Genomic DNA, 44,978 nt, shown 5'->3' on the forward strand with positions numbered 1-44,978 from the left:
AGCTGGGGGTTTTCTGTGCACAAAAAAAATGGCTCCCGTGAGTGGGAGCCATTTTTATATCAAGCTTATTTATGCTTACGCTTTCAGCAGTTGCTCAGCCGTCGCCTTCACGCTCGCCAGCAGGACTTTCACATCCTCCAGGCACACGGTCGGGTTCAACAGCGTCAGCTTCAGGCAGGTGACGCCATCAGCTTCGGTGACGCCGACGTTGGCGCTACCGGAAGCCAGCAGCACGTCGCCAATACGCTGGTTCAGCAGCGCAACGAACGCGATGTCATCGCTTTGCGGACGGAAGCGGAACAGCACGCTTGCCAGCTGCGGCTCCATAACCAGTTCCAGATGCGGCTGGGTTTTGACAAACTCAGCCGCATCGCGGGCCAGCGTCACGCCGTTATCGATGATTTCGGCATACTGCTTTTTACCCAGCGCTTCGAGGCCCATCCACAGCTTGAGCGCGTCGAAACGGCGCGTGGTCTGCAGCGACTTCGACACCAGGTTCGGCACGCCGTGTCTTTCATCGAAATCAGAGTTCAGGTATGCCGCCTGATAGCGCATCAGCTCATAGTGACGCGCGTCTTTTAACAGGAACGCGCCGCAGCTGATGGTCTGGAAGAACTGTTTGTGGAAGTCCAGGGTTACGGAATCCGCCAGTTCGAGACCGTTCAGGAAGTGACGATACTTCTCAGACAGCAGTAACGCCCCGCCCCATGCCGCATCCACGTGCATCCAGATCTGGTGCTCTGCCGCCAGCGCCGCAATATCCGCTAACGGATCGATAGCGCCTGCGTCGGTGGTGCCGGCCGTGGCGACAATCGCCATCACCTGCTCGCCGTTGGCTTGCGCCTGGGCCAGCTTAGCTTTCAGGTCAGTCAGATCCATCCGTGAGAACGCATCGGTCTTCACCTGAGTGACGGAACGGTAACCCAGTCCCATCAGCGCCATGTTTTTCTGCACGGAGAAGTGTGCGCTTTCAGAGCAGAACACTTTAATTTTGCTCAGGTCACCGGTCAGACCATTCTGCTGAATGGAGTGCCCCTGGCGAGCGAAGAAAGCGTCGCGCGCCAGCATCAGGCCCATCAGATTGCTCTGGGTGCCGCCGCTGGTGAACACGCCCGCGTCGCCCGCCGCATAACCTACCTGCTCACGCAGCCATTCGATCAGTTTGATCTCAATGATCGTGGCCGACGGGCTTTGGTCCCAGGAGTCCATGCTCTGGTTAGTGGCGTTGATCAGCACTTCCGCCGCCTGGCTAATCACCAGGCTTGGGCAGTGCAGGTGCGCCACGCACTGCGCATGGTGAACCAACAGGCTGTCTTTGAGAAAGTATTCAACCGCACGCTCAATAGCGGCCTGGTTGCCCAGGCCCTGAGACGTAAAGTTCAGGTTGATACGTTCGCGCAGCTGTTCAACGGTTTTGCCCTGATACATCTCAGGCTGTTGCAACCATTCAACGACCGCTTTCGTACTCTGCTCGATAGCGTCCTGATAGGCAGCAATACTCTGCGCCGAGCCGGACAAAATCGGGTTTACGTCTGACATTCGCTCCAACTCCGTTTAAACCGGCTTTACATCAGCGCCCAACAGGGCGTTTTCGAATTTATCGAGGAACACTTCCAGCTCAGCGTTAGTGATCAGCAGAGACGGCAGCAGGCGCAGTACGCAACCGTTACGGCCGCCACGCTCCAGAATCAGCCCATTTTCGAAGCATTTTTTCTGCAGCAGCGCGGACAGCTCGCCATCGGCCGGATAGCAGCCCATGTGATCCTGCGCTTCGTTCGGCTTAACAATTTCAATACCGATCATCAGACCCAGACCGCGTACCTGGCCAATCACCGGATAGCGTTTCTGCAGGTCGGTCAGTTTACCTTTCAGCCACTCGCCCTGAGCGGCAACTTTATCGGCAATCTCGTCGTCTTTGAGGATTTTCAGTGTTGTCAGACCGGTGGCCATCGCCAGCTGGTTGCCGCGGAAGGTACCGGTATGGTGGCCCGGAGCCCACGCATCGAACTGCTTTTTAATGCCCAGTACCGCCAGCGGCAGACCGCCGCCAACCGCTTTGGACATCACGATGATGTCTGGCTCAATACCGGCGTGTTCGAAGGCGAACAGCTTACCGGTACGCGCGAAGCCAGCCTGAACTTCATCGATAATCAGCAGAATGCCGTGTTCCTGCGTCACTTTACGAATACGCTGTAACCATTCGATCGGCGCCGGGTTCACGCCGCCCTCGCCCTGCACGGCTTCGAGGATCACCGCAGCCGGTTTACGCACGCCGCTTTCAACGTCGTTGATCAGGTTTTCGAAGTAGTAAGTTAATGCTTTCACGCCAGCTTCACCGCCAATACCCAGCGGGCAGCGGTACTGATGCGGATACGGCATAAACTGCACTTCCGCCATCATGTTGCTGACGGCTTCTTTCGGCGACAGGTTGCCAGTCACGGACAGCGCGCCGTGGGTCATCCCATGGTAGCCGCCGGAGAAGCTGATAATGCTGGAACGGCCGGTCACTTTCTTCGCCAGCTTCAGCGCCGCTTCAACGGCATCTGCGCCAGACGGCCCGGTGAACTGCAGGCAATACTCTTTGCCCTGGCCCGGCAATAAAGACAGTAAATAAGATGAAAATTCATCTTTTAACGGCGTGGTAAGGTCAAGCGTATGTAACGGTAAGCCGCTTGTGATGACACTTTGAATGCTCTGGAGCACTTCAGGATGATTGTGACCGAGCGCCAGGGTACCGGCACCTGCAAGACAATCAAGATATTGATTATTTTCTACGTCAGTAATCCAGACGCCCTGCGCTTTCGCAATCGCTAATGGCAGTTTACGCGGATAGCTGCGGACATTAGATTCAAACTCAGCCTGTCTTGCTAAAAAGGTATCATTGCTCTGCGGTAATGAATTAGCACTTAAAGTATCAATACGGACTTTATCCGTCATCATATCACTCCTACAACCAGGTGTAGATTAACGCCTGATTGAATAAATGGTTATAAGGATTACCTGTAAAAAAGCGCGGCTAATATATGTTGTTTTAGCACTGGACTCAATCATTTATTTTACGCCGCCTTAAATGAGCATTTTTACCTTATAATTCAAAGCATAAAGCACATCCCGCATTACGAAATCATAAACAAATATAGCTATTTATTTTACAATGCTGTAGCCAGTTGCAACCTGTACGATGTAATAGAAACCATGAGGTTTTCATGTTTTTATTATTTTTTTACATGTTTTTACTATTAATAATGTGCGCGTTTTTTCTTTACGACATGATTTTTCACTTATTTTTCGATAAATCGAATAAAAAAGTCGATCCCTAAATATAAATCACTTAGTATGGCGCGCTTATTTACAGGCTATGTAGATAAATTTAATGCGCAGCACCCGGTCACGCGTACAGGCGACACGCGTTATCGACAACAGGAATTCCCTGGGTTGTCAGCAGAAATGTTCGCGGGCGGACATTTCGTAAGGCGAACGTCGTTCCCTTATGCCGAGAATGAAAATTTTCTAGCCATACTTTTATGGCGCCCTGATATGAGATTGTTATGACTCGCATTTATCCACCATCCGTCGTTGCCAAATTTGGCGGCACCAGCGTCGCTGATTTTGATGCGATGAACCGCAGCGCCAGCATTGTTCTTGCTGATCAAGATGTCCGTTTAGTCGTTCTGTCTGCTTCAGCAGGCGTGACAAACTTACTGGTCGAGCTTTCTGAAGGTCTGGAAACGCACCAACAATTAGATAAGCTTGAGACGTTACGCGCCATCCAATACAACATTATTTCCCGCCTGAAGCAGCCGTCCGTTATCAGCACGGAAATCGATAATCTTCTCAACAATATACGCCGCCTTGCACAAACGGCGACGGTTTCACCGTCCGATGCACTAAGCGATGAGTTAGTCAGCCACGGCGAACTGATGTCCTCTTTGTTGTTTACTGAAGTATTACGTGAACGGCACGCCGAAGCAGGGTGGTTTGACGCCCGCAGCGTGATGCGTACCAATTCGAACTACGGCTGCGCTGAGCCGGATCTCAGCACCCTGCACCACCAGGTGGAGACTCATCTGCGCCCGCGTCTTGAGCAGGCTATTATGGTTACCCAGGGATTTATTGGCCGCGATGCAGGCGGACATACCACGACGCTGGGACGCGGCGGGAGTGATTACACCGCCACGCTACTTGGTGAAGCACTGCACGCCGCACGCGTGGACATCTGGACCGACGTTGCCGGGATCTACACCACAGATCCGCGCATTGCGCCACGGGCCAAACGGATCGACCATATCTCATTTTCCGAGGCCAGCGATATGGCCGCCTACGGTGCGAAGGTTCTTCACCCGGCTACACTGCTCCCGGCAATGCGGAAAAGCATTCCGGTCTTTGTTGGCTCAAGTAAAGATACGGCCGCCGGTGGTACGCTGGTGCACAACACCACCGATAATCCACCGCGTTATCGGGCGCTCGCCGTGCGCCGTAAACAGACGCTATTGCGATTACACAGTCTGCAGACACAACCGCCCTGTGCTTTTCTGGCGCAGGTATTTGCCATTTTATCCCACCACGCGGTGGCAGTAGATTTGGTCACGATATCAGAAAATTGTATTGCGCTGGCGCTGGACGCCACTCATGCGACATCGGGTGAGGACCATATACTGACCACGGCACTGTTTACCGCATTGTCCTCCCACTGTCGGCTGGAAGTGGAAACCGGACTGGCATTAGTCACTTTGGTGGGCAATCAACTGACCCAGGCTGCGGGGGTTTGCAAAGACGTTTTTGCCTGGCTCGAAGAGCATACGGTACGCATGATTTGCCACGGCGCATCAAACGATAACCTGTGCATTCTGTTACCGGCTGACGCGGCGGATAGCGTGGTTAAGACGTTACATTATCAATTATTCGAATAACGCCTCTGCAATTGCGCAGCGATGATGAGTGCATTTTATCCGGGATATGCGTGAACAAGCAGAGGACTGGTTTTCAACCAGGACTCTGCCTGCAAACAGTGGCACTCGCAGTGGAGAGACTATTTAGTTGTGACGATGATTGGTATCACCGCGACGGCAGCGTTTGTCATAATGACGTACCCACCAGTAACGGTCACTGATTTGTTCGTGCCCGCCGACTCTGGCCCCCGCTAACCAGAGAACACCGCCGACAAAAATACTGAGCACAGCACCATGCGCGAAAAACTGTGGCAGATTAAATTGCGGCAGTTGGTTTAAAATAGAGTAACCAACGCCACCCACCATCACCACCAACCCTAAAGCCATGAGCACGTTACCGAGTAACGAAGCGTTTTTGCGTTTCATGTGTCACCTCCGGAACTTTGGGTTGTTACAGGGAATACCCCTAATCCTTATGTGTAAAGTATAGACAACACTGCCGTTCGCAAGTGCGGGAGCGATCACAATTACAAACACCCGCGCAACAAAACTTTACAAATAAGCTACTGAACACACTCAATTTCTAATAGTCCAGTTTCGCAATTATTCAGTTTTCGAGGATAAGCACGCAGTTTTTTGTCAAGCGCAGCGCCAGACAGTAAACTACCCGTCGTTTATAGATACACTCAGGACAAAACACGTGACGATTAAATTGATTGTCGGTCTGGCGAACCCCGGCGCAGAGTATGCGGCAACGCGGCACAACGCCGGCGCATGGTATGTTGATCTACTGGCAGAGAGATTACGCGCTCCCCTGCGCGATGAGCCGAAATTCTTCGGCTACACCTCCAGGGTTACGCTAGAAGGCGAAGATGTCCGCCTGCTGGTGCCGACCACATTTATGAATCTGAGCGGCAAGGCCGTTGGCGCGATGGCTAGTTTTTATCGCATCAATCCCGATGAAATTTTAGTTGCACATGACGAACTAGACCTGCCGCCAGGTGTTGCCAAATTTAAGCTTGGCGGTGGTCATGGCGGACATAATGGCCTGAAGGACATCATCAGCAAGTTAGGCAATAACCCTAACTTTCATCGTTTACGCGTTGGAATTGGTCATCCGGGCGATAAAAACAAAGTTGTCGGGTTTGTTTTAGGCAAACCACCTGTTTCTGAACAGAAGTTAATTGATGAAGCGATTGACGAAGCGGCCCGTTGTACCGAGATTTTGTTCAAAGATGGCCTGACAAAAGCAACGAGCCGGTTACATACCTTTAAAGCGCAATAAGCAGCGATGTGCGGCATTTTGCTCGCGTGCTGTGTATAATAGGCAGAGTTATTTACTTTTCTACAATCTGTTTTCTATAACAGATTGAATATCAAAAGATTAAGGTGATTTAAACATGGGATTCAAATGCGGTATCGTCGGTTTGCCAAACGTAGGCAAATCCACCCTGTTCAACGCGCTCACAAAAGCGGGTATTGAAGCGGCAAACTTCCCGTTCTGTACTATCGAGCCGAACACGGGTGTTGTCCCGATGCCCGATCCGCGTCTGGATCAGCTGGCCGAAATCGTCAAACCGCAGCGTATCCTGCCGACCACGATGGAATTCGTTGATATCGCGGGCCTGGTAAAAGGCGCCTCCAAAGGTGAAGGCCTGGGTAACCAGTTCCTGACTAACATCCGCGAGACCGAAGCGATCGGCCACGTGGTGCGCTGCTTCGAAAACGACAACATCATCCACGTTAATAACAAAGTGGATCCGGCTGATGATATCGATGTTATCAATACTGAACTGGCACTGTCCGATCTGGATACCTGTGAACGCGCTATTCATCGCGTACAGAAGAAAGCCAAAGGCGGCGACAAAGACGCCAAAGCAGAACTGGCTGCCCTCGAAAAATGTCTGCCGCAGTTGGAAAACGCCGGCATGCTGCGCGCGCTGAAAAATCTGACTGACGAAGATAAAGCGGCCATCAAATACCTGAGCTTCCTGACGCTGAAGCCGACCATGTATATCGCCAACGTCAACGAAGACGGTTTTGAAAACAACCCGTACCTCGACAAGGTGCGTGAAATCGCCGCTGCTGAAGGTTCCGTGGTGGTAGCTGTTTGCGCCGCCGTTGAAGCCGACATCGCTGAGCTGGACGACGCCGACCGTGAAGAGTTCATGGCCGAGCTGGGTCTGGAAGAGCCGGGGCTGAACCGCGTTATCCGCGCAGGCTACGAGCTGCTGAATCTGCAGACCTACTTCACCGCGGGCGTGAAAGAAGTACGTGCATGGACTATCCCTGTCGGCGCTACCGCTCCGCAGGCGGCAGGTAAAATCCACACCGATTTCGAGAAAGGATTCATCCGTGCACAGACTATCGCATTTGAAGACTTCATCACCTACAAAGGTGAGCAAGGCGCGAAAGAAGCCGGTAAGATGCGTGCGGAAGGGAAAGATTACATCGTGAGAGATGGCGATGTGATGAATTTCCTGTTCAACGTCTAATTCACGTTTAACTCTGTAATTCCAAAATCCACGCCACGGCGTGGATTTTTCATTTTATGGATTTTTTAGAGTTCACATCCTGTGATTTACTCAGGCATGTTTCAGCCAGTTCCTGAATATTGGGGTTTGCAGTATTCCCTGAAAGTCAATCAACCCCGAACAGCCAAGTTTCTTGATCAGATTTTGCCTGCTCAGGTAAATCGTTTTTAAGTGCTGGTTAAGCAAGCCAGAAATTTCAGAAATAGTCCGCCCTTCCCCTAATTGCGTTAAGATAAATTTATCCCGTTCAGTCAGGACGATATTTATTTCAGATTGCTGGTCGTGTTCAGTATCAATGCTGATAATTTCAGCGATAAATTTTTTGATTGAGGCTACTCCACTGTCTACAGGAAGTCTGTAGAACGAAAGTTCATTGAGATACTGATACAGATGACCATCAATCAGAAGCACCAGCCGATGCGTCCTGAGATCATAGTTTTGCTTTTTGACAGTGTTGAAGTAGTTAATCGTAAAGAAAACAAGACGCACGTTCTTATCTTTATATTCTATATCAGCGAGAATAATCTCCAGGCCTTGTCTGATATAGACATCATCAATCCACAATTCTGCATGTCTGGCGTGTTCCTGAACTGTATTCATTATTTATGACCTCTAAAAAATCACAATTAATCTGACGGGGTTCAGAACGAATACCTGGTTGAAGGTGACGCATAATCTGCATATAGAGATCGGTTAATATAGCATTCTTCTCATTCTTCAGCTGTACACTAAGTGCCTGAACAAGAATGTCATCACTGACATAACCCATTTTCAACATCACATTGCGCTCTAAATTCTTGTATAAAGCGCACTGGAAAATATAATTTTCCGGAATTGAATTAATCATATCAAGCCCATAATAATGCAGTCTAAGAATGAGAAGATGCTATGTGTAGTCTTAATTCAAAGTATACAAATACTCAGCACATACTATGGATGCTGGAGCTTCATGATTATAAAATAACTTTATTAGACGTCGTCAGCGGTATAGCGCAACACTATTTCCAGTGTTTTTCTGATGATATCAGCCTGAACAACATCGGTTGTCGATTCCAGTGAAGCGATCAGGCTTAAAATGATATTTTTATTATTAACATTATCACCAGCTAAAATCACATTTGTTACTGCCTGTCCCAATACAACGGATTCATCTGCTAATAGCTCACCGGCATTACGGAAGTAACTCGACAAAGCCTTATCTGCTATTGCTCTGTGAACATTCATTTCCTGAAGCATAGTCACCTCGCTTGTATAGTATGAAAGATGGTCTCTAATGTAATTTAGGCTTTTTACTGCCACTGAATACACTCTCATCACCAGTTCTTTCCGGTTTGGGGTTCATCCTTGCCGGATTAGAATCTGTGAAATCATGAATTATGCTATCAATAAGATGTCTACGCCCGGCATCCGCTTCACTCACCTTCATAAGACGTAATTGCTTAATCAATGCGGGTAGTGATATTGCCGTGTTCATGCGCAAAATCTGTATAACAGCTAAACCTGTAATTTCGTGTTTCAAGCGTTCATGGTCAGTTTTCTTCATAACTACTTCACTACTTTCCCCATTTAGATGTTTTAGGGCATCCCTTTATTCGAAGAGCAGGCCGATTAAGGCATTGTAATGCTTCTGTTCATCCTCTCCGGATGCTTTTTCAAGACGGTTCAGAAGCTTGGCACAGAGTGACTTTCGGCTCAGGTTACGTCCATCTTTCAATATCTCAGTGACGATTTCTCCCAATGTTTCCTGCTGTGTAGGAAGATGCGCTTTTGCAAAGTAACGAGAGATTGCGTGTGCGGAATCAGTGAGAACTCTGTGCTGCTGCATATGTTGCTCCTGTAACAAAATGCTGGTGAGTATTAAGTTTTATAACAGTAGCAAAGTTGTACCAAAAATGTGTACATTGAGATCAGGCAAATTTTAACATAAAGTGCTATATTTTATTTATCAATATGTTACGAAGAAAAAGAGAAACACGATATCTCCACCCATTGTACAACCTCTATGAACCAGGGCAGTTACGATTTTTGTTGAACCTTATTATGTAAAATTACAGTTAAAATAATGTATTGAAAATCAGGACATAACCGCGTTTGTCTGATACTGTCCTCACCTCATCCCTTAATCCCGGACTTTCCATGCTCACGACCATTATTTACCGTAGCCATCTACGTGATGACGCCCCCCTCTATGCGATTGAGGATATGGTGGTGGCCGCAAATCTGAAAAACAGGCGATCTGATGTTACGGGGATCTTGCTCTTTAACGGTCGGCATTTTTTCCAACTACTTGAAGGCCCAGAGGAGCAGGTGAAGGAGATTTATCGTTGTATTTGTAACGACCCACGGCACTACAATATTGTCGAACTGATGTGCGATTATGCCCCAGCGCGCCGGTTCGGGAAGGTCGGGATGGAGTTATTTGATTTACAAAAACATGAACGGGCTGAGGTCTTACAAGCTGTACTGAATCAGGGAACGTCAAAATTCCAGCTCACGTATGATGACCGGGCATTGCAGTTTTTCCGGACATTCGTACTGGCGACAGAAAAATCGACTTATTTCGAAATCCCTGCTGCCAATTTCTGGGATTTTATTACCGATAATAGTGGTACCACCCTTAATAAAGCAGAGCTTGCGTCAAATACCGACTACACCTTTGCCTTTCAACCAATTATCGATCCTCTCTCACAACGCGTTATCGCTCTGGAAGCGCTGATTCGTGGTAAAGATGGGGAAACTCCGGCAGCGTACTTTGACAAATTAAGCACGGAAGAGATGTACACAGCGGATCTGGAAAGTAAAAAGACGGCATTTGCCATGGCCAGCGCGCTGAACCTTGGTGAAAAAATGTTGTCAGTCAACCTGTTACCTATGACGCTGGTGAACAGACCCGACGCTGTTAACTTTCTGATTCATGAAATAGCCGCAAATGGGCTGGTCCCTGAACAAATCATTGTGGAATTTACCGAGAGCGCAGTCATCTCACGCTTTGATGCTTTTGCACAGGCGGTAAAATCACTTAAAGCATCGGGGATTTGTGTGGCAGTTGATCATTTCGGCGCGGGTTATGCCGGGCTATTGCTCCTGTCTCGTTTCCAGCCGGACAGAATAAAGATAAGCCGTGAACTCATTGCTGATGTCCATAAAAGTGGCCCGAGGCAAGCTATCATTCAGGCGATCATTAAATGCTGTACTTCACTTGAGATTCAACTTTCCGCCGTTGGTATTGAAAAACCCGAAGAATGGATGTGGCTTGAATCCGCCGGGATCGAGCTTTTCCAGGGTAACTTATTTGCAGCAGCCTTGCTGAATGGTACCCCTTCAGTAGCATGGCCTGAGAAAAAATAAACTCGCTTAGAGTAAGCTGTAACTTAATGACATTATGAAAAAATTTTGTTACCCCGCTCCGCTATTTGATGTTGAATGCAGTAAGATTCTCACGCGTGATAGTAAAGTAAATCTTAATTTTGCTAGAATGCTCTGTATGTTTTGTACAATTTTATGCATGTTGTACAAAGTGACAGGAACCGCATATCGGTAACGGAGAATCAGGCGTGTTGGGGGGAACTATGGCTTATTACAGCATTGGCGACGTCGCAGAGCGTTGCGGGATAAATCCTGTGACCCTTCGGGCATGGCAACGACGCTACGGTTTACTCAAACCTCAACGAAGTGAAGGCGGCCATCGACTCTTTGATGAAGAGGATATTCAACGTATTGAAGAAATCAAACGTTGGATTAGCAATGGTACGCCTGTTGGGAAAGTTAAAGCATTACTGGAAACCAGTACCCGTGAAACTGACGATGACTGGAATCAGCTGCAGGAAGAGATGATGAGCATTCTGCGGATGGCGCATCCGCCGAAACTGCGGGCCAAAATGCTCTCTCTTGGCCGCGCGTATCCGGTAGATGCGTTGATTGACCGAGTCTATCTCCCTGTACGTCAGCGGCTCATACTTGATCATAATACCTCTCGCATAATGAACAGTATGCTTGACGGCGCGCTGATTGAATATGTTGCGGTACTCCTGTCAGAAACACGTCGCAAGTCAGGGAAAGATGCCATTCTGATGGCCTGGGATGTTGAAGACAGAACCCGCTTATGGCTGGAGGCCTGGCGCTTATCGCAATCCGGGTGGCATATCGCCATTCTTGCAGAACCTATTGAAACACCACGTCCTGAGCTATTCCCCGGACAAACACTTTTTGTCTGGACCGGTACGACGCCAACCAGAAGACAAAATGAACTGCTGCAACACTGGAATGAGCAAGGATACAAAGTCATTTTCCACGGGCCTTGACCCGACAGACGCCCAGCTCAACGCAATAAAGCAAACACATTTTATTATCATATTGTTTACTTTTAGAGGTGCGTCATAAATCTGACAAAATGTGTTTTTTGCAAAACACGCATATCAAATCACCCATATCGCAATAAAAACCGCAAAATAGTTAAAGAAAAGCATAATTATTCATTTTCCAGATAAAGCCCATACTATCCATACCGATAAGCCGTGTTGGCTGGACAGGCCACCTGTCGAAAAAAATGTTAAATTTAGGTTTATATGGTGAGATTCACTGTATACCACGGCCAAATTAAGAACATATTACTTTTATAACTAAGGTTTATCATGGATAAGTTATCTTACGCTTCAGATAGCAGCACATCTGCCTGGAATACCTACCTGCAACAAATCGAGCGTGTGGCCCCTTACCTGGGCGAACTTTCCCATTGGGTGGATACCCTGCGTCACCCAAAACGCGCATTGATTGTCGATATCCCGGTACAAATGGATGACGGGACTATCCGTCATTTTGAAGGGTATCGTGTGCAACATAACCTTTCGCGCGGTCCGGGCAAAGGTGGTGTGCGTTTTCATCCTGATGTTGATCTTAATGAAGTGATGGCCCTGTCCGCATGGATGACCATCAAATGCGCGGCATTGAATCTGCCATACGGCGGTGCCAAAGGGGGTGTGCGCGTCGATCCGTTCTCACTGTCTGAGGGCGAACTGGAGCGTTTGACCCGTCGCTATACCAGCGAAATCGGCATTATTATAGGACCGCAGAAAGACATCCCTGCGCCGGATGTGGGTACAAACGGTAAAGTGATGGCCTGGATGATGGATACCTATTCCATGAACCACGGCACCACCGTGACCAGTGTTGTCACCGGTAAACCTATTCACCTTGGCGGCTCGTTAGGCCGTGATAAAGCCACCGGTCGCGGCGTTTTTGTCAGCGGTCTGGAAGTGGCTCGTCGTGCTAATATCGAAGTTGAAGGCGCTCGTGTTGCAGTGCAAGGTTTTGGTAACGTCGGCAGTGAAGCCGCCCGTCTTTTCGCGGCAGCAGGCGCACGTGTCGTTGCTATTCAGGATCACACCGCGACGCTGTTTAACGCTACCGGTATCGACATGTCCGCGCTGTCAGCCTGGCAACTGGAACACAAGCAGATTGCAGGTTTCCCGGGAGCTGAAACCATCGCCAGCGAGGCGTTCTGGAGCCTGGAGATGGACATACTGATCCCTGCAGCGCTCGAAGGTCAGATCACGCGTCACCGCGCTGAAACGCTAACCTGTAAACTAGTACTCGAAGGCGCCAACGGTCCAACCTATCCTGATGCAGATGATGTTCTGGCTAGCCGTGGTATTGTGGTTGTACCTGACGTGGTTTGTAACGCTGGCGGCGTTACCGTCAGCTACTTCGAATGGGTTCAGGACATGGCAAGCTTCTTCTGGAGCGAAGAAGAGATCAACCAACGCATGGACAAAATCATGACCGATGCGATGGTACACGTATGGGAAAAAGCGGCCGAGAAATCCTGCTCTCTGCGTACTGCCGCCTATATTGTTGCCTGCGAGCGTATTTTGCTGGCACGTAAAGATCGCGGAATTTATCCGGGCTAAGATTGGATCTTTTCCTGTTCATAAACCACCTGCCGGGCAGGTGGTTTTTTTTCAGCAAAACCCAGCGCGTAATCGCTTTCCCGCCTGATACTGCCCAATCTCACATTTCCGCTGTTTTTTGCAGCTATACGTTTCAATATGGAACGTATTGAGGTGGCAATGTTTCGTATTGAAACGCTAACTCACACAATTTTTTTTTGCATACCTGTGTGCAAAATTACCTTATCGGCAGCGAGCGGTCGCCGTAGCGTTGTACAAACCGATACCCTACATCAGATGGCTGCAGAATTTTGGCAGCATCCAGGACTGTCTGCGGAGCATAAATAATGAAAAAATTGATTAACCGTGTTGAAGACGTACTGAATGAACAACTCGCCGGGCTGGCGAAAGCTTACCCTTCCCTGGCCTTGCATCAGGACCCGGTCTATGTCACTCGCGCAGATGCGCCGGTGATGGGCAAAGTGGCACTACTCTCCGGCGGCGGCAGCGGACATGAACCAATGCACTGCGGTTATATTGGGCAGGGCATGCTCGCCGGGGCCTGCCCGGGTGAAATTTTTACCTCACCTACGCCGGATAAAATGTTCGAATGCGCCATGCAAATTGACGGCGGTGAAGGCGTCCTGCTGATCATCAAGAATTACACCGGTGACATTCTTAACTTCGAAACCGCCACCGAGTTGCTGCACGACAGCGGTATAAAAGTCACGACCATGGTGGTGGATGACGACGTCGCGGTGAAAGACAGTCTGTATACCGCCGGTCGTCGTGGCGTGGCGAATACCGTATTGATAGAAAAACTGGTCGGCGCGGCCGCCGAACGCGGTGACTCGCTGGAAGCCTGCGCGGCACTCGGGCGTCAACTGAATAACCAGGGGCACTCCATTGGAATCGCCATTGGTGCCTGTACCGTTCCGGCCGCCGGGCAACCGTCGTTCACGCTGCAGGATAACGAAATGGAATTTGGCGTGGGTATCCACGGGGAACCGGGCATTGACCGCCGAGCCTTCACGTCTCTCGACCAAACCGTAGATGAAATGTTCAACACGCTGCTGGAAAACGGCAACTACAGCCGCACGCTGCGTCATTGGGACAACGTCCAGGGCGCATGGCAGGAAGGCAAAGAAAGCAAGCGGGCGTTGCAAAGCGGCGATCGCGTCATTGCGCTGGTCAATAATCTCGGTGCAACGCCGTTGTCAGAACTCTTCGGCGTGTATAATCGCCTCGAAAGCCGTTGCCAGGATGCGGGGATCGTCATTGAGCGAAACCTGATCGGTTCTTACTGCACCTCTCTGGATATGACCGGCTTTTCAATCACCCTATTACAGGTGGATGACGAAACGCTGAATTTATGGGATGCACCGGTTCACACCCCTGCTCTCAACTGGGGTAAATAAGGAGATTCATGATGTCCCTCACCAGAACGCAAATTGTTAACTGGCTCTATCACTGCGGCGAAATATTCACTACCGAAAGTGATTTTCTCACCGGACTGGACCGGGAAATCGGCGATGCCGACCACGGTCTGAATATGCACCGTGGCTTTAGTAAAGTGGTCGAAAAACTGCCGTCCATCGCCGATAAAGACATCGGTTTTATTTTAAAAAATACCGGCATGGTATTGCTCTCAAGCGTTGGCGGAGCCAGCGGCCCACTGTTCGGTACATTTTTCATCCGTGCCGCCCAGGTCACTCAAGCCCACCAGAGCCTGACGCTGGACGAGTTGTATCAAATGATCCGCGATGGCGCAGAAGGCGTCATTAGCCGTGGTAAAGCTGAGCCTGGCGACAAAACCATGTGCGACGTCTGGCTACCGGTGGTCGAATCTTTACGTCAGTCCTGCGAGCAAAAGTTAAGCGTACAGGCAGCGCTGGAAGCTGCAAGCCAACAAGCGGAAGCTGCGGCGCAAAGCACCATCACCATGCAGGCATGCAAAGGCCGCGCCAGCTACCTTGGTGAACGCAGCATTGGCCATCAGGATCCTGGCGCAACGTCCGTCATGTTTATGATGCAAATGCTGGCTCAGGCGTCCAGAGAGTAAGGATAAAGCGATGGTAAACCTGGTTATTGTGTCTCACAGCGCCCAACTGGGCGAAGGCGTCGGCGCGTTAGCCCGACAAATGTTAATGGGCGATGGCTGCAAACTCGCTATTGCCGCAGGCATTGACGATCCCGAGAATCCGATTGGCACCGATCCTGTTAAGGTGATGGAAGCCATCGAGTCCGTGGCTGATACGGATCACGTGTTAGTGATGATGGATATCGGCAGCGCGTTACTGAGTGCGGAAACCGCCCTTGAGCTGCTTGACCCTGGTATCGCCGCGAAAGTCCGTCTGTGCGCCGCCCCGCTGGTTGAAGGCACGCTGGCCGCGACTGTTAGCGCCGCTGCGGGTGCCGATATCGAGCGGGTCATCCGTGATGCCATGAACGCCCTCGACGCCAAATGTGAGCAACTGGGTTTACCTTCGCCCTCGGCAGCAAAGTCCACTTCTGCTGAACACTCCCCCGACACAGATGCCCGTTCGATTGCCATTGTGGTGAAAAACCCCAACGGCATCCACGTTCGTCCGGCCTCGCGACTGGTATCTACGCTGTCTGGCTTTAATGCCGAAATGTGGCTGGAGAAAAACGGCAAGTGCGTCGTCCCTGATAGCCTCAATCAGATAGCCTTACTGCAGGTGCGTTGTAACGACACGCTGCGCCTCATTGCCCAAGGAGAACAGGCAGAAGATGCGCTGGCCGCATTCAAACAGCTGGCGGCAGAGAATTTTGGCGAATCGCTTGAGCCAACGCAGGCGAAAAACGCGGCGACTCAGGTCCCGTCACGAGCGACGGGGACGGTATTTTGTTACGCGCCATTCTCACCCGAAATAAGCCAGCAGCCTGCTGCATCATTGCAGACTGAGCAGCAGCGATTACAGGCCGCCATCCAGAGCACGCTGAATGATTTAAGCGAGCTAACCGCGCTTACTGAAGAGAAGTATTCCGCCGATATCGCCGCGATCTTCTCCGGTCACCACACGCTGTTGGACGATCCCGAGCTGTTCGATATGGCCTGCGACGTAATGCGTGAAAAGCAGTGTAGCGCCGCCTGGGCCTGGCAGCAGGTGCTGAGCGAACTCAGCCAGCAGTATTTACAGCTCGACGATCCCTACTTACAGGCACGATACATCGACATTGAAGATTTACTGTCTCGTTCGCTGCAGCATTTGACTGGAGTGACGGCGCAAATCCCGACGTTCACCCGCCCGACAATCCTGGTCGCGGACGTCATTTATCCGTCTACGGTATTGCAACTCGATCCGCTGACCATCAAAGGGATCTGCCTGCGTGCCGGCAGCGAGGCTTCTCACCCGGCGATTATCGCCCATGAAATGGGACTTTGCTGGATGTGTCAGCAAGGGGAGACACTCGATAGCATAAAGATGGGAGATACCCTCACTGTTGACTGCGTGGCACATCGGATAACCCATACAGGTTAATGTCATCAGCACACCCTTCTCGACAGGGTGTGCATCTTCTGCGTTCGTCGGGAAATGTCTGTTTATTCGCAAAATGGGGAGCCGATCACGCGCAACGGTCGATCCTGAACTAAGGTTTTCTCATGGTAAATGCCGCTGCTTCGGCACGCCGCTAAGGAGATTAACCGATGATAACACCAGAAATTCGCCATCCCGGCCTGCTTTCTGTCGCGATAAAACTGACGCTTGCCAGTACCCTTTTTGCCTTTACCTCTTTTACCGTCAATGCGGAGGACGCGCCAGCAACGACACCGCAACCGCCTGATATTCTGCTTGGCCCTTTGTTTAATGATGTACAAACGGCCAAACTTTTCCCTGACCAGAAAACCTTTGCTGACGCGGTTCCCAATAGCGATCCGTTAATGATCCTCGCCGATTATCGAATGCAAAAGAATCAATCTGGATTCGATTTACGTCATTTTGTCGGGGTGAATTTTACCTTACCGAAAGAAGGTGAGAAATACGTCCCACCAGCCGGGCAATCGCTGCGCGAGCATATTGATGGGCTGTGGCCAGTGCTAACCCGCTCGACAACCGATGCTGAAAAATGGGACTCGCTGCTACCGCTTCCGGAGCCATATGTGGTACCAGGCGGACGTTTTCGCGAAATATATTATTGGGACAGCTATTTCACCATGCTGGGGCTTGCCGAAAGTAATCACTGGGACAAGGTTTCCGACATGGTGGCAAACTTCGCTTACGAGATTGATGCCTGGGGACACATTCCAAATGGCAACCGCACCTATTATCTGAGCCGTTCTCAACCGCCGTTCTTTGCCTTTATGGTTGAACTGCTGGCGCAGCACGACGGGGATGATGCGCTGAAAAAATACCTTCCACAAATGCTCAAAGAGTACACCTACTGGATGGAAGGCGTCGAAACGCTCCAGCCCGGTCAGCAAAATAAGCGCGTGGTTAAGCTGGATGACGGCACCATTTTGAACCGCTACTGGGATGACCGCGATACGCCGCGGCCAGAGTCATGGGTGGAGGATATCGCCACCGCCAAAAGTAACCCGAACCGCCCGGCTACCGAAATCTACCGTGACCTGCGTTCCGCCGCCGCATCTGGCTGGGATTTTAGCTCCCGCTGGATGGATAACCCCAACCAGCTAGGCACCTTGCGTACCACCAGCATCGTGCCGGTCGATCTCAATGCGCTGATGTACAAAATGGAAAAAATGATCGCCCTCGCCAGTAAAGCCGCCGGTGATGATGCCAAAGCCGCGCAGTACGAAGGCTTCGCCAATGCCCGGCAAAAAGGGATCGAAAAACACCTGTGGAATGACAAAGAGGGCTGGTATGCCGACTACGATCTGAAGAGTCATAAAGTACGTAATCAGCTTACTGCCGCCGCCCTGTTCCCGCTGTACGTTAATGCGGCGGCAAAAGATCGCGCCAGTAAGGTCGCCGCGGCAACCCAGGCGCATCTACTGCAGCCCGGCGGTCTTGCTACCACCTCGGTGAAAAGCGGCCAACAATGGGATGCGCCAAACGGCTGGGCCCCGCTCCAGTGGGTCGCGGCATCAGGGTTACAGAATTACGGTCAGGATAACGTCGCCATGGACGTCACCTGGCGATTTCTCACCAACGTGCAGCACACTTACGATCGCGAGAAAAAGCTGGTTGAGAAGTATGACGTGAGCACCACAGGCACAGGCGGTGGTGGCGGTGAATATCCGTTACAGGATGGTTTCGGTTGGACCAACGGCGTAACGCTGAAAATGCTCGACCTGATTTGTGCCAAAGAAAAACCCTGCGACAGCGTACCCGCATCACGACCAACCCCGGACAGTACAACCCCTGCCGAGCCTAAAAAGCAGACTCAACCGACGCCTTAAGGTCATTACCTGAGCCGTTTTACGCCCTTAATCCGCGCTATGCCGCGGATTTTTTCTGTCTTATTTTCCGCCATTTAAGCTGTCTCTATGCCCCCTAGCCCTTATGGGGTATCCGGGGTTTTCATCCGTGAGAATTTGATTCTGAACATGTTTTTATTCGCTATATATGTAAATATATAGCGAATTTGTAACCTTCAGGATACCGATAATGGCACTGACAAGACGGATGTTTGCCCAGCTTGTGGCATCTGCACTGCTGCTACGCCATCTTCCCGCATTGGCGCAAACGCCGCTAACCGTTGCCGTTGGAGGCACGCCAGGGCCGAATATAACCCAACGCGTGGTCAGCGCGGGGGCGCCCGCCGACATACTGCTGCTGGCCGTCGCGCCGGAAAAACTGGTAGGGCTTTCCTCCTTTGATTTATCTCGCCAGACCGCCATCCCGTTCCACGATGATATTCGGGCATTGCCGAAACTGGGCAGGCTGGCTGGGCGCGCCAGTACCCTCTCACTTGAAGCGTTACTGGCGCTTAAACCCGACCTGGTTGTTGACTGCGGCAATGCCGATGAAACCTGGCTTTCTCAGGCCAGACAGGTGAGCGCGCAAACGCAAATTCCCTGGCTGTTGATTAACGGTGAACTGCGACGTACCCCGGAACAGTTACTCGCCGCCGGTGAAGCACTGGGAGTCGACTCGTGGGCCAGAGCTCAGGCCAGACTGGCTCGTCGGTTTATTGATGAAGCACTCGCGTTTTCCCACTCTTACGGAGCAAAGCTGCGTTTTTATGCCGCGCGCGGCGCCAGAGGGCTTGAGACAGGGTTACAAGGTTCACTGCATACCGAAGCGGCAGAACTGCTGGGCTTACACAATGTGGCGCAAATCCCTGGGCGACAGGGACTCACGCAGGTTTCAATGGAAAATCTGCTGAGCTGGCAGCCCGATATTATTCTGGTGCAGGATGCGGTGACGGCGCAGTACCTGAGGGAAGATCCGGTCTGGCAAGGAGTTAAAGCGGTTGCCAACCAACGCATTCTGTTTCTCAGCGGTCTACCGTTTGGCTGGCTGGATGCGCCTCCTGGCATCAACCGTTTACTGGGATTACGCCGCCTGCACGCCTGGCTTGATCCTCAGGTTAACGCGAGCTTTAAAGCCGATATGAAGCGCTACAGCGAACTCTTCTGGCATACCACGCTAAGCGATGCACAGTATCAACGTCTGGTGGCTGTCTGATGAAAACATCTACCCTCGGTTTTCTGATGATCGCGGCGGTGGTGCTCTGCGCGAGCGTCGCTGCAGTATCGGGCGCGTATCGCCTGGATGCACAGCAGGTCGTGAATCTTATTGCCGGTACAGATAGCGTCCCGATGCAGGACAAAATCGTCTTCTGGCAAATCCGTCTGCCGCGCATTCTGGCTGCATTGCTGCTTGGCGCGGCGCTGGCAGGCGCAGGAACCACCTATCAGGGCATGTTCCGCAACCCGCTAGTCTCGCCGGATATCCTCGGCGTGGCGGCGGGTGCCGGTTTAGGTGCCTGTACGGCAATCCTGTTCGGATTACCGATCCTGTTTATTCAACTGTATGCGTTCACGGGCGGTTTATTCGTGGTCGCCGGTGTCTGGTTGATTACCCGGCGAGTCAAGCGCCACGACCCAGTTTTAACGCTGGTTCTGGTCGGGATTGCGCTGGGTACGGTATGTGGCGCGGGGATTTCACTCATCAAAACGCTGGCCGACCCGTATACCCAACTCCCGTCTATCACCTTCTGGCTGCTTGGCGGTTTATCGACGATCACTTCGCACGATCTGTGGTTCTCGGCACCGCTGATCTTCGCAGGACTGGTCCCGCTATTGCTGCTGCGCTGGCGCATGAACCTGCTCACCCTGTCGGATGATGAAGCACGATCGCTTGGGATCAACGTCTCCCGATTGCGACTGGGACTGATCGTCTGCGCAACGTTAATTACCGCCTGTACCGTCGCCATCGCGGGCATCATCGGCTGGATTGGACTGGTTGTGCCGCACATTGGCAGACTCATCAGTGGCAATAACCATCAGCAGTTGCTCCCCGTGTCCATGGGGATCGGCGCCATTTTGCTGCTGCTTACCGATACCCTCGCCCGTACGCTGAGCAGCACGGAAATTCCGCTGGGGATCCTGACTGCATTTATTGGGGCGCCGTTCTTTTTGCTGCTTTTGCTGCGGGGAAACCGGTCATGACGCTATTAATCGTGCGCCACGCGTCGCTGGGGTACCACAGTCAACAACCTGTGTTACGCGATGTCTCATTTCAGGTTTCGCCCGGCTCCGTCTGTTGTCTGATTGGCGCCAACGGCAGTGGAAAAACGACCCTGATGCGCACCATTCTCGGGGTTCTTCCGCCGCTTCACGGTGACATTCTTCTTGATGGCATCGCGGTGAATCATCTCAACGATCGGCAACGCGCCGCGGCCATCGCCTGGGTTCCTCAGGCGCATGACGGCGCATTTGCCTTCAGCGCGCTGGACATGGTGATGATGGGACTGGCCCCGCAACTGGCGGCATTTGCGGTTCCCGGGGCTAAAGAACATGAAATTGCCCATCAACAGCTGGCGATGCTGGGGATCTCTCACCTGGCGTCTCGACGCTGGAACACACTGAGCGGCGGAGAGCGGCAGTTGGTGTTAATTGCCCGCGCGTTGGCGCAACGTCCGCGCCTTTTATTGCTGGATGAACCTGCTTCCAGCCTGGATTTTGGGCATCAAATCCGCCTGCTCGACACGTTGGTGACGCTGAAAAATTCGGGTATGGCCCTGCTGATGTCGACCCATCACCCGCTGCATGCCCGGGCAATCGCCGACAGCGTGGTACGCGTCGAGCCAGACGGTGAAGTGTCGCAGGGACGTCCTGAACACCAGCTCGCCGCCGATCGTCTGGCTGAATTGTATCGCGTTACACCGTCACAAATTGCTCACCACCTCTTTGGCTCACATAATTAAGGGATAAGAATGCTCATTGACGACATTGATTTTGCCGATCTTTACCGTAAACAGTTACAACTGGCGAACAGAACCGAGAAAAAGCCGGAGCACTGGGATAAACGTGCGGAAAAAATGGCGGAGAATTGCGCCTCATTAACCGACAGCTATCTGCTGCAGCTGTTGGGGAAGATCGACCTGAAAGGCGCAGAGTCGCTGTTTGATATGGGCTGCGGGCCCGGTACGGTCTCGCTGGCGCTGGCTAAAAAGATGCCAATAATTTACGGCGTAGATTACAGCCAGGGAATGCTGAGCGTAGCTACCCGCCGCGCCGTACAAATGAATGCCCATCACGTACAGTGGGTGCAGAGGGCCTGGGAAGAGCACTGGGATGATTTACCCCAGTGCGATATCGCCGTCGCCTCGCGCTCCACGCTGGTTGCCGATATGCGCCAGGCGATGACCAAACTGAATAATCAGGCCCGGCTGCGGGTTTATACCACTCATCTCGTCAGTTCATCTTTCGTTTCTCCCACCATTCAACGTGTGCTGGGCCGCGAAGTGATTGAGCTTCCCAACTATATCTATGCGCTTAATGTCCTGTATCAGATGGGGATCCACGCGCACGTTGATTTTATCCGCGGACCCAACTGCCAGCAGGACAACAGCACCTGGACACGTTTTCTCGAAAACGTGCGCTGGAGTATGGGGGACCTGAGCGCCGACGAGATCGAACGTCTGGAAGCCTGGTATCAGCAGCAGGATCCTCGCGCGATTGCCCCCGCCAGTCGTGACTGGGCGCTTATCTGGTGGGACAGCGTTCCGCAGGAGGCGCTGAGATGATCTACTTTTCGCAGGCGCAAACCGACGCGCTGCTGCTGGAAGATATCCAGGGCGGGGATCTGACCACCCGCGCGCTGGGTATCGGCGCGCAACCTGGTGTTATGACGTTTTACCATCGCCAGGGCGGATGCGTTAGCGGCACCGCCGTTGCCAGACAAATGCTCACCTCATTAGGTTTAACCGTCAGCGACGGGGTGGCCGATGGTGAACAGGTCAGCGCCGGACAGCAATTGATTCGCGCGCACGGAAATGCGGCGGCGCTGCACCAGGGTTGGAAAGCGGTACAAAATGTCCTGGAGTGGAGCTGCGGGGTTTCGGGCTATCTTGAGAGCATGTTGAGCCAACTGCGTCAGCGCTATCCCGATGGACAGATAGCCTGCACCCGCAAAGCCATCCCCGGTACGCGTTTGCTGGCGACTCAGGCAATACTCGCCGCCGGAGGCATCATCCACCGGGGAGGATGCGCCGAAACGGTACTGCTGTTTGCTAATCACCGTCGTTTTCTGACCAACCCAGACGACTGGACAAGTGTTATTGCGAGCTTACGCAGTCATGCGCCAGAAAAAAAGATCGTCGTCGAAGCGGATACGCCAGCTGAAGCAATAGCCGCACTACGCGCCGCCCCCGATGTCCTGCAGCTCGACAAATTTACCCCTGAGCAGGCAACAGAAATTGTCCGTCTGGCCCCTTCTCTGGCCCCCCATTGCACGCTGGCGCTGACTGGCGGCATTACCCTCGCCTCGCTGGCGAGTTATCTCGACTGTGGCATCAGACTCTTTATCACCTCCGCGCCTTACTACGCTCCGCCTGCGGATATCAAAGTTAGCCTGAGCCCGGACGCACGTGGCATATAACATTTATAAATGGACTAAAAGAATGAATTTCAACAAAAGTTGTCTTTACACAGCCCTGTCGTTTGCTTTCGCGCATAGTGCTTTTGCTGGGCAGGAAAGCGAAACCATGACAGTCTGGTCAAGCCCGGCCTCCGCGGCAACCACTACGGTTCTCGGCCAGGAAACGATCCAACAGCTGGATAAACAAAACGTGGCGCAGGCGCTGAGCGTCGTCCCCGGCGTAGTGCTGCAAAAATCAGGCAACCGTAATGAGCAGCAGGTAAAGGTGCGCGGGTTTGACAGCCGTCAGGTTCCCGTCTTTTTTGACGGTGTGCCGGTGTACATCCCCTATGACGGCAACCTCGATTTAGGCCGTTTCCTGACATCCGATATCGCTTCGGTTGAAGTCTCCAAAGGCTACTCGTCTCTGCTACAAGGGCCTAACCAGATGGGCGGCGCCATTAATATCACCACCAAAAAGCCCACTAAACCAATTGAAGGCAGTATTGGTTATCGTCAGGGCTGGAGTCGTAGCAAAGACAACGCCCACGATATGCACGCTTCATTTGGCGCTAGTAACGATCTGGGTTACATCCAGCTCAGCGGCAGCCAGCTGAAGCAGGATTTCCTTGGCTTACCGCACGGCGTGGACAATCCGGTTGCAGGCAGTCACGGCAAGATTGCCAACTCCTCCGCCGATGATAAACGCGGCATCGTGAAGCTGGGCTTTACCCCTCGCGGCGATGATGAGTATGTGCTGACCTATATTAATCAGGACGGTGAAAAAGATAACCCACCGTACGCCGGAACCAGCAGTCAGAAATCACGCTACTGGCAATGGCCGCAGTACGATAAAGAGAGCTATTACTATCAGGGAACTACCCATCTGGGCGACCGTTTTACCCTGAAAAGCCGTCTGTATCGCGATACTTTTGAAAATACGCTGATGATGTATAACTCGCTTGCCGATCTGAAAAATAAGAAAGGCAGCTATAGCCATTATTCGGACTACAGCGATGGGGCTGGCCTGCAGCTCGCTGCGGATATGCGTGAAAACGATCTGCTCTCTTTCGCCGTAAACTGGAAGGATGATGTTCACCGCGAGAAAGGGGCGCCGAATGCGGCTTACGACCGTTACGAAGACCGTACCTGGTCTGTTGCCAGTGAATACCAGTGGGCAGCCGCGGACAATGTCGATGTGGTGGCGGGAATAAGCTATGACTGGCGCGACAGTCTGGAAGGCATGAAACACGAGAAAAACGGCAGCGTCACTCACTACGATGACAACAATCAGTCGGCCTTTAACTGGCAGGTGATGACCAAATACCACTTTGAAAATTCAGACACACTGGCGCTGTCCTACTCTGACAGAACGCGCTTCCCAACGTTGAAAGAGCGCTACACGACCTCAAAACCGGCTTATAACCAGGTGGCTCTGGTCAATCCGCAGCTGAAACCGGAACGCGCCCGTAGCGTAGACCTGACCTGGAATGGTTCACTTAGCCAGAACTGGGGCTTTGAAGCCAGCGTCTATTACAACCGCATCAGCGACGCGATTCTGTCGCACAACATTGATGCCGACACTATCCAGAATCAGAACAGTGGTCGGGTGGATTACACCGGCCTTGATGCCGGTGTTAAAGGTAAGGTCTTTGATATGCTGGACGTCGGGCTGAGCTATGGCCTTATCCATGCAGACGTCAAACGCAGCGACATCGGCAAAATAACCGATTTGCCGACGCAAACCCTGACCGCCTGGATGACGCTGAAACCGTGGGATCCGCTGAGCATTACGCTGTCTGAAGAAGCCCGTTCGTCGAGCTATAGCAATAGCGACGGCTCGCAGAAAGCCGCGGGTTTCGCCATTACCCATTTACGCGCTGACTACGCCATCGGTCACGGGTTCAGCGTTAACGCTTCGGTCAATAATCTGTTCGATACGCAGTACGTTTATAGTGAAGGATTTATTGAAGAAGGCCGTAATTACTGGGCGGGAATTGAGTATCAATTCTAACTTAGCGACATAGAGAAACGGCCCCCAGAGGGGGCCGCTCACTCAATCTCGTCGTACAAGCCGGAAGACACCCAGCACGACAATCGCGCCGACCACGGCCACCAGGAAGCTGTGGAGATTAAATCCGCTGACATCACCGCCGATACCAAACATCGTTGCCAGCCATCCGCCGACCACAGCACCGACGATACCGAGGATACAGGTCAGGATAAAACCGCCGCCATCGCGCCCCGGCATAATCAGTTTGGCGATAACACCCGCAATCAGACCAAAAACAATCCAGGCAATAATTCCCATTTTCAGGCCCTCTTTCCAGTGAATGTGCGCTCGTTGTTCCCGCGCCAGTGCATTAAGTATAGGCAAGCTGTTGGATGACGCTTTTACGCGCAGACTTAATTCATTGGCTTTAGTAAAAAATTTCATCCATTTGTCTTAAGTTCTGTCGTTTGATGCCGATAATCCAACGATAAACCCGGCATCCAGGAGTCATTAGGTGTGAGTATCTACAATGAGCAGTTCCTGAAGCAAAATCCGTTAGCGGTGTTAGGCGTACTCAGGGACTTAAATTCGCAGCAGGTTCCACTGCGTATCTCCTGGTCTGGTGGCCAGTTCATCAGCAAAATACTGGCAGTCAGCTCGGACGAACTGGTCATGGACTTTGGCAGTCAGGAATATGAAAACCAGGCCGTGCAGCGGGCCAGCCAGATCTCAGTTATCGCCGAAACGCAGGGTGCCAAAGTGGAATTCACCCTGCCGCAGCTTAAAAAAGGCGAGTATCAGCGGCTACCGGCATTTATCTCAACGCTGCCGCCTTCACTGTGGTTTATTCAGCGCCGGGAATATTTCCGTATCGGTGCGCCGCTGCACCCCCCCTATCGCTGCGCGGCAAAGATGCCGGACAACAGCATTCTGCATTTTCGCCTGTTCGATTTGTCTCTCGGCGGCATGGGTGGACTGTTAGAAACGGCAAAACCAGAGGGACTGGTAGAAGGCATGCGCTTCTCACACGTTGAACTGAACATGGCGCAATGGGGGGTGTACCACGTGGACGCCCAACTCATTTCTATTAGCGAGCGCAAAGTTATCGACAGCAAAAACGAAACCATTACCACTCCCCGCCTGAGCTTTCGTTTTCTCAACGTCGGCCCGGCGGTGGAGCGGAATTTACAGCGGATTATTTTTTCCCTTGAGCGCGAAGCCCGGGAAAAAGCAAACAAGGTGCGCGATTAACATCACCTGAATTACATCGCATCCAGCGCTTGTTGAAGCTTCCAGATATAGCGCGGGGCCTGCGGCGCCGGATGATTATCAGCCACATAATCGATAAATTCATCCGGACTGAGATCGTTGATCTTATTGATGGCTTTTTTCCTGTCGGAGGAGAACGTTCGCAGTAGCGCGCCCGCCCCGTTGGCGTACGACACCACCACCGCATATTGCATCACCTGCGGATCTTCAATTCCGGCCAGCGGTCCGGTTTCAAGAATACTCAGGTAGGCGGCGCCCATCGAAATATTACGCTCAGGATTTTTCAGCTCGCTGGTCGACGGCTCTCCGCTCCATCCCATGCGACGATAAACATCGCGCCCTGACGTAGACGCTTTTAGCTGCATCAGACCAATCGCATTCGATTTACTGACCGCATTCGGATTTCCGCCAGATTCAATGGCGATGATAGCGGTAATCAATTGTGGGCTGACACCCCAGGCCGCACCGGCTTTTTCACTGATCGGCATCCATTGCATTGCGCGTTTGACCGGAACTTCAGCATTCCATGGCGGATTTTTGTAATCCTGTTTTGAACTACAGCCCGCAAGTAATACAACCAAAAAAGCAAACCATCTCAATTTCACGTCATCTATCCTTATAGCCGGAACCTGTCGCTGAGGTGACAACGACATACCTACGCGGCATGATATACATTTGGTTTTAGTTGTAGCAAGGAAATGCCATGTCCCGGTTTCACTTAATTGCCCCTTCGGGCTACTGTATCAACCAGCAGGCTGCATTACGTGGGCTTGCGCGGCTTACTGAGGCCGGTCATCAGGTCGACAATTCGGCTGTCATTACGCGCCGCTGCCAGCGTTTTGCTGGCACCGAAGCAGAGCGTCTGGCTGATGTGAACTCGCTCGTAAATCTGCAAACGCCCGATACCATTGTCATGGCGGTACGCGGAGGCTATGGCGCCAGCCGTTTACTGGAAGGTATCGACTGGCAGGGGCTGGCTGCCCGTCAGCAGCAAAACCCGCTGTTGCTCTGCGGGCACAGCGATTTTACGGCGATTCAGTGCGGTTTGCTGGCGCAAGGGAATGTGATTACCTTCAGCGGCCCAATGCTGGCGGCTAACTTCGGGGCCGAGGAGATGAACACGTTTACCGAGTACCATTTCTGGCAGGCTTTGCGTCATCCCCAATTTACCCTTGAATGGCAGAGTAACGGCCCGGCGTGTGCGACCGAAGGTACGCTATGGGGCGGAAATCTGGCGATGATCATTTCGCTGATGGGCACACCGTGGATGCCCGCTATCGAAAACGGTGTGTTGGTGCTGGAAGACATTAATGAGCACCCATTCCGTATTGAACGCATGCTGCTGCAGCTATACCATGCGGGAATACTGGCCCGGCAGAACGCCATTATTCTTGGCAGTTTTAGCGGCAGTGCGCCCAATGACTATGACGCCGGTTACAGCCTTGATTCGGTTTGCGCTTTTCTACGCGACAGATTGTCAGTTCCGTTAATCAGCGGTCTCGATTTTGGTCATGAACAACGTACCGTCACCCTGCCTTTGGGGGCCAATGCGATGCTGAAAAACGATAAAAATGGCGCTCAGCTCACCATAAATGGTCATCCGGTACTTAAATCGTAAAAAAAGCTGCCAACAGGGCTAAGTAAAACGCTGTTTCTGTCGTTATTATGTTAGGGTTTGTTAATACGAAACAGCGTAATTCAGGAGTAAACGAACGTTGGATGCCGCAGCAGTTATTAGCCTTTTTATTTTGGGTTCCGTTCTCGTCACCTGCAGTATCTTACTCAGTTCATTCTCATCACGTCTTGGCATCCCTATTCTGGTGATATTTCTCGCTATCGGGATGTTAGCGGGGGTGGATGGTGTAGGCGGTATTCCTTTTGACAACTACCCTTTTGCCTACATGGTGAGCAACCTCGCGCTGGCGGTTATCCTGCTCGACGGCGGCATGCGCACCCAGGCCAGCTCTTTTCGCGTCGCGCTGGGTCCGGCGCTATCGCTGGCGACCGTCGGGGTACTGATTACCTCCGGACTTACCGGCATGATGGCCGCATGGTTGTTTAATCTGGATCTCATTGAGGGACTATTGATTGGCGCGATAGTCGGTTCCACCGACGCGGCGGCGGTCTTTTCCCTGCTTGGCGGTAAGGGGCTTAACGAACGTGTTGGCTCCACACTGGAAATTGAATCCGGGAGTAATGACCCGATGGCGGTGTTTTTGACTATCACGCTTATCGCCATGATCCAAAACCACGAGACCGGTTTAAGCTGGATGTTCGCGGTGCATATTCTCCAACAGTTTGGCTTAGGGATTGTGCTGGGACTCGGCGGCGGCTACCTGCTGCAGCAAATGATTAACCGCATTTCGTTGCCTGCCGGGCTGTATCCGTTACTGGCCTTAAGCGGCGGGATCCTCATTTTTGCTCTGACTACTGCGCTGGAAGGCAGCGGTATTCTGGCGGTTTATCTGTGCGGTTTCCTGCTGGGTAATCGCCCGATCCGCAACCGATTTGGTATTCTGCAAAACTTCGATGGCCTGGCCTGGCTGGCGCAAATAGCCATGTTCCTGGTGCTGGGGCTACTGGTCACACCGTCCGACCTGCTGCCTATCGCGATTCCGGCGCTGATTTTGTCCGCGTGGATGATTTTCGTGGCACGTCCGCTGTCGGTCTTCGCCGGACTGCTGCCGTTCCGTGGCTTCAATCTGCGCGAGCGTATTTTTATCAGTTGGGTGGGCTTGCGCGGGGCAGTGCCGATCATCCTTGCCGTCTTCCCGATGATGGCGGGCCTGGAGAATGCGCGTCTGTTCTTTAATGTGGCCTTCTTCGTGGTTCTGATCTCCCTGCTGTTTCAGGGAACGTCGCTTTCCTGGGCGGCTAAAAAGGCCAAAGTGGTGGTTCCGCCGGTCGGCTGGCCCGTTTCGCGTATTGGTCTGGATATTCACCCGGATAACCCTTGGGAGCAGTTTGTTTATCAGCTCAGCGCGGATAAGTGGTGTGTGGGAGCCGCATTGCGCGATCTGCATATGCCGGAAGAAACGAGAATTGCCGCCCTGTTTCGTGACAATGTATTGTTTCATCCGTCGGGCAGCACGCGCCTGCGTGAAGGCGACGTGTTGTGCGTCATTGGTCGCGAGCGCGATCTCCCCGCTCTCGGCAAGCTATTCAGCCAGTCGCCGCCGGTATCGTTAGACCAGCGCTTCTTTGGGGATTTTATTCTCGAAGCCAGCGCAAAATATGCCGACGTGGCGCTGATATATGGCCTCGACGATGGCACAGAGTATCGCGATAAACAGCAAACGCTGGGTGAAATTGTTCAGCACCTGTTAGGCGCCGCGCCGGTCGTCGGTGACCAGGTGGAATTTGCTGGCATGATCTGGACGGTGGCCGAGAAAGAAGATAATGCGGTGCTGAAGGTTGGTGTTCGCGTTGCTGAAGATGAGGATGAGTAACGTAGCTGTTTTTGCCGGGTGGCGGCGGCGCCTACCCGGCATACAAAATACACTGCTTCTCCAGGCCTGAAAGCTGCGCGCCATCAGGCAATTTTACAAAGTTACACCGTCACAACCGGTACGCGCAGCGCCAGCGAACACATCAGCTCGTAGCCCACCGTACCCGCAGCAGCGGCCACATCGTCAATTTTAATCTCTTTGCCCCACAGCTCTACCGGCGTGCCGATCCCCGCCTGAGGACATGGCGTCAGATCAACCGCCAGCATATCCATTGAGACCGTTCCGACCGTTTTGGTGCGCACACCGTCCACCAGCACTGGCGTGCCGCTCGGCGCATGGCGCGGATAACCATCTGCATACCCGGTCGCCACAATGCCGATGCGTTGCTCTCCACTGGCGGTGTAACGCCCACCGTAGCCGACCCGATCGCCGGCTTTCAGCGTTTGTATGCCGATAATTTCGCTGCTTAACGTCATCACAGGTTTGAGACCTGTATTCGCGATGTCTCGCCATTGCCCCGACGGCGAAGCACCGTACAAGATGATGCCAGGGCGAACCCAGTCATAATGCGCTTCAGGATGCCACAGCGTGGCAGCTGAATTGGACAGTGACCGTCTGCACTCCAGCCCTTCTGTCGCCTGCGCAATACGCGTCATCGCTTCCTGAATGCCATCCGGGTGTTCTGCATCCGCGAAGTGCGACATCAGCGTCATTTCACCGACGTTGGGCATTGCCCTCAGCTGTTGCCAGACCGTGGAAACTCTGTCCGGTAAGAAACCCAGACGGTTCATGCCACTGTTCACCTTCAGATAAACATCGAGCGGTGCATTCAGACGCGCATTCTGCAATGCTTTAAGCTGCCAGTTACTATGCACACACGTTGTCAGACGATATTTGTCATATACCGTCAGGTCGTCGGCGTGGAAAAAACCCTCCAGCATTAATATCGGGCCTTTCCATCCCCGCTCGCGCAGGGTTATCGCCTCTTCAAGATTGAGCATGGCAAAGCCGTCGGTTGTGCCCAGCGCATTCCATACTCGTTCAATGCCGTGTCCGTAGGCATTGGCTTTCACTACCGACCAGACGCGGGCGTCCGGTGCGGCCTGGCGCGTAATGGCCAGATTTTGTTTCAACGCCTGCAGGTCAATGCTGGCCAGTATCGGGCGGGTCATCTCTCGTCCTTATCAGTTATGTGCGCCGTGTAAATGCCGTGGACGAGAGGGGGTAAACCCCGGACTGTAACGCGCCACGCTCAAATCGTCGTAAGGAATGGCTGGGGTACGGCCAGACAAAATATCGCTCAGCAACTGGCCGGATCCACAGGCCATGGTCCAGCCCAGCGTGCCATGACCGGTATTGAGTAGCAGATTCTTAAAGCGGGTTCGTCCCACGACCGGCGTACCGTCCGGGGTCATCGGGCGCAGTCCGGTCCAGAATGTGGCCTGTTCCACATGACCGCCGCGCGGGAAAAGATCGCGTACGACCATCTCCAGCGTTTCGCGGCGTGGCTGCAGCAATTCGGTATTGAAGCCAACAATCTCCGCCATGCCGCCAACGCGAATGCGGTTATCAAAGCGAGTAATGGCGATCTTGTAAGTTTCATCAAGGATAGTAGAAACCGGTGCCCCGTCATCCTGCGCCACTGGAATGGTCAAGGAATAACCTTTCAGCGGATAGACCGGAATATCCACGATCCCTTTGAGCATCGCCGTGGAGTAAGAGCCAAACGCCATCACATAAGCATCGGCTTTAATGATTTCCTCGCCACACTGAACGCCATATATTTGCTCACCTTCGCTGAGCAGCTTATCAACTGGGGTGTTAAAGCGGAACGTAACGCCCGCTTGCTCGGCCATCTGCGCCAGGCGCTGGGTAAACAGTTGGCAGTCACCGGTTTCGTCGTTCGGTAAACGCAGACCGCCGGTCAGCTTGTGCGCGACTTCTGCCAGTGCCGGTTCGACTTCAGCCAGGCGGTTTGCTTCCAGCAACTGATATGGCACGCCCGCGTCTTCGAGCACGGCGATATCGCGGGTGGCGTTCTCATACTGTTGAGCCGTACGGAACAGCTGTAACGTTCCGCCCTGACGTCCTTCATACTCAATACCGGTAGAGGCGCGCAGCGCTTTCAGACAATCACGGCTGTATTCCGCCAGCCGCACCATGCGACCTTTGTTTTCCATGTAGTGGCTGGTGTCGCAGTTGCGCAGCATTTGCCACATCCATTTCAACTGGAACTGGGTCCCGTCGAGACGGACGGCCAGCGGGGCATGGCGCTGAAACATCCATTTAATTGCTTTAAGCGGTACGCCTGGCGCCGCCCATGGTGCTGCATAACCTGGCGAGATTTGTCCGGCATTTGCCGCACTGGTTTCCAGTGCCGGACCGGGCTCACGATCAATGACGGTGACATCGTGTCCAGCCTGACTTAAGTACCAGGCGCTGGTCACGCCAACGACACCACTTCCCAGTATGACAACTCGCATAGCCACTCCGTTAACAGTAAAAGAACAATCATCTAATTACATCTTGATAACTCAGTTGAAAATATTATTCAACATATGGCTTTTTTATGGTGACTTATCTCACATATAGCGGTGATTGCAGGGAGCTCCCTGCTTTGGAATCTCATGCTGTGCGTTATTTTTATCCAGCATAAAATTTTGCGGACACGCCTTTTTTCCACGCCTCGCTATCGTGAAATCGCAAAGAAAAAATTTCTGCCGCAGCACGTTTTTTAACACCATGATCTATGCTTGAAATGAGGTACTCCAGACAGAGAGTGCCGCCAACAATGAGGGTGCGCGAATGGCTACGATTGATTCCATGAACAAGGACAGCACACGGTTAAGCGATGGACCCGACTGGACGTTTGATCTGCTGGATGTCTATCTGGCGGAAATAGACCGCGTGGCGAAACTCTACAGACTGGATACCTACCCGCACCAAATCGAGGTGATCACCTCCGAACAGATGATGGATGCCTACTCCAGCGTCGGGATGCCAATCAACTATCCGCACTGGTCGTTTGGTAAGAAGTTTATTGAAACCGAGCGCTTGTATAAGCATGGTCAGCAGGGACTGGCCTATGAAATCGTCATTAACTCCAATCCATGTATCGCGTATCTGATGGAAGAGAACACTATCACCATGCAGGCGCTGGTGATGGCGCATGCCTGCTACGGACATAACTCTTTCTTCAAAAATAACTACCTGTTCCGTAGCTGGACGGATGCCAGTTCCATTGTCGACTATCTGATCTTCGCGCGAAACTACATTACCCAGTGTGAAGAGCGTTACGGTGTGGATGAAGTCGAAAAGCTCCTCGACTCCTGCCATGCGCTGATGAACTACGGCGTGGACCGTTATAAACGACCGCAAAAAATCTCGCTACAGGAAGAGAAAGCCCGGCAGAAAAGCCGTGAAGAGTATCTGCAAAGCCAGGTGAATATGCTGTGGCGCACGCTGCCGAAAAAAGAGGAAGAGAAAACCATTTCCGAAGCGCGGCGATATCCTTCCGAGCCACAAGAAAACCTGCTGTATTTTATGGAGAAAAACGCGCCGCTGCTGGAATCCTGGCAGCGTGAGGTGTTACGCATCGTGCGCAAGGTCAGCCAGTATTTTTATCCGCAGAAACAAACGCAGGTGATGAACGAAGGCTGGGCCACCTTCTGGCATTACACCATTCTGAACCACCTTTATGATGAAGGTAAAGTTACCGAACGTTTTATGCTGGAGTTTCTGCATAGCCACACCAACGTGGTATTCCAGCCGCCGTACAATAGCCCGTGGTATAGCGGGATAAACCCTTACGCGCTGGGCTTTGCGATGTTCCAGGATATCAAGCGTATCTGTCAGTCCCCCACCGAAGAAGACAGATACTGGTTCCCGGATATTGCCGGTTCCGACTGGCTGGAAACCCTGCATTTCGCAATGCGCGATTTTAAAGATGAGAGCTTTATCAGTCAGTTCCTGTCACCAAAAGTGATGCGCGATTTCCGCCTGTTCACCGTGCTGGATGACGATCGCCACAATTACCTGGAGATTTCCGCTATCCATAATGAGGAAGGATATCGTGAAATTCGTAGCCGACTGTCGTCGCAATATAACCTCAGCAATCTGGAGCCGAATATTCAAATCTGGAATGTTGATCTGCGTGGCGACCGGTCACTCACCTTGCGTTATATTCCGCATAACCGCGCCCCGCTGGATAAAGGCCGCAAAGAGGTGTTGAAACATGTGCACCGGTTATGGGGTTTTGACGTGATGCTGGAGCAGCAGAATGAAGATGGCAGCGTGGAGCTGCTGGAGCGTTGCCCGCCGAGGATGAACGGTCTGTAAAAACAAAACCCCTCGAATGAGGGGTTTTTAATTAGCGTCCCTGAATAGCTAAATCGCCCGGCAGGTTCTTCTGCATGCGATGCCAAATCTCGCCGCTATCGTGACCGTAGCGGCGCACCGTTTCATAAACCTGCTCATGAGCACCCTGCTCGCACAGTTCTGACAGCTTACGATAGAAGCTCAGCGCCAGACCACGCGCTTCTGGATTGGCAAAATAATGACGACCAATGCGGGTATATAACCCTTTCATTCCGTTGAGGATCAGACCGTAAATCGGATTACCGGACGCAAATGCCAGACCGCGGAAAATGTTATAGTCCAGATCAGCGAACGCATCAGCATGGTCAGCTACCTGATTAGCTGTCGCCAACACCTCTTGCGCTTTAACAGGATGCTGGCGAAACGCGGTGCGGATAAAGATGGTTGAAATGTTGGTGCGCACAGACAGCAGATTATCGATCAACTGCGGTACGCTCTCGTGATCGAGGCGCGCCAGCGTTTCAAGAATATTCAACCCGGAGGTTTCCCAGAAGTTATTCACCTTCGTCGGTTTGCCGTGTTGAATGGTCAACCAGCCGTCCCGCGCCAGACGCTGTAATACTTCGCGCAACGTAGTACGTGTCACTCCGATCAGTTCAGAGAGTTCACGTTCAGCGGGCAAAATAGTGCCAGGTGGGAAGCGGTTATTCCAGATACTCTCAATGATGTACTCTTCCGCGAACCCCGCCGGGCTTTGCGCCTTAATGACCATAGTAATAATTCCATTACACAGCAAAACATAGTTACAGTTATCATACCAGACGGGTTTCATAGCTGATAGCTGACGAAATGAAGAAAAAGTGGATCAAGGCTTCATTTTACAGATAACGCTGATGCACACTCACCCTTGCCATTCACGTGAAGAGCTTGCCTGTGCTCCCTCCTCCCGCTAAGCTTTGCGGTCAAACATAACAACATGATTTCATTTTTAAAGGTAGGGAAATCACCATGGAGCTATCATGGAGCCGCGCGATGTGGCGCAATTTTTTAGGCCAGTCGCCAGACTGGTACAAACTTGCACTGCTCGTCTTCTTAGTCGTTAACCCGATTATCTTTTTCATCAATCCCTTTATTGCTGGCTGGCTGTTGGTGGCCGAGTTCATTTTTACGCTGGCGATGGCACTCAAGTGTTATCCGTTGCTGCCGGGTGGGCTGTTAGCCATCGAAGCCGTCATCATTGGCATGACCAGCGCCGCGCATGTGCGCGAAGAAGTTGCCGCCAACCTTGAGGTGTTATTGCTGCTGATGTTTATGGTGGCAGGCATCTACTTTATGAAGCAGCTGCTGTTGTTTATTTTCACCCGTCTTCTGCTCAGCATTCGTTCCAAGTCACTGCTGTCGCTCTCCTTTTGTATTGCTGCCGCTTTCCTCTCCGCGTTCCTTGACGCGTTGACCGTCGTTGCCGTGGTGATAAGCGTAGCGGTCGGTTTTTATGGCATCTACCATCGCGTGGCCTCTTCCCGAGGGGAAGATAACAATATGCTCGATGACAGCCATATCGATCAGCACAATAAGGTCGTTCTGGAGCAGTTCCGTGGTTTTCTGCGTAGTCTGATGATGCACGCAGGCGTCGGTACAGCGTTAGGCGGCGTAATGACCATGGTTGGCGAACCGCAAAACCTGATTATCGCCAAAGCAGCTGGCTGGCACTTTGGCGACTTCTTCCTGCGCATGTCGCCAGTCACCGTTCCGGTACTGATTTGCGGTCTGCTAACCTGCGTGCTGGTCGAGAAGTTACGTTGGTTTGGCTATGGCGAAACGCTGCCGGAGACCGTCCGCGATGTCCTGCAAAAATTTGACGATCAGAGCCGTCAGCAGAGAACCCGCCAGGACAAGATCAAACTGATTATCCAGGCGATTATCGGCGTCTGGCTGGTGGTCGCCCTGGCACTGCATCTGGCGGAAGTGGGATTAATTGGTCTGTCAGTGATTATTCTGGCAACATCGTTAACCGGCGTTACCGACGAACATGCTATTGGCAAAGCCTTTACCGAGTCGCTGCCCTTCACCGCCCTGCTGACCGTGTTCTTCTCTGTTGTTGCGGTGATCATCGATCAGCAGCTCTTTTCTCCGATTATTCAGTTCGTTTTACAAGCCTCTGAGCACGCGCAATTAACGCTGTTCTATCTGTTTAACGGTCTGCTGTCGTCTATTTCTGATAACGTTTTTGTCGGCACTATCTACATCAACGAAGCCAAAGCAGCCCTGGAGCATGGGACCATCAGCCTTAATCAGTATGAACTGTTAGCGGTGGCGATTAACACCGGGACCAACCTGCCTTCCGTGGCCACGCCAAACGGTCAGGCGGCGTTCCTGTTTCTGCTGACTTCCGCCCTGGCACCGTTGATTCGCCTCTCTTATGGTCGCATGGTATGGATGGCTCTACCTTATACCCTTGTCCTGACGCTCGTCGGGTTGCTTTGCGTGGAGTTCACGCTTGTACCAATGACAGAATGGATGACCCAGTCGGGCTGGTTAGCTACACTTTCATAACAATTAGCCGGGCAAATCACTGCCCGGTTTGACTTTTTGCATGATAATTATCCGATTACGCAAATTTTCAATTCCCGCTAGTGGCGCATAAAGTGAATTGGTTTAAACTGCGGTCTCTACGCATGTTGCAGGGAAATTATTATGTTGCGATTTTTAAACCAGTGTTCCCGTGGTCGTGGAGCATGGTTATTGTTGGCGTTTACCGCCTTTGCGCTGGAACTCGTCGCGCTGTGGTTCCAGCACGTCATGCTGCTAAAACCTTGCGTGTTGTGTATTTACGAACGTAGCGCATTATTTGGCGTAATGGGTGCGGGACTGGTGGGGGCTGTCGCGCCAAAAACACCGCTGCGCTATGTGGCGATGGTTATCTGGATTTACAGTGCCTGGCGCGGTCTTCAGTTAGCATATGAGCACACCATGATTCAGCTTCACCCGTCACCATTTATGACCTGTGATTTTGCCGCGCGCTTCCCGAGCTGGTTACCGCTGGATAAATGGCTGCCGCAGGTGTTTGTGGCGTCCGGCGACTGCGCTGAGCGTCAGTGGTCGTTTTTAACCCTCGAAATGCCGCAGTGGCTGCTAGGGATCTTCGCCGCATATCTTGTTGTGGCAATACTGGTCGTCATAGCACAACCGTTCAAACCGAAAAAACGTGACCTTTTCGGTCGCTAACAGAGACGCTCCTTCGGGAGCGTTTTTTTTGCCTTAAATCCATTGCCTGCTGGCATCTATAAGATGTATATTAAATACATCTTATAGATGCCACATGAAGGAGATGTCTTATGTCCCATTTACGCATCCCGGCAAACTGGAAAGTGAAACGTTCTACTCCCTTCTTTACCAAAGACAACGTCCCGGCAGCACTTCTTTCTCACCATAACACCGCAGCAGGCGTGTTTGGTCAGCTCTGTGTAATGGAAGGTACGGTAACGTATTATGGCTTTGCCAATGAAGACGCGAAAGAGCCCGAAGTGAAGGTAGTGATTAATGCCGGTCAGTTCGCGACCAGCCCACCACAGTACTGGCATCGCGTTGAATTAAGCGACGATGCGCAGTTCAACATCAATTTTTGGGTTGAAGACGACAACCATGGAGATGAGATGTATCAGGCGAAAAAGGCTTAACCCTTAACACCTGCTAATCGATGGGCGGCTCAGTCCGCCCATGAAGGTTTGTTCAAAATATGCTCCTGCCAGTCACGCACTTCTGATTCTTTCACCGCAATATGACGTACCGAAATACGTTCGCCATGCATTGCCGCTTTCGACCCGGTCAGCAACGGATGCCATTCTGGCAACCCTTTTCCTTCCGCCAGCAGACGATAGGCGCAGGTCATCGGCAACCATTCAAAGGTAGGCAGATTATCACGCGTGAGCTTGATGCAGTCCGGCTCGTATTCGAACCGACGTTCGTAGTTACGGCACTGACAGGTTTTAATATTGAGCTGCTTACAGGCGACGTTGGTAAAATAGATTTCGTCGGTGTCTTCATCCATCAGCTTATGCAGGCAGCATTGACCACACCCATCACATAATGACTCCCACTCGGCATCGGTCATTTCATCAAGGGTTTTACTTTGCCAGAAAGGTATGTCGCTCATCAGGGTATCCGCTATCGTAATAAAGCTGCACCTTATAACCAGTCTGGCACGCTGATGCAAGTTTTGCCGCCCAAAAAGGCGGCAAGCAGAGATTACAGCACGCGGGTGGTCAGAGTTTGTCCGTGGAAACTGATAGCCAGTTCATCACCACTGCTTAACGGCCCAACACCTGCTGGCGTCCCCGTCAGCACAACATCGCCCGCTTTGAGCGTAAAGAAACGGCTCATATAGGCAATCAAAGGAACAATGGGATGGATCATATCTGCCGTCGAGCCGTGCTGGCGCGTTTCGCCGTTTACCGTCAGGCCGAGCATCGTATCCTGCGGATCACCATCAAATTCTGCCACAGGGATAAATCCTGACAGCGGACAAGAGTTATCAAAGCCCTTGGCTTTTTCCCACGGCTGCCCGGCTTTCTTCATTTTCCCCTGAATATCGCGCAGAGTCAGATCCAGCGCTACACCATAGCCAGCAATGGCTTTACGCACATGTTCTTCGGTCGCCTGACGCAAGGTCGCGCCAATCAGTACGGCCAGCTCAACCTCATGGTGAACCGCCCCCATATCGGATGGGATCACCAGCGGTTGACGCAAATCACACAGCGCAGTTTCCGGTTTGATAAACAGTACCGGCTCTTCTGGGGTGGTTCCCCCCATCTCTTTTATATGGTTGGCATAGTTACTGCCTACACAAACTACCTTACTCACCGGATAATCCAGCAGAGCACCATGCCAGTTGTGATGTTGATACATTACTTTCCCCTAACGTAGTCATAGATTTCAGGTACTGCATCGATGGAACGTGCTGCTGCCGGATGCAGTTTAACGTTTAGCGTCTGATGTATTTTGTTTGGCCGCTGCCAGATGTTGTTTGAGTAAATCTTCTGGCGGTGGCGGTATTTGTAAATAATAGCCCTGCTCGGTTAGCGCCTGTTTTACTTTTTCAAGATCGGCATTAACCAGTTTTTTTCGACCATCAAGCGGCAGCATCATCGCCAGCGTTGGCTGCCCAAATCCTTTCATCAGTTCTTCAGGAACTCGCGAGAAATCGTCTTTTTTTTCGACATATAAATAAGTCTGGTCACGTTTGCTGCTTCGGTAGATCACACAAAACATATCTTTTACTCTGAATTCACGGAATGGTGGCTTGCCTCAATATAATACTGACTATAACATGCCTTATAGTCTTCGGAATATCACCCCGCACTGGGGATGATAAATAGCAAATTGAGTAAGGCCAGGATGTCAAACACGCCAATCGAGCTTAAAGGCAGTAGCTTCACCTTATCAGTGGTTCATTTACATGAAGCAGAACCCGAGGTTATTCGTCAGGCGTTGGAAGACAAAATCGCGCAGGCACCTGCATTTTTAAAACATGCTCCCGTGGTGATTAACGTGAGTGGTCTCGAAAGCCCGGTAAACTGGTCGGCGCTGCAGGAAGTTGTCGCGTCTACCGGCTTGCGCATTATCGGCGTTAGCGGATGCAAAGACGCCCGATTAAAGGCTGAAATTGACGAAATGGGACTTCCTTTACTGACTGAAGGTAAAGAAAAAGCTCTTCGTCCCGCGCCTGTTGAGGCTCCCGTTCCCGTCCCGCCGCCGCAAAACGTTACTCCCGTCACAAAAACACGATTAATAAATGTACCGGTTCGTTCCGGTCAGCGCATTTATGCTCCACAATGTGATCTGATTGTTACAAGCCACGTCAGTGCGGGCGCAGAGCTTATCGCTGATGGCAATATTCATGTTTATGGGATGATGAGAGGCCGTGCGCTGGCAGGGGCAAGCGGTGACCGGGAAGCGCAAATTTTTTGTACCCATCTGACGGCAGAACTGGTGTCTATCGCAGGTGTTTATTGGCTGAGTGATAAAATCCCAGCAGAATTTTATGGCAAAGCGGCTCGTCTGCAATTAGCAGAGAACGCTTTGACAGTTCAACCGTTGAATTGATCCCTTTTTAACAAGGAATTTCTATGGCACGCATTATTGTTGTTACTTCGGGTAAAGGGGGCGTTGGCAAAACCACCTCCAGCGCGGCCATCGCTACAGGTTTGGCCCAGAAGGGAAAGAAAACTGTCGTTATTGATTTTGATATCGGCCTGCGTAACCTTGATCTGATTATGGGTTGTGAACGCCGCGTCGTTTACGACTTCGTCAATGTTATTCAGGGCGATGCGTCGTTAAATCAGGCGTTAATCAAAGATAAGCGTACCGAGAATCTCTTTATTCTTCCGGCCTCACAGACCCGCGATAAAGACGCGCTGACCCGTGAAGGCGTCGCAAAAGTTCTCGACGATCTGAAAGCGATGGACTTTGACTTCATCGTCTGCGATTCCCCGGCGGGTATTGAAACCGGCGCGCTGATGGCCCTGTATTTTGCCGATGAAGCCATTATCACCACTAATCCGGAAGTCTCTTCTGTACGTGACTCTGACCGTATTCTGGGCATTCTGGCGTCGAAATCCCGTCGCGCAGAAAACAGTGAAGAGCCGATTAAAGAACATCTGTTGCTTACGCGCTACAACCCTGGCCGCGTAAATAAAGGTGACATGCTGAGCATGGAAGACGTACTGGAAATTCTGCGAATCAAGCTGGTTGGCGTGATTCCTGAAGATCAGTCAGTCCTGCGCGCGTCTAACCAGGGTGAGCCGGTTATTCTCGACATCAATGCTGATGCCGGTAAAGCCTATGCTGATACCGTAGACCGTCTGTTGGGAGAAGAACGTCCTTTCCGCTTCATTGAAGAAGAGAAGAAAGGTTTCCTCAAACGCCTGTTCGGAGGATAAGTTATGGCATTACTGGATTTTTTTCTCTCGCGGAAAAAGAGCACAGCAAACATCGCTAAAGAGCGACTGCAGATTATTGTTGCGGAACGCCGTCGTAGTGACGCCGAGCCACATTATTTACCGCAGCTGAGGAAGGATATTCTCGACGTTATCTGCAAGTATGTACAAATCGATCCAGAAATGGTCACCGTACAGCTTGAACAAAAAGACGGCGATATTTCGATCCTTGAACTCAACGTGACATTACCGGAAGCAGAAGAGTCTAAATAACCTTTTGTGTAACTACGTCATGATTGCAAAAAAGGCAGAGTATTCTGCCTTTTTTAATTTCAGTCCTTTGCCAACCAGCAACACATTTATTCCAAAGTAAACTTCGGGTAGTTTTCGGCAAAATAGCGGCGTAAATACTCAACGGTAATACGGATTTTTGCCGACGTTGCCAGACGTGAAACATAAACCGCCCAAATATTTGCTGGTTGATAATACTCAGGCAATATGTGTATCAGATGTCCGCTGGCAATGTTGTTACAGACATCCCACCATGAACGCAGAGCAATTCCCTGACCGTCAAGACACCATTGATGCACCACTTCGCCATGATTAGATGACAGAGGTCCCGTGACTTTAATTGAGTGAGTCCCCTCTTTATTGCGCATTTGCCAGATACCAAACGGATGGTCACGCTCTTTAATGACCAGACAGGGAAAAGTAGAGAGATCGTTCAGTTGCTTCGGCATTCCATGCTGCGCCACAAACTCCGGCGAGGCGCAAAGAATGCGATAGTTTGTCGCCAGTTTACGGGCAATCAGATTAGGTGCGATATCATCCCCGATACGAATATCAAGATCGACTCCCTCATTCACCAGATCCACCAGACGGTCTTCAACATCGAACCTCAGCTCCAGCTGTGGGTACTCTTTCGCCAGCGCAGACAACGCAGGAGCCACCACCCGGCGGCCAAAACCAAAGCTACTGATAATACGTAACATCCCTTGCGGGATTTGCCTGACATCGGACAGCTCGTCCATCATCTGATCGACATCATGCAGGATCCGCTGCGCCCATTCGTATATCCGCTCTCCCTCTTCTGTGATGGTCACCCGCCGTGTTGTGCGGTGTAACAGCACCACGTTCAGCGTCAGCTCCAGCATCGCTACACGCTTACTGATATAAGCCGGTGATACACCCAACTCTTCGGCGACGGCAGCAAAACCCGCGCGACGCGCAACTAGCATAAAGACGCGCAAATCATTTAACAGCGGCAGATTATTCATGATCTGTGTTTTATGTTTCACCAGTTAGGGGGATTAACTATCGTTCAGTCAATTATAGGATGAGGGGAAAGTCAATTTTGATGGCGTACAAGTGAGAGCTGCTATGAAGAAAACCTGTCGTATTGCCGCTATCCCCGGAGATGGCATTGGTAAAGAAGTCCTGCCTGAAGGCATTCATGTGTTACAGGCAGCCGCCGAACGCTGGGGTTTGTCGCTCAGCTTTGAACAAATGGAATTGGCCAGTTGCGAATACTATGCACATTACGGCAAGATGATGCCGGATGACTGGCGTGAACAGTTGCAATCCTTCGATGCTATCTATTTTGGTGCCGTGGGCTGGCCGGACACCGTCCCGGACCACATCTCACTCTGGGGTTCGCTGCTTAAGTTTCGCCGTGAATTCGATCAGTACGTTAACCTGCGCCCGGTGCGGCTGTTCCCCGGCGTCCCTTGTCCGCTGGCAGGCAAAAAGCCGGGCGACATTGATTTCTATGTCGTGCGTGAGAACACCGAGGGGGAGTACTCTTCCCTCGGCGGACGCGTGAGCGAAGGTACCGAACACGAGATGGTGATCCAGGAGTCGGTCTTCACTCGTCGTGGTGTCGATCGTATACTGCGTTACGCCTTTGAACTGGCGCAAAGCCGCCCGCGCAAAACGCTAACTTCAGCGACTAAATCAAACGGTCTTGCCATCAGCATGCCCTACTGGGACGAGCGTGTCGAAGCGATGGCGGCTAACTATCCCGAGATCCGCTGGGATAAACAGCATATTGATATTCTCTGTGCTCGCTTTGTGATGCAGCCGGAACGTTTTGACGTCGTAGTTGCTTCCAATCTGTTTGGCGATATTCTCTCCGATCTCGGTCCGGCCTGTACTGGTACAATTGGCATTGCGCCATCTGCCAACTTAAACCCGGAACGCACCTTTCCGTCACTGTTCGAGCCGGTACATGGTTCAGCCCCTGATATCTACGGTAAAAATATCGCCAACCCAATCGCGACAATCTGGGCTGGCGCGATGATGCTCGACTTTCTTGGCAACGGTGATGCCAACTATAAGGCCGCCCACGACGGCATTCTGGCGGCAATTGAGCAAGTTATTGCCAGCGGTCCGAAAACGCCAGATATGAAAGGTAACGCCACCACACAGCAGGTTGGCGAGGCCATTAGTCGGGCACTGCGCGGTTAACCTCCGTGCCATTAAATACGGGAGCACCTGGCTCCCGTTTTAGCTTGCTTACTGCGGATACTCCAACAGCAGCGCGTTGAGACGCTCAGCCATCAGTTCGCCACGCCAGCCGGAAATCAGCTCAGGCAGGGATTGCTGCGGCTTTAATTTCCAGTGCCAGTTGAGCAACTGGTTGATCTGGCGGCGTGAAGCCAGCAGTTCGACGCTGAGATTTTGCTCCGCACTGACTTCGGCAACCAGCGCCTTAATGGCTTTGAACGCCTTGCGGTAGCCTGGCATATCCATCAAATTCAGTAGCGGTTGCGGCAGCGACGCTTCCGGTAAAGCCTGTGCTTTCTCGACAAGAGAAATCAGCGTCTTGCCGTGGAAGCGAATTTCGCTGCCCGAAAGACCCAGGCTGTCCAGTTCGCCCAGACTGCCCGGCATATAACGCGCCACCGCCCATAAGTGTTCTTCACGCACCACAAAGTTTACCGCCAGATCGCGCTCGCGCGCTTTACGCAGCCGCCAGTCGGCAAGCAGTTGCAGACAGGCCAACTGACGGGTACGCAGTTGCCAGGCGTTGGTGATCTCGCGCCAGGCATCCTCGGGTGCCAGAATCTCCTGGCGACGCTGCTGCATTAAGCGACATTCGTCCAGCGCGGCGGGCAGCCAACCGCTGGCTTCGGTTTCAGCCATCAGCGTTGTGGTGATCGGTAACAGATACCAGACGTCAGCCGCCGCATATTCACACTGGCGCTCGGTCAGCGGCCTGGCCAGCCAGTCGGTACGGGATTCGCTTTTGTCCAGGGCTATGCCGGTAAACTCTTCCACCATCGCGGCAAACCCCCACGACAGCGGACGACCGCAAAAAGCGGCGAGGATTTGTGTGTCAATCAATGGCTGAGGGAGTTCCCCAAAGGCATTGAGAAACACCTCCAGATCTTCACTACCGGCATGCAGAAACTTGGTTATCGCCGTATCACGTAAAATATCGCGTAGTGGTGACCAGTCAGTGATCCCCTGTGGGTCAATCAGAGCAACGTGTTTGCCATCAAACAGCTGGATCAACCCCAACTGCGGATAATAGGTACGCGTGCGAACAAATTCGGTATCCAGGGCTATCGCCGGAAATTCACGGACGGCTTCGCACAGCGTGGCCAACGCGTCGTCCGTAGTGATCATTTGATAATTCAAATCGTGCTCTCTTAGGTTTACGCCAATAAATATCCTCCGGCATAGCCGGAGG

General features: G+C 52.0%; 45 protein-coding genes. 27 read left to right on the top strand and 18 right to left on the bottom strand.

Features of this window, described 5'->3' with window-relative positions:
* Positions 1-75: 75 nt before the first annotated feature.
* Both FDX04_RS04760 and FDX04_RS04765 read right to left on the bottom strand, forming a co-directional pair.
* Complete coding sequence (locus FDX04_RS04760) at positions 76-1,539, bottom strand: aspartate aminotransferase family protein (protein ID WP_137370519.1); 1,464 nt, start codon at positions 1,537-1,539, stop codon at positions 76-78.
* Positions 1,540-1,554: 15 nt separating this feature from the next.
* The gene (locus FDX04_RS04765; protein ID WP_137370520.1) at positions 1,555-2,940 is read right to left on the bottom strand and encodes a diaminobutyrate--2-oxoglutarate transaminase; all 1,386 of its coding nucleotides are present in this window, start codon (positions 2,938-2,940) and stop codon (positions 1,555-1,557) included.
* 608 nt (positions 2,941-3,548) lie between these two features.
* Between FDX04_RS04765 and lysC the strand changes: the two genes are divergently transcribed.
* Entirely contained in the window at positions 3,549-4,910 is a 1,362-nt protein-coding gene (gene lysC, locus FDX04_RS04770; RefSeq protein WP_137370521.1) for a lysine-sensitive aspartokinase 3, read from the top strand.
* Positions 4,911-5,033: 123 nt separating this feature from the next.
* On the opposite strand, the gene ychH is transcribed toward lysC, so the two are convergent.
* The gene (gene ychH / locus FDX04_RS04775) at positions 5,034-5,315 is read right to left on the bottom strand and encodes a stress-induced protein YchH (protein WP_003833480.1); all 282 of its coding nucleotides are present in this window, start codon (positions 5,313-5,315) and stop codon (positions 5,034-5,036) included.
* A 274-nt stretch (positions 5,316-5,589) separates the two neighbouring features.
* On the opposite strand from ychH, the gene pth reads away from it, so the two are divergent.
* Complete coding sequence (gene pth / locus FDX04_RS04780) at positions 5,590-6,174, top strand: aminoacyl-tRNA hydrolase (protein WP_016153302.1); 585 nt, start codon at positions 5,590-5,592, stop codon at positions 6,172-6,174.
* A 115-nt stretch (positions 6,175-6,289) separates the two neighbouring features.
* Positions 6,290-7,384, top strand: a complete 1,095-nt coding sequence (ychF, locus tag FDX04_RS04785; protein ID WP_061381215.1) for a redox-regulated ATPase YchF — start codon at positions 6,290-6,292, stop codon at positions 7,382-7,384.
* A gap of 90 nt (positions 7,385-7,474) precedes the next feature.
* On the opposite strand, the gene FDX04_RS04790 is transcribed toward ychF, so the two are convergent.
* From FDX04_RS04790 to ycgZ, 5 genes are all read right to left on the bottom strand, one after another.
* Entirely contained in the window at positions 7,475-8,023 is a 549-nt protein-coding gene (locus FDX04_RS04790; RefSeq protein WP_249935510.1) for a LuxR family transcriptional regulator, read from the bottom strand.
* Complete coding sequence (locus FDX04_RS04795) at positions 7,977-8,270, bottom strand: hypothetical protein (RefSeq protein WP_042307929.1); 294 nt, start codon at positions 8,268-8,270, stop codon at positions 7,977-7,979. The genes FDX04_RS04790 and FDX04_RS04795 overlap by 47 nt, the downstream gene beginning before the upstream one ends.
* A 122-nt stretch (positions 8,271-8,392) precedes the next feature.
* On the bottom strand, positions 8,393-8,659 hold the full coding sequence (locus FDX04_RS04800) for a biofilm/acid-resistance regulator YmgB/AriR (RefSeq protein ID WP_038641176.1): 267 nt from the start codon (positions 8,657-8,659) through the stop codon (positions 8,393-8,395).
* A 34-nt stretch (positions 8,660-8,693) separates the two neighbouring features.
* Positions 8,694-8,966 carry a hypothetical protein gene (locus FDX04_RS04805; protein WP_042307926.1) on the bottom strand — a complete coding sequence of 91 codons (273 nt, stop codon included), beginning with the start codon at positions 8,964-8,966 and terminating at the stop codon, positions 8,694-8,696.
* 45 nt (positions 8,967-9,011) lie between these two features.
* Positions 9,012-9,248: a regulatory protein YcgZ gene (gene ycgZ / locus FDX04_RS04810; protein WP_042307924.1), complete on the bottom strand. Its 237-nt coding sequence runs from the start codon at positions 9,246-9,248 to the stop codon at positions 9,012-9,014.
* A 311-nt stretch (positions 9,249-9,559) separates the two neighbouring features.
* Between ycgZ and FDX04_RS04815 the strand changes: the two genes are divergently transcribed.
* The 13 genes from FDX04_RS04815 to FDX04_RS04875 all read left to right on the top strand — a co-directional run bounded on the left by FDX04_RS04815 (position 9,560) and on the right by FDX04_RS04875 (position 25,335).
* Positions 9,560-10,771, top strand: a complete 1,212-nt coding sequence (locus tag FDX04_RS04815) for a diguanylate phosphodiesterase (protein ID WP_137370523.1) — start codon at positions 9,560-9,562, stop codon at positions 10,769-10,771.
* 221 nt (positions 10,772-10,992) lie between these two features.
* A complete protein-coding gene (locus FDX04_RS04820; RefSeq protein ID WP_042307920.1) occupies positions 10,993-11,724 on the top strand; it encodes a MerR family transcriptional regulator in 732 nt (243 codons plus the stop codon).
* A gap of 330 nt (positions 11,725-12,054) precedes the next feature.
* On the top strand, positions 12,055-13,329 hold the full coding sequence (locus FDX04_RS04825) for a Glu/Leu/Phe/Val dehydrogenase (protein WP_042307917.1): 1,275 nt from the start codon (positions 12,055-12,057) through the stop codon (positions 13,327-13,329).
* Positions 13,330-13,655: 326 nt separating this feature from the next.
* Positions 13,656-14,726 carry a dihydroxyacetone kinase subunit DhaK gene (gene dhaK / locus FDX04_RS04830; RefSeq protein ID WP_061381208.1) on the top strand — a complete coding sequence of 357 codons (1,071 nt, stop codon included), beginning with the start codon at positions 13,656-13,658 and terminating at the stop codon, positions 14,724-14,726.
* 11 nt (positions 14,727-14,737) lie between these two features.
* Entirely contained in the window at positions 14,738-15,370 is a 633-nt protein-coding gene (gene dhaL / locus FDX04_RS04835) for a dihydroxyacetone kinase subunit DhaL (protein WP_137370534.1), read from the top strand.
* 10 nt (positions 15,371-15,380) lie between these two features.
* The gene (dhaM, locus tag FDX04_RS04840) at positions 15,381-16,811 is read left to right on the top strand and encodes a dihydroxyacetone kinase phosphoryl donor subunit DhaM (protein ID WP_137370524.1); all 1,431 of its coding nucleotides are present in this window, start codon (positions 15,381-15,383) and stop codon (positions 16,809-16,811) included.
* 167 nt (positions 16,812-16,978) lie between these two features.
* Positions 16,979-18,691, top strand: coding sequence for an alpha,alpha-trehalase (locus FDX04_RS04845; RefSeq protein ID WP_137370525.1), 1,713 nt, complete (start codon positions 16,979-16,981; stop codon positions 18,689-18,691).
* 208 nt (positions 18,692-18,899) lie between these two features.
* A complete protein-coding gene (locus FDX04_RS04850; RefSeq protein ID WP_137370526.1) occupies positions 18,900-19,922 on the top strand; it encodes an ABC transporter substrate-binding protein in 1,023 nt (340 codons plus the stop codon).
* A gap of 26 nt (positions 19,923-19,948) precedes the next feature.
* The gene (locus tag FDX04_RS04855) at positions 19,949-20,908 is read left to right on the top strand and encodes a FecCD family ABC transporter permease (RefSeq protein ID WP_370867277.1); all 960 of its coding nucleotides are present in this window, start codon (positions 19,949-19,951) and stop codon (positions 20,906-20,908) included.
* On the top strand, positions 20,905-21,666 hold the full coding sequence (locus tag FDX04_RS04860; RefSeq protein ID WP_043016073.1) for an ABC transporter ATP-binding protein: 762 nt from the start codon (positions 20,905-20,907) through the stop codon (positions 21,664-21,666). The genes FDX04_RS04855 and FDX04_RS04860 overlap by 4 nt, the downstream gene beginning before the upstream one ends.
* Positions 21,667-21,675: 9 nt before the next feature.
* Positions 21,676-22,488, top strand: a complete 813-nt coding sequence (locus tag FDX04_RS04865; protein WP_137370527.1) for a class I SAM-dependent methyltransferase — start codon at positions 21,676-21,678, stop codon at positions 22,486-22,488.
* Entirely contained in the window at positions 22,485-23,342 is an 858-nt protein-coding gene (modD, locus tag FDX04_RS04870; RefSeq protein ID WP_137370528.1) for a ModD protein, read from the top strand. The genes FDX04_RS04865 and modD overlap by 4 nt, the downstream gene beginning before the upstream one ends.
* Positions 23,343-23,364: 22 nt before the next feature.
* The gene (locus tag FDX04_RS04875; protein ID WP_047410626.1) at positions 23,365-25,335 is read left to right on the top strand and encodes a TonB-dependent siderophore receptor; all 1,971 of its coding nucleotides are present in this window, start codon (positions 23,365-23,367) and stop codon (positions 25,333-25,335) included.
* Positions 25,336-25,377: 42 nt separating this feature from the next.
* Here the strand turns inward: FDX04_RS04875 and FDX04_RS04880 are convergent, their stop codons facing one another.
* A complete protein-coding gene (locus FDX04_RS04880; RefSeq protein WP_006684222.1) occupies positions 25,378-25,632 on the bottom strand; it encodes a GlsB/YeaQ/YmgE family stress response membrane protein in 255 nt (84 codons plus the stop codon).
* 198 nt (positions 25,633-25,830) lie between these two features.
* On the opposite strand from FDX04_RS04880, the gene FDX04_RS04885 reads away from it, so the two are divergent.
* Positions 25,831-26,565 (top strand): flagellar brake protein, encoded by a 735-nt coding sequence (locus tag FDX04_RS04885; RefSeq protein ID WP_137370529.1) that lies wholly within the window; start codon positions 25,831-25,833, stop codon positions 26,563-26,565.
* 11 nt (positions 26,566-26,576) lie between these two features.
* On the opposite strand, the gene emtA is transcribed toward FDX04_RS04885, so the two are convergent.
* Positions 26,577-27,188 (bottom strand): membrane-bound lytic murein transglycosylase EmtA, encoded by a 612-nt coding sequence (emtA, locus tag FDX04_RS04890; protein WP_042307896.1) that lies wholly within the window; start codon positions 27,186-27,188, stop codon positions 26,577-26,579.
* A 98-nt stretch (positions 27,189-27,286) separates the two neighbouring features.
* Between emtA and ldcA the strand changes: the two genes are divergently transcribed.
* Positions 27,287-28,201, top strand: coding sequence for a muramoyltetrapeptide carboxypeptidase (gene ldcA, locus FDX04_RS04895; protein WP_137370530.1), 915 nt, complete (start codon positions 27,287-27,289; stop codon positions 28,199-28,201).
* A gap of 97 nt (positions 28,202-28,298) precedes the next feature.
* Complete coding sequence (locus tag FDX04_RS04900; protein WP_038641221.1) at positions 28,299-30,032, top strand: potassium/proton antiporter; 1,734 nt, start codon at positions 28,299-28,301, stop codon at positions 30,030-30,032.
* A gap of 101 nt (positions 30,033-30,133) precedes the next feature.
* Here the strand turns inward: FDX04_RS04900 and dadX are convergent, their stop codons facing one another.
* Positions 30,134-31,204, bottom strand: a complete 1,071-nt coding sequence (gene dadX, locus FDX04_RS04905) for a catabolic alanine racemase DadX (protein WP_042307892.1) — start codon at positions 31,202-31,204, stop codon at positions 30,134-30,136.
* Positions 31,205-31,216: 12 nt separating this feature from the next.
* Entirely contained in the window at positions 31,217-32,515 is a 1,299-nt protein-coding gene (locus FDX04_RS04910; protein WP_042307891.1) for a D-amino acid dehydrogenase, read from the bottom strand.
* A 322-nt stretch (positions 32,516-32,837) separates the two neighbouring features.
* On the opposite strand from FDX04_RS04910, the gene FDX04_RS04915 reads away from it, so the two are divergent.
* Complete coding sequence (locus FDX04_RS04915; protein ID WP_006684212.1) at positions 32,838-34,370, top strand: SpoVR family protein; 1,533 nt, start codon at positions 32,838-32,840, stop codon at positions 34,368-34,370.
* A 31-nt stretch (positions 34,371-34,401) separates the two neighbouring features.
* On the opposite strand, the gene fadR is transcribed toward FDX04_RS04915, so the two are convergent.
* Positions 34,402-35,121, bottom strand: coding sequence for a fatty acid metabolism transcriptional regulator FadR (fadR, locus tag FDX04_RS04920; RefSeq protein WP_137370531.1), 720 nt, complete (start codon positions 35,119-35,121; stop codon positions 34,402-34,404).
* 236 nt (positions 35,122-35,357) lie between these two features.
* Here fadR and nhaB point away from each other — a divergent pair, with 236 nt between their 5' ends.
* From nhaB to FDX04_RS04935, 3 genes are all read left to right on the top strand, one after another.
* On the top strand, positions 35,358-36,902 hold the full coding sequence (nhaB, locus tag FDX04_RS04925) for a Na(+)/H(+) antiporter NhaB (protein ID WP_137370532.1): 1,545 nt from the start codon (positions 35,358-35,360) through the stop codon (positions 36,900-36,902).
* A gap of 141 nt (positions 36,903-37,043) precedes the next feature.
* Positions 37,044-37,574 carry a disulfide bond formation protein DsbB gene (gene dsbB, locus FDX04_RS04930; protein ID WP_137348913.1) on the top strand — a complete coding sequence of 177 codons (531 nt, stop codon included), beginning with the start codon at positions 37,044-37,046 and terminating at the stop codon, positions 37,572-37,574.
* 110 nt (positions 37,575-37,684) lie between these two features.
* Positions 37,685-38,026 carry a DUF1971 domain-containing protein gene (locus FDX04_RS04935; RefSeq protein ID WP_042307882.1) on the top strand — a complete coding sequence of 114 codons (342 nt, stop codon included), beginning with the start codon at positions 37,685-37,687 and terminating at the stop codon, positions 38,024-38,026.
* Positions 38,027-38,055: 29 nt separating this feature from the next.
* Here the strand turns inward: FDX04_RS04935 and FDX04_RS04940 are convergent, their stop codons facing one another.
* The 3 genes from FDX04_RS04940 to FDX04_RS04950 form a co-directional block, all read right to left on the bottom strand.
* Positions 38,056-38,502 carry a YcgN family cysteine cluster protein gene (locus FDX04_RS04940; protein WP_006684205.1) on the bottom strand — a complete coding sequence of 149 codons (447 nt, stop codon included), beginning with the start codon at positions 38,500-38,502 and terminating at the stop codon, positions 38,056-38,058.
* A 92-nt stretch (positions 38,503-38,594) separates the two neighbouring features.
* On the bottom strand, positions 38,595-39,254 hold the full coding sequence (locus tag FDX04_RS04945) for a fumarylacetoacetate hydrolase family protein (protein WP_042307880.1): 660 nt from the start codon (positions 39,252-39,254) through the stop codon (positions 38,595-38,597).
* A 69-nt stretch (positions 39,255-39,323) separates the two neighbouring features.
* Entirely contained in the window at positions 39,324-39,617 is a 294-nt protein-coding gene (locus FDX04_RS04950) for a YcgL domain-containing protein (RefSeq protein ID WP_006684203.1), read from the bottom strand.
* 126 nt (positions 39,618-39,743) lie between these two features.
* On the opposite strand from FDX04_RS04950, the gene minC reads away from it, so the two are divergent.
* The 3 genes from minC to minE are packed head-to-tail and all read left to right on the top strand — an operon-like array spanning position 39,744 to position 41,557.
* Positions 39,744-40,451, top strand: a complete 708-nt coding sequence (gene minC / locus FDX04_RS04955) for a septum site-determining protein MinC (protein ID WP_042307878.1) — start codon at positions 39,744-39,746, stop codon at positions 40,449-40,451.
* A gap of 23 nt (positions 40,452-40,474) precedes the next feature.
* Positions 40,475-41,287: a septum site-determining protein MinD gene (minD, locus tag FDX04_RS04960; protein ID WP_042307876.1), complete on the top strand. Its 813-nt coding sequence runs from the start codon at positions 40,475-40,477 to the stop codon at positions 41,285-41,287.
* A gap of 3 nt (positions 41,288-41,290) precedes the next feature.
* On the top strand, positions 41,291-41,557 hold the full coding sequence (minE, locus tag FDX04_RS04965; protein ID WP_003833739.1) for a cell division topological specificity factor MinE: 267 nt from the start codon (positions 41,291-41,293) through the stop codon (positions 41,555-41,557).
* 86 nt (positions 41,558-41,643) lie between these two features.
* Here minE and FDX04_RS04970 read toward each other — a convergent pair whose 3' ends face one another.
* Positions 41,644-42,561 carry a LysR family transcriptional regulator gene (locus FDX04_RS04970; protein ID WP_137348912.1) on the bottom strand — a complete coding sequence of 306 codons (918 nt, stop codon included), beginning with the start codon at positions 42,559-42,561 and terminating at the stop codon, positions 41,644-41,646.
* Between the two features lie 103 nt (positions 42,562-42,664).
* Here FDX04_RS04970 and FDX04_RS04975 point away from each other — a divergent pair, with 103 nt between their 5' ends.
* The gene (locus FDX04_RS04975; protein WP_137370533.1) at positions 42,665-43,750 is read left to right on the top strand and encodes a tartrate dehydrogenase; all 1,086 of its coding nucleotides are present in this window, start codon (positions 42,665-42,667) and stop codon (positions 43,748-43,750) included.
* Positions 43,751-43,798: 48 nt separating this feature from the next.
* Here FDX04_RS04975 and rnd read toward each other — a convergent pair whose 3' ends face one another.
* Positions 43,799-44,914 (bottom strand): ribonuclease D, encoded by a 1,116-nt coding sequence (gene rnd, locus FDX04_RS04980; RefSeq protein WP_038641255.1) that lies wholly within the window; start codon positions 44,912-44,914, stop codon positions 43,799-43,801.
* Positions 44,915-44,978: the final 64 nt, after the last annotated feature.

The organism is Citrobacter sp. wls615 (assembly GCF_005281355.1).
GTDB classification, from domain to species: Bacteria; Pseudomonadota; Gammaproteobacteria; order Enterobacterales; family Enterobacteriaceae; genus Citrobacter; species Citrobacter werkmanii.

What these genes read in the sequence shown, in the direction of transcription:
- FDX04_RS04760 (WP_137370519.1), bottom strand. Translation starts at nt 1,539, where the DNA reads ATGTCAGACGTAAACCCGATTTTGTCCGGCTCGGCGCAGAGTATTGCT.
- FDX04_RS04765 (WP_137370520.1), bottom strand. Translation starts at nt 2,940, where the DNA reads ATGATGACGGATAAAGTCCGTATTGATACTTTAAGTGCTAATTCATTA.
- lysC (WP_137370521.1), top strand. Translation starts at nt 3,549, where the DNA reads ATGACTCGCATTTATCCACCATCCGTCGTTGCCAAATTTGGCGGCACC.
- ychH (WP_003833480.1), bottom strand. Translation starts at nt 5,315, where the DNA reads ATGAAACGCAAAAACGCTTCGTTACTCGGTAACGTGCTCATGGCTTTA.
- ychF (WP_061381215.1), top strand. Translation starts at nt 6,290, where the DNA reads ATGGGATTCAAATGCGGTATCGTCGGTTTGCCAAACGTAGGCAAATCC.
- FDX04_RS04790 (WP_249935510.1), bottom strand. Translation starts at nt 8,023, where the DNA reads ATGAATACAGTTCAGGAACACGCCAGACATGCAGAATTGTGGATTGAT.
- FDX04_RS04795 (WP_042307929.1), bottom strand. Translation starts at nt 8,270, where the DNA reads ATGATTAATTCAATTCCGGAAAATTATATTTTCCAGTGCGCTTTATAC.
- FDX04_RS04800 (WP_038641176.1), bottom strand. Translation starts at nt 8,659, where the DNA reads ATGCTTCAGGAAATGAATGTTCACAGAGCAATAGCAGATAAGGCTTTG.
- FDX04_RS04805 (WP_042307926.1), bottom strand. Translation starts at nt 8,966, where the DNA reads ATGAAGAAAACTGACCATGAACGCTTGAAACACGAAATTACAGGTTTA.
- ycgZ (WP_042307924.1), bottom strand. Translation starts at nt 9,248, where the DNA reads ATGCAGCAGCACAGAGTTCTCACTGATTCCGCACACGCAATCTCTCGT.
- FDX04_RS04815 (WP_137370523.1), top strand. Translation starts at nt 9,560, where the DNA reads ATGCTCACGACCATTATTTACCGTAGCCATCTACGTGATGACGCCCCC.
- FDX04_RS04820 (WP_042307920.1), top strand. Translation starts at nt 10,993, where the DNA reads ATGGCTTATTACAGCATTGGCGACGTCGCAGAGCGTTGCGGGATAAAT.
- FDX04_RS04825 (WP_042307917.1), top strand. Translation starts at nt 12,055, where the DNA reads ATGGATAAGTTATCTTACGCTTCAGATAGCAGCACATCTGCCTGGAAT.
- dhaK (WP_061381208.1), top strand. Translation starts at nt 13,656, where the DNA reads ATGAAAAAATTGATTAACCGTGTTGAAGACGTACTGAATGAACAACTC.
- dhaL (WP_137370534.1), top strand. Translation starts at nt 14,738, where the DNA reads ATGTCCCTCACCAGAACGCAAATTGTTAACTGGCTCTATCACTGCGGC.
- dhaM (WP_137370524.1), top strand. Translation starts at nt 15,381, where the DNA reads ATGGTAAACCTGGTTATTGTGTCTCACAGCGCCCAACTGGGCGAAGGC.
- FDX04_RS04845 (WP_137370525.1), top strand. Translation starts at nt 16,979, where the DNA reads ATGATAACACCAGAAATTCGCCATCCCGGCCTGCTTTCTGTCGCGATA.
- FDX04_RS04850 (WP_137370526.1), top strand. Translation starts at nt 18,900, where the DNA reads ATGGCACTGACAAGACGGATGTTTGCCCAGCTTGTGGCATCTGCACTG.
- FDX04_RS04855 (WP_370867277.1), top strand. Translation starts at nt 19,949, where the DNA reads ATGATCGCGGCGGTGGTGCTCTGCGCGAGCGTCGCTGCAGTATCGGGC.
- FDX04_RS04860 (WP_043016073.1), top strand. Translation starts at nt 20,905, where the DNA reads ATGACGCTATTAATCGTGCGCCACGCGTCGCTGGGGTACCACAGTCAA.
- FDX04_RS04865 (WP_137370527.1), top strand. Translation starts at nt 21,676, where the DNA reads ATGCTCATTGACGACATTGATTTTGCCGATCTTTACCGTAAACAGTTA.
- modD (WP_137370528.1), top strand. Translation starts at nt 22,485, where the DNA reads ATGATCTACTTTTCGCAGGCGCAAACCGACGCGCTGCTGCTGGAAGAT.
- FDX04_RS04875 (WP_047410626.1), top strand. Translation starts at nt 23,365, where the DNA reads ATGAATTTCAACAAAAGTTGTCTTTACACAGCCCTGTCGTTTGCTTTC.
- FDX04_RS04880 (WP_006684222.1), bottom strand. Translation starts at nt 25,632, where the DNA reads ATGGGAATTATTGCCTGGATTGTTTTTGGTCTGATTGCGGGTGTTATC.
- ldcA (WP_137370530.1), top strand. Translation starts at nt 27,287, where the DNA reads ATGTCCCGGTTTCACTTAATTGCCCCTTCGGGCTACTGTATCAACCAG.
- dadX (WP_042307892.1), bottom strand. Translation starts at nt 31,204, where the DNA reads ATGACCCGCCCGATACTGGCCAGCATTGACCTGCAGGCGTTGAAACAA.
- FDX04_RS04910 (WP_042307891.1), bottom strand. Translation starts at nt 32,515, where the DNA reads ATGCGAGTTGTCATACTGGGAAGTGGTGTCGTTGGCGTGACCAGCGCC.
- FDX04_RS04915 (WP_006684212.1), top strand. Translation starts at nt 32,838, where the DNA reads ATGGCTACGATTGATTCCATGAACAAGGACAGCACACGGTTAAGCGAT.
- fadR (WP_137370531.1), bottom strand. Translation starts at nt 35,121, where the DNA reads ATGGTCATTAAGGCGCAAAGCCCGGCGGGGTTCGCGGAAGAGTACATC.
- nhaB (WP_137370532.1), top strand. Translation starts at nt 35,358, where the DNA reads ATGGAGCTATCATGGAGCCGCGCGATGTGGCGCAATTTTTTAGGCCAG.
- dsbB (WP_137348913.1), top strand. Translation starts at nt 37,044, where the DNA reads ATGTTGCGATTTTTAAACCAGTGTTCCCGTGGTCGTGGAGCATGGTTA.
- FDX04_RS04935 (WP_042307882.1), top strand. Translation starts at nt 37,685, where the DNA reads ATGTCCCATTTACGCATCCCGGCAAACTGGAAAGTGAAACGTTCTACT.
- FDX04_RS04940 (WP_006684205.1), bottom strand. Translation starts at nt 38,502, where the DNA reads ATGAGCGACATACCTTTCTGGCAAAGTAAAACCCTTGATGAAATGACC.
- FDX04_RS04945 (WP_042307880.1), bottom strand. Translation starts at nt 39,254, where the DNA reads ATGTATCAACATCACAACTGGCATGGTGCTCTGCTGGATTATCCGGTG.
- FDX04_RS04950 (WP_006684203.1), bottom strand. Translation starts at nt 39,617, where the DNA reads ATGTTTTGTGTGATCTACCGAAGCAGCAAACGTGACCAGACTTATTTA.
- minC (WP_042307878.1), top strand. Translation starts at nt 39,744, where the DNA reads ATGTCAAACACGCCAATCGAGCTTAAAGGCAGTAGCTTCACCTTATCA.
- minD (WP_042307876.1), top strand. Translation starts at nt 40,475, where the DNA reads ATGGCACGCATTATTGTTGTTACTTCGGGTAAAGGGGGCGTTGGCAAA.
- minE (WP_003833739.1), top strand. Translation starts at nt 41,291, where the DNA reads ATGGCATTACTGGATTTTTTTCTCTCGCGGAAAAAGAGCACAGCAAAC.
- FDX04_RS04970 (WP_137348912.1), bottom strand. Translation starts at nt 42,561, where the DNA reads ATGAATAATCTGCCGCTGTTAAATGATTTGCGCGTCTTTATGCTAGTT.
- FDX04_RS04975 (WP_137370533.1), top strand. Translation starts at nt 42,665, where the DNA reads ATGAAGAAAACCTGTCGTATTGCCGCTATCCCCGGAGATGGCATTGGT.
- rnd (WP_038641255.1), bottom strand. Translation starts at nt 44,914, where the DNA reads ATGATCACTACGGACGACGCGTTGGCCACGCTGTGCGAAGCCGTCCGT.